Below are 56619 nucleotides of genomic sequence, written 5' to 3' on the forward strand. Positions count from 1 at the left end.
TGCCGCTGCCCCGCCGCCACCGCTGACGGGTGCATCGACAAATGAGATTCCGGCCGCTTCGCAGCGGTGCGCCAAGCGCTCGCAGCTCTCGGGCAGGATGGTGGAGTGGATGGCCAGCAGGCTGCCTGGCTGCATCGCGGGCAACAATTGCTCACAGACGGCGGAAACGCCGGCATCGTCTACGACGCAGATGCCCACGTGATCGGCCCGGCTTGCAAGGTCAGCCAAAGACGCAGCCGCGAAGGCACCTTGGGCGATGAACGGGCCGAGCACCTCTGGCCGCCGGGCCCAGACCGTCAACGGGAAGCCTGCAGCGAGCAAACGCTCGGCCATGGGTGCGCCTTGGCTTCCCAGGCCGACGAAGGCGGTCTGGATCGTACGCCCAGCCATCATGCGTCCCACGGCAAACCTTCCCGGTGGTTCTTAATCATGGCCAGGACCGCGCCCTGAATTACGGAAGCCTTCGGCCACCCTGCATGGACGGCGTATTGCAGGACGAACTCTTGCAACTCTTCCGCGGTGCAGTTGCCGCTCGACATCGCCGCGTAAAAGTGCGTCTTGATCGGCGTCGCCGCGCAGCTTTCAGACACCCCGACAAGCGTGATCCATCGCCGCGAGCGTTGGTCCAGTGCGCCACGCTTCCACATTTCGCCGAACACGAAATTGTCGATGCCCGCCTCGAAGTAGGGGGTCATCGGGGGCGGCCCAGGAAAACCCATGACCGTGTTGAATTCGTCGATGCCGTCTCGCACGCGGAAATCCGGATCCCATGGCTGGGCCCTGATGGCATCGTATTCGCTGACGTGCTCCCCCAGCGCCGACGTCACGCGCGTGATCGCCCGGTCCAGTTCCACTCCGCGCGACCATCCCGCGTAGACCGCAAGGTGCAGGGCCGCCTCTCGCAGCTCGGGTTGGGTGAGTTCCCGTGTTACCAGAGCACCGCGTATGTAGTCCTCGAGCAGATCGACGGGTCCGTTCGTGCTGGCAGCGCTGGCGATCGAGATCAGATAACGCGCGCGCATCTCGAGGCCCGGTCGCGACCAGATCTCGGAGAAGATGAAATCGCGCCAGCTCGCCTCTGTTGGAGTCGATGGGACCTCGTGCTCGCGCGCCGTGGCCCGCAGAGCGACCTGCGCACCGCGGGCCGAGCGTTCGTAGGGGTCAAGCAAGGTCATCATCGTCCCGTCAGCCCTTGATCGAGTCGATGACGGCTTGGGTGATGCCAGGCTTGCCAGGGTCGCCAGCCATGAATTCCGCATGTTTCTTCTCGATAAAGGCATCCGGGTTCGCCGCCACTTCGGCCAGTGTGGTCCAAACCTCCTCGTGGGTTGGCACGACGATCTCCCCGCCCTCCATCGCATCGGACAGGATCCGTGCCGTCTCGGGCTGCGACTTGACGAACAAATGGCTTCCCGGCGCGCGCATCGTGTAGTCTGCACTGAAGTGCTTCATGGCATCGGGTGAGGTCGTCATGACCGGGCCTGGACACAGGCAGCTCACGCGAATTCCGAACTGCATGAGATACAGTGCGAGGTTCTGCGACATGGAAAGCACCGCCGCCTTGGATGCTGCATAGTGGACGCGGCTCGCGGCGAACGGATAGAGCCCGGCGAAGCTCGCGGTGTTGACGATGTGTCCCTCGCCGCGGCCCATCATGCGCGGAACCACAATGTTGTTGGCGCGCACCATGCCAAAGAGATTGACGTCGAACATGCGTTGCCATTCGGCGAGCGGGAGGTCCTCGGGGTTGCCGCCGGAGAGGATCCCGGCGTTGTTCATGTGAATATCGAGGGGGCCGAACGAGGCTTCGGCGGCGTCGATCGTTTCGAGCACAGACGTTTCGTCGAGCACATTGCAATGGAGCCCGATGCTCTCGGTACCGAGCGCGCGTAAGAGTTCTGCGGTCTCCTCGGCCCCGTCCCTAGATATGTCGGCAACCGCGACGCGGGCGCCGCGGCGGGCCCATTCAAGGGCGATCTGTCGACCGATGTTCTGCCCGGCGCCGATGATCAGCGCCGTCTTGCCTTCAAACGTAGACATCTTCCCATTCCTCTCCCGTTATTGCTCTCGACCGGCGGTCAGATCCCGGCCGCGTAAAGCAGGTCCGAAGCCGCCTTGATGCCTGCCCGAAACTCAGCCTCACCAGTGTCGGCGGTATAATCCGCAGGCACGACTTCGAGATCGAAAACGCCTTCGTAACCTGCGTCCAGGACCTCGTTCATCATGCGTCCGAGCGGCAGGTCGCCGTGTCCTACGTGCGAGCGCCCACCAGCCCCAGAGATCGCAATGTCACCGATCTGGACAAGCGCGATATGTGGCATGGCGCGCTTCAGGGTGTCGGCAAGCCCGCGCTCCATCCAATTGTTGCTGAAATCGGAGACGATCCCGAGGCCCGTGCGCTCCGCGATGTCGACTGCGTCGGCAAGACGCGTGCAGAACGAAACACTGGTGCGCAGGCTGGGTTCGAAAGCAGCCGTCACGCCTTTCGCGCGGGCATGTTCCACTGTGGGCGCGACGGCCTGCGCGAATAGCGCGACATCCTCATCCCAGTCGCAGCGCACCGTCCGACCGGTCGTGAAGTAGATCGAATGGCCGGCATGCTCCGCCACCAGATCAATCATCGCTTTGTGCGTTTCGCGCGTCGCATCCCAAGTTTCGGGCGCGGATAGCTGGAAACCTCCGGTGATGAGCGTGCTGATGCGGATCCCGGCGTCGTCGAGCGCGCCAAGACAGCGCTCTGGATCATCCGCGATCTTGTTCATCAGCAGGCCGGCGTGACGCACGCCTACGTCCTTCCACAGCGCGAGTTCGCGCTCGAACGACCACCGGAACGTGCACATCGCATCGAGCGAGAGGCGGGAATGGATCACTGCGCCTCATCCAGTGCCGTCTCCAGCCGGTTGATCTCGCTTTCGAGCCAGCGCACCTCGCTGAAGTTCTCCCGTCCCGCACCTTCGAGCACTGCCCGCTGTGCTGAGAGCTGTACTGCGAGCGCATCGCGATGCTCGGGGACCCCGGCGGGGATAGCCTCGGCCAGATGGAGAGCGTGGAGCGGCTTGCCCTCCTCGAGCAGCGTCTTTGCCCGCCCGAGGATCGGCGCATGGCCTCCCGCGAGTGCGACGAGTTCCGGAAACACGGCTTGAGGCGGAACCGAATAGAGTTCGGTGGAGGACTCGTAGCGGAACCAACCCAGATGTTCTTCCCAGATGGAACGCACGATCCAAGGCACCTTGCCGTGTCCTTGCGGAATGGCGAGTTCGTCGGGCAAGCGGATGGTATCCATCAATTCCCAAAGACCCTTGCCTGCATTCATGCCCTCGAAAGTGCGATCGCGCAGGTATTGCGCCGCGTCGCGCATGCGGGTCAGGCGGGAACGGATCTCCGCCGCGCCGCGAACCGGTTCGCCATGTCCGGTAATGAGCACTTCGGGTTCGAGGTCGATGACCCGCTGCACGCTGTCGATGTACCACTGCACATAGCGATAGCGCTCGCCCCGCACCGTGTAGAGATTAGGCACGTGGCCGAAGATCGGGCCGGTCATGTTGCCAGTGAAAACGGTACGATCCTGGGGCAGCCAGACGGCAAGCGAATCGACCGTTTCCCCGCCCTTCACCGAAAGCAGCTCAAATTCACGGCCGCCCTGTTCGAAGCGATGACTGTCCTGGAAGATGGTGGTTAGCACGGGCTCGGGCCGCTCAGTCAACTCGCGCTTCTGGTCGCGGCTCCACAGCCGGCGTGAACGAGACCCCATGGCGGGACCCAAGTCGCGGTACTGCTTGCGAACGAATGGCAGGTTCGCCTGACCAATGGTCTCCACCTCCGGACCGCTAAAGGTGGACCAGCCGCCGATATGATCCTCGTGGCTCTGCGTCAGGACAATCCTGCGGATCGGCTGATCCGAGACGGCATCAAAGCGACGCTTGTTCTCCGCCGCGCTATAGATGATGCCCGTGTTGATGAGGACGTTGCCGTCCGCGGTCGTAACCAGGTAGAGATTAGACACGTCCTTGGACATAAAGATGCCGCTGCCCAGATCGACCGCATCCTGCCTTCCGGCACCGTCGTTGATGATCTGGGCGTTGAGTGGCTCATTGGCGTCTCGAACCGTTTGAATCATGTCCATTCTCCCGAAGTCTTTTACTTTGCCGCAGCGAACGTGGCCGCCTGCGAGGTGTGTATCCCGCAGGCGGCCCGGGCTGTTCAGGCCTTCACTTCCACCCTCACCGGGAAGCGGTCGAGGTAGAACGCGAAGCGTTCCCGAAGCGCCGGTATGTCGAGGTTGAAATCGCCGGCAAGGTCGTAGACCACTCGCCCGTCCTTGCCGCGCGGATGGCTGTCCATGTATTCGCGCATGTCCGCAATGCTGTCCTCGCTCGAAGGAAGCCCCGCGAACTCCAGCACCTTTTGAGCGGTCCCGACATCATCGGCGATGACGTCGCCGAACAAGATATCGAGACGCTGGCCTTGGGGCACGGAGTCCATATCGCGCAGATACGCGCGCAGCATACGCTCGATGCGATCGACCCAGTAGGCAACGTGCGCCTGGATGTCCGGCTGCTTCTGGTGCGCGAGGACGGATAGCCCCCGCATGGTCAGCACCGATTGCAGCAATGCCAGCGGATCGCGGTGGATCTGGACGACATAGGCATCGGGATAGTTGGCGATCAGCGCGGGAATTTGCTCGGAATGCTGGTTGCCCTTGAGGATCCAGCGCCGGTCCGACGGAAACTGCTGGGCGATGGCCTTGAGCATCCGCTTGCCATAGGCGTAATGCGGCGTCTGGTCGTGGCCGAGCAGATAGTCCCGCCAGCGCGGCACCTCCGCCATCCATTCCCACTGGTAAGTGGTGAAATCGGGCATCTGCAGTTCGTTCTCGCCGCAGGCATGGTCCGGCGAATGCTCGTGCATCGCGGCCATGATGGCGTTCTGCTTCATCCGGTCCCAGTGAGCAGTTGATCGCACCCAGCGCGGATCGACGCCGTCCGGGCCGGGCGTTTCGCCTGGCGCAAGCACCGCCTCAGACCCTAGGTAGACGGGAAGGTGTCGTAGCCGGCGATCGGCAGCGATCAGGTTTTCAAGATGGGTGGTTCCCGAGCGTGGCAGGCCGACAATGATGATGGGCCGGTCGATGACCTCCTGATCGACCTCGGGATGCGTATCGAGGTACGCCTTGTTCTTCAGGCGGTTCGCGACCTGTTTGACGCAGGCGGACCGGAAATTGGCCTTGGCAAAGCGCCAGAGGTTGGGATTGGACCCGACCTCGTCGAGCAACAGTCCCAGACGCTCGGTGAAATCGCCGGGCCCGAAGTCCGAAAGGCCCGTCTGAGCCTGCGCTTGGGCCAGTACGCCTTCGACTGTCATATCCAGCGGCTCGGCCTCGGCGGCTTCCAGTTCGGCGCGGCGCTCGGCTGGAAGTGTCGGGTCGCGGAACTGCTCGACGCGGAAGACCTTGGTCTTGACCTCGGTTGTGATATCGGACGTGCTCATGCGCGGCGCTCCACTGAGGTATTGAGCTTACCGGCATTGGCCATCCAGCCACCATCGACCTTCACGAGGTCTCCGGTATGGTAACGCGACGCGTCGCTCATGAAGTAGACTCCTATCCCCTCGAAATCCTCTGGGGTTCCGAACCGCGGAATTGGGCAGCGCTCGCGCACCTGCGAGCCCAGCGGCGAATCGGGTCCCTGGTCCTTTACGGTCTCGCTCTCGGTGTATCCCGGGCAGACTGTGTTGGCCCGGATTCCGTACTTGCCGAGATCGACGGCAATACCCCGGGCAAGCGACGCCATCGCGCCCTTCGAGGCGTTGTAGTGCTGCATGCCGATCGACCCCGTGACAGCCGACAGGCTCGCACAAAACAGGATCGACCCGCCCGCATCACCCGCCTCGGCACGGCCCCGCATATGGCGCGCCGCCTCACGGGCGAGATAGAAAGCGCCGTGCTGGTTGACCGACAGAAGCGCGTGCCAGGCTTCGCCAGTCATGTTGGTGAAGCAGCCCTGGTTCATCATCAGGCCGGCGTTTGCGATAGCCCCGTCCACGCGACCCATCGTCGAGACCGCGTGCGCGAAAGCCTCGATGACCCGGTTCTCGTCAGAAACATCGACTTCCTGAGTGAGCACCTTGGCGCCAAGACCGCGCAGCTCTTCCGCCGCGACCTCGTTTTTATCCTGGCGCCTTCCCCAGATAACCAGGTCGCCGCCAGCCTTTGCAATACCCCGGGCAAAGCCCAGGCCGATGCCGGCATTGCCGCCGGAAATCACTACGACTCGCCCCTGCAAGTCCCACGGTAGACGAGCCATGGCCGCTCCACTCCACTATCTGTTTTCATCGGCCGAACGACGAAACCGCCTCGGCCAAAAGACTACAAACAGTATCCTTTATATATGTCAAGCGCCGCATCAGTCCGGTTCTGCCGCCGCATTTGGCGGCGTGGGCTCAAAACAGGCGGCGGCGCTTGGCTGGCGGCAAGGCAAGCCAGGCAAATTGCAGATGATCGCAGAGACGATCGAGTTGGAGGGGATCAGGCCCGAAAATGACATTCAACCATCGGCGTGCCGCTGCGTATCGTAGAGGATCGGCTGGCGCTCTCATTCGATGCGAGCCAAGCAAAATCATATCACACCCCTATTGTCCGAAGGCCAGTTTAGAGATACAGTGTCCTTTATACGAGAAGCTAGAGGGTGGCGATCAATGATGCATCAACGCCGGCCTCCGCTTCAAATGCTCGAGCTGCCCGGATCGAGACCTTGTCTGCCCGTCGCATTAGACGGCGAACCGTCTTCTCCCAGACTGCCCGGCCCGACCTCACGGTCGGACCGGGTATTTTTCAAAGCAGCGAAGCGGATGTCCGATCGGTTGCGCTATCGATGCAGCGACGACGCATGACGGCCGCAATCGTCAATGGCGCATACGGCAAGGAACCCGGCCGCCTCTCGCGATCGGTGATGCACGCTCTGATGCAGGATCTTCGCGATGGGAGGTACGAGCGCGGAGCGCGCTTGCCGGCGGAACGTATTCTCGCCCTGGCTATGGGGGTCAGCCGACCTATTATTCGCGAAGCCCTGCACGCGCTCGACCTCCTTGGCGTAGTCGAGACGCGGGTAGGATCGGGCACTTATGTCATCGACGTCGATGTCGACCTCGGCAGCCACGTTTCGCACGCTCCCGCCTTCGAAGTTCTCGACACCCTGTCGACGTTGGAATGTTCGGCGCTGGTCCACGCCGCCGATAGGATCGAAAAGACGCTGCTGGACGCGCTAGCGGAAAACCTAGAGGCGGCTTGCCACACGGATGGTAACTTCGAAGCCTGGCACAGCGGTCTGGCAAAATTCCATATTGCCCTCGCGAAAGCCAGCCAAAACGAGGTTCTCAGTCTTATGATCGGGCAGCTCTGGCAGGTTCGCCTCGGCGCCTCGATAACGCGCCGTTTTGTCCAGCGAGCGTGGCTTGCAGGCGCGCTCGCCGACCACGCAGCGCTGAAACAATTTCTGGCCGCCTTGCGGGCCGGGAACAATGAATTGGCAAGCCGGGAACTTAGGGCCGAGCACAACCGGGTACTTGCAGCCGTCCTCGACATCTATGCCGAGGACGAGGTTGCTCGCGCCCGCGAGTCCGTGTCGCAGCTGCGCGCCAGATTCGTGTGGCCGCCTCTGCCTCCCGGATCGTTGTCCCCCGCTCGGTAGTTCCCAAAAACCCCAAGGGGCGTCTGCCGCCATCGGCACGGCGGGGATACGTGCTTTTGATCCCAAATTGCACGCCTAGTTTCAGGACCGACACGACTGCAAAGTCATTTCCAGGACTGGCACCGCGCCAGTAAAAAGATTCGGGCCGAAGCGGCTATGCCGCTCCGGCCCGTGTCACTTGCTACGGTCTGGCGCTCAGAACGTGTAGCGCACTCTTGCGCCATACATACGCGGATCGCCGTAGTACCGCGACGTGAAGCCACGTGAGCCTGAGAGGCTGCGTGCCTCGTAGTACCGCTTGTCGAACGCGTTTGTCACGAAGACCTGGAGATCTACGGGGGCAGCGAAAGGCTTTTCCCAGTTCAAGTTAAAGTTGACGAGATCATAGCTCGGCGCGACCTGCGTATCGTAGTTGGGATCCGAGGGGGCGAAGACACTATAGACGCGGTTCGGCAGGGCACCATCGCTGCCGTAAAAGACCGATCCGGTATAGACATAAGTCGCACCCAGGCTGACCTGGCCCACCGAGTCGGGAAGCGGAAGCGTGTAGTTGGCCGTAACCGAAAGCTTGTGGTCCGGCGTGAACTGGAGGCGGCTACCCTCTACCGGAGTGCTTGCCACCAGGTTGTAACCGCCAACCGGTTGCGTCGAGAGATCCGGCGCAATGAAGTCGAGCAACTTCGTGTTGAGATAAGCGTAGCTGGCCTGAAGGGTGAGCCCTTCGAAGGGAGAGATCGAGGCTTCCGCTTCAAGGCCCCAAATCCGAGCCTTGCCAGCGTTGACCACCGCCGGCCCCGAGGGCAGGTTTGGCGCAATGCCGTTCGTATCCACAAACGAAACCTGCAGCTGCATGTCCTGGAAGTCGTTATAGAACCCGGAAAGATTGAAACTGCCAGGCATGGACCCGTGCCAGCTCGTCTTGATCCCGCCCTCAAAGACATCGACGCGCTCAGGTTCGTAAGTCTTGAAACCAACCGCAGCGAGCGGGCTGACCGAGCCCTGCCGGTACCCCCGTGCATACTTCGCATAAACCATGATGTCCGGCATGATCTTGTAGTTTAGTCCGATCATCCATGTCGGCGCCTTCGAGTTCTGGCTATAGCGCTCGAGGCACGTCTCGGGTGAGCCGCCGTACGTCAGGGCGGGGTTGGTGCAGTTGAACGTCGGGGTATTCCAGCCCGTGGCCGCCGCATAGGAGGCCACCATGTTGGTGGAACTGCCTGTCGTCTTATCCCAAGTGTAGCGGACGCCTGCATCGAGCGTCAGGGCGGAGGTCAGCTTATAACTACCCTGCGCGTATGCGGCCATGTTGCGGAAAGCCACGCGGCCGACATTGAAGTTCCTGCTCCCGGTGGCTGTCGCCGCGCCGGTGACTGCCGATGCGTCTGTGCAGGCGAATACCGCCCATTCGGCTTCGCTGTCGCAAAGGACCCCGTTCATGCTCTGCGAGCCTGCCCATCCGAGCGGAAGGCTGCGCTCATAGTAGAGGCCCGCCTGCCACGTCAGGTTGCTGCCGAAGTTGGTGCCCTGGAACTGCAGCTCTTGCGTGAACGTCTCCTGCTGTCCGCTGTGAAGGCCCGGCGGGCTGATCGAGGTGTCGCTGCCCCAGCCCTTTCCGACATATTGGCTCGGCACGTTGACGGTCCTGAAATAAGGCGCGGTGCTTGTGGGGACCCGCAGCGTGTTGCCGAGCGGAACCCACACCCCGAACAGGTCGATTGCCTGGTCCTGGATGATCTGACCGTAGCTGTTGATGTTCTTGATCGTGAGGTTGTCGCTGACCTGCCACTTCAGCGAATTCACGATCTGCCAGGTTTCCAGCTTCTGGTATGCCCATGGCAGCGCGTTGGTCACTGTGAGATCACCGGCATCACGATCGCGCTGGATCTGCTGGCAGCTGTACCCGTTGGGTCCCGTGGTGGAGACGCCTGCGGCATTGCTTGCATAGCAATCGGTGGTTTTCGAAGCAGCGCCATTGGTGCTGGAGCGGGTGTAGGAGATGACCGTGTAGTTCTCCACACTGTCCGAAAGGTCAGCGACCGCGCTCACCCGAGCGGCGACATACCCGACGTCCGCGAAGTCGCGTGGACCGACTCCCGAGATGTTGCGCAGATAACCGTCCCGCTCCTGGGTATCGACCCCGAATCGTAGCCGGAAGCTCTCGCTAACGGGAAGGTTGAGCACCGCCTGCACGCGCTTCATGTCGTAGTTGCCGGCAGACGCCTCGATATAACCCTCGAATTCGTACGTCGGGCGGTTGGGGACCAGCACGACTGCACCGCCGGTTGTGTTGCGCCCGAACAGGGTTCCTTGTGGCCCCTTAAGGACCTGAACGCTTTGCAGATCGAAAAGATGGCCCGGACCCGCGCCGTCACCCGATGCACTCAAAGGCGAGGAACGCGGCACGACCGCGTCCGCGAAATAGACGCCAACCGAGGTCGTGGTGCGCGCCTCCTGGGTGAAACCGCGGATGGCGAACGATGCGAAATCAGCGCCGTACCGCGAATTTGCCGTGAGAGACGGCGTGTAGGTCGCAAGATCCTTGGCGGAGAACACGTTCTGCCGATCAAGCGCCTTCTGATTGTACACCGTCATCGAAATCGGCACATCCTGAAGACGTTCCTCGACGCGGCGGGCGGTGACGATAATGTCGCCTGCGGAAGAAGATCCGGCGTTTACGTCCTCGCCTTGTTCCTGAGCGAAAGCCGCTTGCAGCGGGATCGTCGCAAGCGTGGTGGATGCCAGGAGCACCAGCGCGGTCTTTTTCATTTTCTCTCCCTTCGAGCGAGACGCAGACCACGCTCACCGATGATTGCCCGCCCCCCGAGCGATCGTGGAGCGCGTTTTCCTCTTCGGGCCGCCCTCCCCCTGCTTGCGCGGTCGAGGCATGACCCATTAAGGGTCCTGTTACTTCTAAAATTGAGCTTAGGTCAAAGCGCTGTGGCGATTTCAGGGCGCTCTAATCTAAAATTGGCAGGCTCAGAGAGTTTCCAAGGCTGCAGTGCGCAATGCACGGTACGACTAGGTCGCTTTTCGCTTCCTGCCCGCATCGGCGGGAGCTCGCCTCGAAGCCACCGGCCCAAGAGCGGAGATCGGTTGATCCGCGCTCGTTCCTGAAAAGGGGTGCGGACCAACACGCTATCTACCATCGCGGCCGCCGGACCGGAGCCGAAAACGTGAAGCACGCGCGGATAGATTGGGCCTAGACTGGCCGAATATGTCGATCGCCTCCGGCTCCGTGCCCAAGGCATTAGGAGCTACAGGCGGGCGCTACTCATCAACCGCCTCGCTGCGGCGCTGTCGCCCGCTCCGATTAGCCTCCTATCAGCGCATTCAGCGCCGACACGCGATCCCTCGATCATGCAATCACGTTCGCGGCCTTCAACGCTTCGATGCGATCCCATTCGATGCCCATTTCCATCAGAAACAACTCAGTATGTTCCGAGGCCTGCGGAGCGCGCGTCGTTTCGACCGGAGCATGATTGAACTGGACGGGCCCGCGAACCAGACGCAGGGGCTCGCCGTCTGACGCTTCGACCTCGATCACCATGTCGTTGGCCAATGCCTGCTCGTCGTTGCTAAGGTCGAGGAGGCTCTGGAAGGGCGCCCATTGCCCGGTCATCGTCTTGAGGTGCTCGCGCCAGTACACAAAGGGCTTTTCCGCGAACTGCCGCACGATGATCTCGCTGGCGGCCTCCCAGTTTTCCATCAGCGCCTGCACGGTGGAAAATCGGCTGTCGTCTGCCGTTTCCGGGACTCCAAGGTGTCGGAACACGTCGCGGATATGCGGCCCCGGTATCAACACGCACAGATTGATCGTGCCGCCGTCCGAAGTCCTGAAATTGCCCATGAAGGGGTTGCCAGGATTGGAACCGGACCGGGGCATGCCAACGCGGGTAACCTGGCCCGTTTCCATGAACTGATCGACAGCGGTGCCGGCAGACCACCATGCCGTGCTCAGCAGCGAGACATCCACTTCGATCGCCTCTCCGGTGCGAGAGCGGTGAAACAGTGCGGCGGCGATTCCGCCGGCGATGTTCATTCCTCCGGTGGAGTCTCCGAACGCAGGAATACCCTGAGAAAGAGGTCCTTCCAGGGCCGCCGGGCTCATCGAATATCCGACCCCGCTTCGCGTCCAGAAGGCTGTCCCGTCAAAACCGCCGGTTTCCCGCTCCGGGCCCTTGTCTCCGTACGCACTGCCGCGTGCATAGATGATGTCGGGGTTGGCCGCTCGCAGGTGTTCGACATCGATCTTCAGCTTCCTTCGCAGCTGGGGCAGGTAATTGGTGAGGAAAACATCAGCCGTTTTTGCAAACTCGTAGATAAGCTCCTGTCCTTCAGGCGTAGAGATGTCGACGCCCACGCTTCGCTTCCCACGGTTCGGATGCTCCATCAGCGTATTGCGCTGTGGATTGACCCTTTGCCCGCCGAGCGTGACGAGGCCGCGCATCGCATCTCCACGCATCGGGTGCTCGATCTTGACGACATCCGCTCCCCAGTCTGCGAGAATGGCGCCGGCGGCCGGCACGAAGGTATGCTGGGCCACTTCCAGCACTCGAATGCCCTGCATCACCTTCGTCATACCTGCCCCCAGAATGGGCACCTTTGGCACCCGTGTTATATCACCTGTCAATGCACGTTTCGGCTGGTGACGCCTGTCACTTTGCCACGATGTGCGAGACCCGACTTGATCTTTAGGGACAAACGTCTTTTCCTGCTCCCGAGCTCGATCCTGCGTCCAGGCGGCGAAGTGTCGCTTTGTTTTCGGCGGCCGGAGGGAATTCCTGGATGGCTGCGCCCTCCTAGGCGCTTTGCCTTTTTCAGGACCTCCGCCCTGATTTCGGACGTTCCCGCGCCCAAATCGGATGCCCGATTCCGGCTCTTCATTCATCGACCTGAAATAGGACCATCGGCCGTTCACGGTAAGTTGTTGAGCGACTAGTTTTGCCAGAACTAGTTCCCGCCGCGACTTTCACGGTCAACGTCCTGCTTCAAGTCACCCGCGGCTTGAGAGTATCGCAGGCGGCGAAGCGAAGGCCCCGCCGCCCGCGACGAACAATTATTCGCCTGCCGCCTCGACCGTGGTGGGTTTCGAGGCCGTGGACTTCGGCGTCCGCGCCATGCGCTTTTTAGCCGCTGGCTTCTTCGGTGCTTTGAGATCCGCCTCCGCTTCGCCCGCCGGTCCATCGGTGGCATCCAAGTCCTTCGAGACAGGCGCTCCGGCTTCGATCGGCTCCGATGCTCCGCCCTGCCCGGCCGCCTTACCAAACAGACCGACCTTACCGCGCCGCTTGGGAGCCGCTGCCGGCGCCTCGTCGGAGGTCACCTCATCGGTGACTGTTTCAGTGGCCTTGGCTGAATCGGCAGCGCGCGGCTTCGTGGCAACATTCGTCTTCGCAGCGGTCTTGCGCACCGCATTGGTGCCTTTCGCCGTCGCGGGCCGCTTCGAAGCCTTGGTGGGCGCCGAGGATGCGTTCGTCTCGGTCACTTGCGCTTCGGCCGGATCGGTATCCGCCACTTCCGAAGCACCGGCTTTCGCCGAGCCTTTTGGCTTACGTCCTGGCGCCTTCGCACCTGTACCAGCGCCGGCGCTCGCCTTTGCGGCCGCGCGCTTGCCGGCCGGGCGGCCCCGCCGCGGCTTGGCAGGTGCTTCGTCATTCGCAGGTGTATTGACCGTATCCGAAGCATCATCGACCTCGGCCACCGGCGCGGCTTCCGCAGAGCGTTTTCTACCGAGGCCGATCCGCCCAGCTTCGCGGCGCTGCGCCGCGAAGCTGGGCGCCACCATCGGATAGCTGGCAGGGAGGCCGAAACGCTCGCGGTACTGGTCTGGCGTAAGCCCGTTCGCGGAAAGATGCCGCTTCAGCGTCTTGTAGGGCTTTCCGTCAAGCAGGCTGATGATGTGATCGGGTGATGCCAGGCTTTTACGCACGGAGACAGCCGGGGTATACGTCGGTGCCTCGGGTTCGGCAGCAACGGGCGCGGTATCTTCGACCAGCGCAGCGCGGGTGGTACGAATAAGTCCCGCCAGATCCTCCGAAGCAACCGAGTTGTTGGCGAGATAGGCGCTCAGCAATTGCACGGTCAGCGCGGCAACGTCAGTCTGGTTTTCGGTTTCAGCCATCGATAGAGTCTCTCGTTGCGCGCGGGGAAGGTTACTGGCCTGGATAGACACGATAGTCACATCGCTGTGTTAAGAAGTCAGATCAAGCGCAAAAGGTCCCGGAAGCCGACTATTCGAGCCAATGGTCGACGTTCGTTCAAGCAATGTACTATTCCTGTGCTCGGCAGTGCAGTCTGCGGCGTTGCGGCATCAAACATTCAGACCACTCAACGGAGATGAGCCAGCGCTGGAAAAGTCGGCATCGCGAAACGCCAAATCCGAAGAGTTTTCGTGGTCCTGATAACGGAACATGTGCGATCGCAGTTGAAGCTTTAACCTTATCTGGCTTACGGGTTTCCCCGAAGACAAACTTCCGATGGAAAATGCGTGAGCTGTTTCGCTAAATTGCATGGCCGACGCAGTGGTGCCGGCCGGACGGCGGCGATCTTGTCGCATGGCTTTGGTACCGACCAGGACGCATGGTTCGCCTTGCGGCCCTGGGTCAAGGAGCGGTTCGACGTCATCTCGTTCGATCTCGCGGGATGCGGACCTGGCGGCGCTGAAAGCTACGACTTCGACCGGCACGGATCTATGTTCGGATATGCTGACGACCTGATCGAACTCATCGATGAGCTCGGAGTGCAAGGCTGCGTCTATATCGGCCATTCGATGAGCAGCATGATCGGCGCCGCCGCTGCGTGCGCTCGCCCCGAGTTGTTTTCTCGCCTGGTGATGATCGGCGCCTCGCCGAGATACCTGAACGACGACGGCTATCTTGGCGGGTTCGAACAGGAGGGCCTTGACCAGCTATTCGCGAGCATGGCCGCCAACTTCCAGGCATGGGTCGCCGGCTTTGCGCCGATGGTGGTCGGTGTCGACGACAGCGAGGCGGTTGCCGATTTCTCCCGCACCCTGTTCCAGATGCGGCCGGACATTGCCCTGAACACCTCGCGGACCATCTTTGGATCCGATATGCGCAATACTGCCCGCCGCGTACCTACGCCCGTGCATTTGATCCAGACCGCTGCCGACGTCGCCGTCCCGCTTCAGGTGGGGGAATGGCTCGCAGCCGCGATGCCGAACGCAACGCTGGACGTTATCGACGCCTCTGGTCACCTTCCACACATCACCGCGCCGAATGAAGTTCGTCGCATTCTTGAGCAAAGATTGGCAGGGCTCGTATCGTGACCCCTTCGCCGAACGAGGCCCTGTATGAGCTGTGCGGCTTCGCGAGGGTGGCATGCGAAGCTGATCTGGTCATGGCGCTGGAGGTCGATGATGCTGGCCGCGCCTCCCCTGTCGCCTCTTCTCCGCCTCATGACTTCAGCAGTTTCAATCTTACGCGAAGCGGCCTGTTCGATATCGAGTGGTCCGCCATCCCTGACGCTGCAAACAAGTATCGGCTTCCCACGGCTGTGGTCCATGCTTTGCCTGAAATGCCGACGAGCCTCTTGTTCGTGCCGGCGCCGGTCGAGCATGCGCCCCGGAGCGGCTTACTGCTCTTGTGGACGCGGGCGCCCTCTCCTGCACCTCTGATCGAGCACGTGCGGCTGCTGGCCAGCAGTGTCGCCAGCACCCTCGCCGCTCGGCGCGAAGCGGTGAGGCAAGTCGCCATGCGCGACCAGTTCAACGATCTCCTGGAAAGCGTCCCGTCGGGCATCGTCCTGTTCGACGGCGACGGACAAAGCGCCATGATCAACGAGCGTGCGGCCGCACTGCTCGCATGTCGACCGGGATCTCACCGCTCCAGTGAGCTAGCCGCTCCCATGCGCGCGCTGCGGGAACGCTGCGCCAATCATGCCGAACTGGAGACCGCTTATGCGGCGCAGGTTGGCAATGTTCACTATGCTGCCACTCAGCACTGGGTTCTTGGCGAGAGGACATACGAAGTAGACACCCATCCCGTGAGCGGCGACGGGCAGCATGGGCGGATCTGGCTGTTCACCGATGTCACCGCAGAGCTGCGGATCGCGGCCAAACTGCGGGGTCTGGCCCAGTCGGATCCGTTGACCGGGTTGCCGAACCGGCGTCACTTCGAGGAGCAAGCGGCGCAAATCCTGACGGCCGCAGTGGCCGCTGAACACACTGTTGCCCTGTTGATGGTGGATGTGGACCACTTCAAGCAGATCAACGACACCCATGGCCATCCGGTGGGTGACGCGGTGCTGAAGGCAGTGGCAGGACGATGCAGCGATGTCCTGCGCGACGGGGATCTCTTCGCCAGGTTCGGAGGCGAAGAATTTATTGGTCTGCTGACCATCACCACGGAGCATGAAGCGGCCGTGATTGCCGAGCGATTGCGGAACGCAATCGCCTACACGCCGGTGCTGATCGGCCAGCTCGCCATCACGGTGTCCGTAAGTGTCGGCGCGGCTACAACGAGAATGATGAGCGCAACTAGCGGCGAAGTCCTGGAAAGCCTTATAGAGAGCGCCGACGCCGCCCTGTACCGCGCAAAGCAAAACGGAAGAAATCGCGTCACCATCGCCTAGCGGGCGCCAAACGGCACAAAGTTCGACAGCTGCAGTTGCATCGGAGGCAGCCGGCCGTGCGTCACACGCGCTTGCGTTGCACGGCGGTGGTCGGCAGGAAAACGGGGCCTTTCAGGCATCCTCTCCCAAAACTTTTCATAGCCGGCCCATGTGGCCGGCTTTTTTTTGGTCCGCCAAGCGCCATTGTGAATGGCGACATCGTGACATCGCGGACGTGACGTCGAACAGGGAGATTTATGGAAATGAACGAGACGCTAACCGGCACTGTTTTGCACGTAATCGAACGAACACCACATTGGGTGCGGCACGATCTGGAATCCAAAGACGCGGCAATTCGGGTCCGCGCAGAAGAAACCCTTGCCGCAATGATCGCCGCCGCGCTCGACGAGGTTAATGCGCCTCAGGCGAGCTGATCGTCTGATCGGCCCTTCTGCCGAAAGGTACCTTGGACACTAGGCGCGTCGTTGCCGGCGCCGCAGGCACGCGCAACTCAGCTCGAGCGTCGCGGATACCCCGTAATCCTCCCCGCAAGCGATAGCTCATGACTCCCGGGCCGACAGTGCCTTGCTGACAAAGTCGAGACCCTATCGCAGCCGGCGGGATCGACGGTGCCGCCGAAGGGTCACGAGCTCGTGGAAAGGCCGAAATCGCCGTTGGTCGTCGATGGGGCAATCACTACGTCAGTCAACTCTCGTCCGTCTCACGGCGCAAACCTGCTCTTCGGTATATGCGTAATGCGACAGGCAAGATCGGCTTCGCCGGAGGCGACGACATAGTGATCTCCCCCGTCCGCGATCCCCGTGGTGAAGACGACATCACGAACATACATCTGATGTTCGAGCGGCCGGGTCAGCTCGGCGTTTGCCTCAAGCAGCGGGACATGACCGGTGCGGAGCACGATGCTGGGATCGTCTGCGTCCAGGATCGACCAGTACGTTCGATAGATCCCGACGATCTCCTTTGGCTCTACGCCATGCCAGAGGGTCAGCCATCCGCCAGCTTCGATGCCTCGCGTGAGTACCGGAGGGCTGCCGCCGCCCATCCGGGCAGTTGCGAGAGTAGCGGCATGCGGACGGATGCCAGGCCTGGCATGCGGTTTCCAAAACAAGGCATCTGGCGAATGAGCAAGATTGATCGAGGGGCCAGCACGCCATTCGCTGCCGGGCGGATAGGCGAAATAGAGATCGCCCAGCGGCCGCGTCTGCGCCCAGTAATGGCCATCGATCAGCCCTTCGAAGATCAGCATGTCCTTGTTCTGGTGGTCGAGCACGATATCCGCGAAGGTCCAGTCGAGCCCATTGTCGGAAGTGTAGAGCGTCGTCGAGTGGCGCTCCGGGCTGACCGAACATGTGGTCATCAGCCAACGTTCGCCGACTTTGCTGATCCGCGCGTCCTCGACGCCGTAGCACTGCAGGCTGTTGCCTGGGCCGATCGCCCGGTCGTAATGGATCGCGACCCGTTCGGTGCCGTCCGGCGTGAGCTCGACCGGCAGAAGCCATGACAGAGAGGTCAGCGCCATGATCTTCCACCCCCCGCTACGCAGCATGAACTTGCGCGGATCGGCAGTGTCGACATGCTCCAGCGGCCACGCATCCAGCACGAACCGACCGCCATTCCCGTCCTCCCAGCGAATCGCATGGATGTGGTTGTCGAAGATCGGCTGGCGGAGGGCCTCGGCCACGCGCACCATCATCAGCAGATTGCCGTTGGGCAGCCGCGTGAGGGCAGGGTTGAAGGCGCCCAGCACATAGGTCTCGGCATCGAGATGTCCCGCCAAAGGCGAGCGTCCCAGATCGATATCGTCCGGGACCAGAACGAGCTTGTCGATGGCGTACCTCATTCCTGCTCCTCACCGCGCGGAGTGATGATCGCCTTTAGGCCGTCGAGCCTGAGATGTTGCGTATGCGCATCGGAGACCCCGCTCATGCGTCATGCCCCTCGTCGTTCCAGGTTATGGTCAGCCGGCCGCTTGCCGGAACGTTGAAATCAATGCGGTCGGTGCCATGAGGCTTTCCTCGCAGGACGTCACCCCCCGCGCCGACCACTTTGACGCGCGGAAGGGTCGCGCGTCTCTCACGAATGAAATTGAGCGCGGCCTGGCACGTCTCGCCCCCATCGAGGACAATGCTGAGTGACCGGTCGCCGATCCGCTCGGCGCCGCGGATGAAGTGGTCGCAGAAGATTTTGAACGGCGCCCCTTCAACTGTGTGGAAACTGCGGGTGGCAAACACTAGCGCGGCGCCTGCGCCGTATATCTCCTGCCCGACCTGCCCCGGACACTGTCCGTCAGGATAGAGATCCTCGAGGGGAAACGACAGCTTGCGGTCGATGTGGCCATTGCGGTTTTCAGTGGCGAGGATGTCGGCGGGCAGCGCATCCGGGTAATAGTACCAGGCGCGGTCGAGCGCGTACTTGCAGTATTCCGCGACGAGCATGCGCACTGCGGGATCCAGGTCGGGCCCGCTGTCGTCGAGATAGGCGGCGAACGCCGTGAAGGCGTCGAAGCACTCGTAGATAGCCATGTAAGGAGCATCCTGCAGGCAGGTCGCCCCAAGGAAGTTCTTGTAGTGGACTGCGTGCTCGAGCCGGCTTTCCCATATTTCGCAGTTGTGGAAGAAGCTCGCGAGATAGACATAGCTCTGCTCGGCGTAGACCACGTCGTTGGTGATGCGATAGAGCCGCATGCATGCTGCCGCACCCCAAGCAGTAAGGTTTGCCTGATAGTTCAGGTTGAAGCGCATCCCCATCGCGGCGTCGATCGCCCGCTTCGCTTCATCCAGGAACCGCGGATCGGCGGTCAGTTCGTGGGCCTGCAGCATGATCTGGGCATAGAGGCCGCCGACGTCGGTCTGGCCGCGATCGTCATTGGCTGTGGCGGTAATGACGGAAAAATCCGTCACATCGTACTGAATCGGCCACTTGTAGTCGAAATGCCGCGCGGCGGAGATGCCGAAATCGATGCATTCCAGGAACAGTTTTTCGGAGGGCTTGTCTCCCGCCAGAGCCATCCGCGCGAGGTTGAGCATGGGGTGGTACAGATACCAGCTGTCGACGGCGTTTGCGTCCTTGTCGTCGCCGACATTTGGCAAGTATCGGCGCAGCGCCTTGAGCTTCGGATCGTAAAAGCGGCGCAGACCGGCGCGCAGTTCGGCTTCCAGAGGATGGGCCTCACCGCTCCAGCGCCCCCAGTCGAAGACGGCGGCGAGCACCGACACCTGTACCATGGAATCCGGATATTCGCTCGCCGTGTAGGGATGCACATAGCGATGCCCGTAGTGCCGGATCGTCGCTTCGGGAGCCTTGTCCAGATCGACAAGCGTTCGCTCTGCCCGTTCGATCCAGTCCCGGTACTCTGTTTGGGGTAGCGCAATCAGCTTGTAGGCCTCGCCCAGCATTTGCAGGAACTGGCGGGCGGACTCGCGCTCGTGCGGCGGGGCGTGATGGCGGAACACCACGATCGCATCGGACAACGTGACTTCCACCCCGGCCTGCAGCGGCGCCGACGGCGGCGTGCCGGACTGCGCGGGCGTAGGCGGCAGGTAGCCCAGCTCGGGCCACAGCCCACCCACCGCTCCGTCCGGACTGGTCTTGGTTGCCCGGTAATAGTCGTTCATCGCCGTGAGATTCTGGAAGTACAGAACGTTGCCGAAAGCGGGTTTGTCGATCCGAAAATAGAGGACGCCGCTGTTTAGCCCGCGCTGCGCCGCCTCGACATGGCCTTCGGCACCGAGCGGATCGTCGTCGCCATCTAGAGGATAGAGGTCGCGAGGCAGGAATGGGATCAACGTCGGCGTCGATGGCGTGAATTGCACCGTAACCCTGATGTGTTCGAGCGCGTCTCCCCCCGTTGCCACCATGATCCTATGTTGCCCCAGCACGCTGTCGAGCCGCAGGCGCACCGCTTCCTTCGCCCGGGCTTTTTCGCAGGTGCACTCGGACGGCGCGCCCAGGTATGCCGCGCGTAGCGCGATGCCGCCTGCGCCCGGCCGCCGGACCATCACCCAGAGCGAGTCTCGCGACTTCAGGACCTCACCCACCAGCTCGCCGAATGCGAACGTTGCCACGCTCTTCCCTTCGCCATCGGCGAGGATTTGCCGAAGCGCGGAAACGTACGGACTGGCGGGACTGACCCGCTTCGCGATCGCGCCGCTTGAGGGAAGCCGCGTCTTTCTGGCGATGTTAGTCATGAAGCTTCAATCCCCGAGGAACTGCTGATGCTGGCGGGGGATAACGATTGGACAGGGGAGCCGTTCCGCTACGGTGGATATCGCTTCCGCTGCGATCAGCCAAGCATCCACAATACCTGGACCAGCCTCTCGGGAGCCCCAAGCCTAGGTCCGCTGCAGCGCCAGAAACAGTCTGGAAACCGTTCAGAACCTGGGATTGATGGTACCGGTTGACTGCGGGGCTTCGGCACGTGGCGTCTTTCTCGATCGAAGAAGCGAGCGGGTTGTGGAAAGAACGCAACATTCTGGAACGGAGCCTCGCCTGTGCTGTTGCGAGATCACATTCAGCAAAAGGTATGGCAATGGACAACGACAACAAACGCAGCCGCCAGGATAAGGCGCATGGCGATGATAAGAACGAGGAAAGGCTCAATCCCGGCATGAACTCCGAGGGTGCCGGCGGGGCGGGGGCAGACCGGACCAAGCCGCGCGATGGCGGAGCGGCTGAGAAATTTCCACTCGACAGCACCGACCGCGAGCAAGCCGGTAACCAGAGAGATCCGAAGCATCGGAGCGAAGACTAACGGCGTGGTGCCCGCTGTGGAATTTTTTGTCGTCTTTCCTTGGAAAGGTGCTTGAAAGGATAGCGCGCTCGCCTAGCTAATCAGGGCCGGACGCCTGTCAGGGTCCGGTGGACCAGGAGGGCACCGGCTCTTTGAGTTCCGGTGCATCTCAAGTCTGAATTGCTTCATCAGGAGGATTTGGAAGTGAGAACGAACTTTGATTTTGCTCCGTATCGCCGGTCGACGGTGGGCTTCGATCGCTTATTCGATCTTCTGGAAACCGGATCTCGTGGATCGTGTCCCGCGGAGTGGTGTAGGTTGTGAGGGTAGCGAAGCTGACCGGGCGCGCGCTCACCAATAAAGCGCTGTAGCGGCCGGTCAGTTTCGCGGGTGGCCATCGGCGAACTTTGGATAAGCTTGGGTTGCGAAACTCAACTTACGGAGACACCGATGACCAAGGACATGATGGACGTACAGGCCTTGATTGGAAAGACGGCTGATGGCGATTTTCTGCGCGAGATGATCGGCTTTGCGGCGCAGCGGCTGATGGAGATGGAGGTCGGGGACCGCACAGGCGCGGCGTACGGCGAGAAGGATCCGGAACGCGTCGCTCAGCGCAACGGCTACCGTGAGCGGGACTGGGAGACTCGGGCCGGCACGGTGGAGCTGCGGATTCCAAAGCTGCGCAAAGGCACCTACTTTCCTGGGTTTCTGGAACCGCGCCGGATGGCGGAGAAGGCACTGACCGCCGTCATTCAAGAGGCGTATATCCAAGGGATTTCGACACGATCAGTCGACGAACTGGTCAAAGCCATGGGCATGAGCGGCATCTCAAAGAGCCAAGTGAGCCGGCTGTGTGAAGAAATCGACGTCCGCGTAAAAGCATTCCTCGATCGGCCAATCGAGGGCGACTGGCCTTACGTCTGGCTGGATGCCACCTACATCAAGGTTCGCCGCGCTGGCCGGATCGTATCGGTTGCCGTGATCATCGCGGTCGGCGTGAACAGCGACGGCCGCCGCGAGGTGCTTGGCATGACGATCGGCCACTCCGAGGCCGAGGTCTTCTGGACCGAGTTCCTGCGCAGTCTGGCCCGGCGGGGCCTGCGCGGCGTGAAGCTGGTGATCTCGGATGCCCATGAGGGCATCAAGGCGTCTGTCGCCAAGGTCTTGAGCGCCACCTGGCAGCGGTGCCGTGTCCACTTCATGCGCAATGCCTTGGCACACGCCGGCAAGAGTGGCCGCCGCGTCGTCTCGGCGTTCATCGCCACAGCCTTTGCCCAGGACACACCCGAAACGGCGAAAAGCCAGTGGCGCTCGGTCGCAGATCAGCTGCGGTCTTCCGTCCCGAAGCTGTCCGCTCTGATGGATAGCGCCGAGGAGGATGTCCTAGCGTACATGACATTCCCAACCCAGCATCGCACCAAGCTTCATTCCAACAACCCCATCGAGCGCCTCAATGGCGAGATCAAGCGCCGGACAGAGGTGGTCGGGATATTCCCCAACGAAGAAGCCATAACCCGGCTCGTCGGCGCTATCCTGCTGGAACAGAACGATGAATGGGCAGTCCAGCGCTCCCGCTACATGACGCTTGAGAGCGTCGCGGGATTGAGCGATAACAGCGTCATCACGTTGCCCAACATGGCAGCCTGATCAACCCGGCTGGCCGGAGATCGACGTGGCCGCGCCCTCGATCCTACACCACGCAATGGGACACGATCATCTCGTGCGGACACGCCCGACAGCTATCCGCCGTTCGACATCCTGCGAGATGGGGAAGACAGCTATCGAATTTCCATCGCGCTGGCAGGCTTCCGTCCCGATGATATCGACATCGTCGCGCAGCAGAACTCGCTGATCGTTTCGGCCAACCGCAACGTGGACGAGGCAGAAGGCACATATCTCCATCGGGGCATTGCAACGCGCTCATTCGAACGCCGCTTCCAGCTGGCCGATTTTATCGAAGCTGGCAACGCGACCTTCGAAAACGGTCTGCTGACCATCGAACTTAGGCACGTGTTACCCGAGGCGATGAAGCCGCGGCGCATCCAGATCGGCGGCCACGCTGCTAACGATCGGATCGAAGGGCCCGGCGACAGAGCACGGGACGCCGCCTGACCTTACTCCGGCCTGCCAGCGCTGTCCCTTCGGGAACTGGCAGGCCACCTTCCTAGGCATCGATATCTGATAGCTTAGTGGTTTGAACCATGCGGACCGAGTCCGCTTGGAACCGCACTGGGGATCCTGAGTTCGAAATCGGCTCGCCACGAAGATCGCTGAGAAACGCCAATGCAACCCTTTCCCTCTTCACCCTCGAATGAACGCCCCCGTCGAATTGAGCTGGACCGGTACCGGGCAATGTCAGCTGCGTGGGAGGCCCATCGCGCAATGATCAAGCGTGTGTGTGGAGGCTCGCGGTTAGTAGGGTCGGACCCGTATCGGCTCGATAGCCGGTAATTTCCCGTATCCGCGCGCGCAACGGAACGAGAACAAGAACTGGGGTTTGTTCCAGGCATACGAAGGAGAGCGTAATGGCTGCACGTCCCTATTGGAAAGGCCAGATCCGCCTGGCGCTCGTTTCGATCCCCGTCGAAATCTATTCGGCAACCAAAAGCGGTGCGACGATCGCCTTCAATCAGATTCATGAACCGTCCGGCCAGCGCATCAAATATGAAAAGGTCGTGCCAGGGATCGGGCCGGTTGACGTCGACGAGATTGTCAAAGGCTTCGAATATGCCAAAGGCGAATATGTGCTCCTTGATGAAAAGGAAATCGAGGGGGTCAAGCTCGAGAGCAAGAAGACGCTTGAGTTAACGCAGTTCGTCGACGCTCACGATGTCGACATGATCTATTTTGAAAAGCCCTATTACGTAGTGCCGGCTGACGATCTGGCCGAAGAGGCGTTCATCGTGCTGCGTGAGGCGCTGAGACGCACCCGCAAGATCGGGCTCGGGCAACTTGCAATGCGCGGCCGCGAATACGTCGTCAGTATCAAGGCTTGCGGCCGTGGGATGGTCATGGAAACGCTGCGCTACGCCGACGAGGTCAACAAGGCGACAAGCTACTTCCGAGAAATCGGGGACGCCGATCCTGACGAGGAGCTGCTCGATCTTGCGACAACGTTGATCGACAAAAAGACCGGCAAGTTCGATGCAAGCGATTTCCACGACCGCTATGCCGATGCGCTGAAGGAGCTGATCGAACGCAAGAAAAAGGGCAAGACGCTCAATATTGATGCGGACGACAAAGGCGCTGATCCGCGTGGTTCGAACGTCGTCGATCTGATGGCGGCACTCAAGAGTTCTCTCGGAGGGTCCGCTTCGTCCAAGGCAGCGGCCAAGAAACCGGCGCCCAAGACTGAAAAACAGGCCGGAAAAACGGCCAAACCGGCTGCCAAAAAGACGGTCGCAAAACCCCCGGCGAAGTCACCCCCCCGGAAGCGAGCTTCATGATGGGTGAACATGAAAGCACTGCAAACTTGTTGCTCACTGATGATGACGCCGCTTTTGCTGAAGGCGCAATAACCTTGTGGGCCAACCTGCTCACCCTGATCGGCATGCATCTGCAAGAGACCGGCACCTCGCGTCAGGAGGTGCTCGACATGCTCACCATGCTTCATGAAACCAATGAGGAGACGGTCCGCTCGCCCCGCGCCCGGGCGGTCGCCTCGCGCCATCTAATGTCAGTCTACCGTGCGCTCGGCGAAGCCTGACCGGTCAGGCATCGGGACCGAAGCGGCGGCGCTCCGGATCGCGGCGGCACCGGAAGTGGTGCCTAACACGGCCGTTGAAGAAAGTCCCGGCGGAAGAAGCCTGGCAGAAGGCTTCGAAAATGGCGGCTGGCACGTCTTCGTACAGGTACTTGCCCGTCTGGCGAAACGAGACCCACAGCGCCCCCCCCTCGTCATCGTAGCTGATCCGATCTATCATCGAGGAATGGTTGAACCGGTGTGCGCGCATATCCTGTGGAGCGCGGATTTGCAGTTTGTGTTCCCTCGACCACGCCGCGGCAAATCTGCGGCGGATCAAAGCGAATGTATCGTGCTGGAACGATCTCCGGTTCGCAGCTCGCTCAACCTGAGCCCAGCTTGACGTGGCGCAGGTCAGCGATGAACAGCTGCGCGAAATGGCCCAGCATCGCGGCCTTAAACTCGTCAAGTCACGCAGACGCAAACCTGGCACCGGTGACTTCGGCAAATTCGGATTGAGCGACGCGGCCGGAAACTCTCTTTTCGGTATTGCCGAAGGGGGGCTGACGGCCAGCGCGGAAGATATCCAGCACTATCTGCGGACCAGTGAACTGGGCACATGGAAGCAATCGGCGGACACCACGCCGGATCGCTCCTCTTCTCCGAAAACGCCTCGCACCGAGGCGAATGATGAGGAAACCCTGGGGCCGCGGCGCGCAAGGAAACGGGTATCTGGCAAGCAGGTCGTAACTCCTGTCCCGGCAAAGTCAGCGGCGCGTCAGCCGAAGGCCGAGCAGGTGACGCGGTCAACAGCCCAGCTGCGGATCGTTCCTAAACATGAACCAAAACTCAAGCCGAAGCCCGAACCAAAGCCCGAGCCGGTCCTAAGGATGCGCGCAGCAACCCCGGCCGATAGCGACGCGCTCTTTGGCCTGTTCAACCAGCTTGGCGACACGTCGGTCGATCGAAAGGATGTAGCTGGAAATCTGGACAAAGCGCGCAGGGCAAAGGCTGGAACCCTGGTCGCCGAGCTCGACGAAATCGTCGGCTGCTGCGGCTGGGCACTCATACCTACCCCCCATCGCGGAACGCTGGGCAGGCTCACCGTGCTGGTCGTTGACAAGCGATTCCGGCGACGCGGGATCGCGACGCAAATGTTGGCCGCGGCGCAGAAGGCATTGGAGAGGTCCGGTTGCCATCAGCTTGAAGTGATGAGCGACATCACGGTCAATAACAGCCACAATTTCTTTCGGTCGTTGGACTTCGAGCAGACCAGCTACCGCTTCGTCCGGGCCATCGGCGGATAATTCGCTCTGGAACGAGTCCGGTCCCTTGGGATTTGCAATGAATATCGATCGGGACAGCCATGGCACGAGCTGCAAAAGCAAACCCTACTCCGGCGCAGGAGCGGCTCGCCAAATATCGCGAGAAACGCGATTTTGCGCGCACCGCCGAACCATCGGGCGCAACCGAGCCGACGACCGGAAACGGATTTGTCGTGCAAAAGCATGCGGCATCGCGGCTTCACTACGACTTTCGACTTGAACTTGACGGCACGCTGGTCAGTTGGGCCGTGACCCGCGGACCGAGCATCAACCCGGACGACAAGCGTCTTGCGGTCCGCACCGAAGACCACCCGCTCGATTATGCCCGTTTCGAAGGCACGATCCCCAAAGGCGAATATGGCGGCGGGACCGTTATGCTTTGGGACAATGGCACCTGGGAATCGATTCCTGGCAAGAATCTAGGCGAAACCCTGCCAGAAGGACACCTCCACTTTATCCTGCATGGACGGCGGATGCAGGGTGAATGGATACTCTTTCGCCTAAAACCCCGCGGCAGGGAAAAAGGCGAGAATTGGATATTGCGTAAAGTACAGGACGCGTTTGCCGGTGGTTCGGACGACCTAATCGCCACCCACCTGACAAGCGTCGATACAGGGCGCACGATGGAGGAAATCACCGCCGGCAAAGCGGTCGCCAAGCGCAAGACGCGTACCGCCGCCACCAAACCGATCCGGACCGCGCCGGCCCGTCGAAAAAGGGCCGGCATGATCCCCCCGTTCCAGCCGGTGCAGTTGGCCACGCTGGTGGATCATGTTCCAGTTGGCGACCGGTGGCTGCACGAGCTCAAATACGACGGTTACCGTACGCTCCTGGCGATCGGCGGCGGCGAGGGCCGCGCCTATACGCGCTCCGGACTCGACTGGTCGGACCGCTTCGCAGGGCTGATCGCCGAGGCCGTGAAACTCGATGCGGGCAGTGCCCTGATCGACGGGGAGGCGGTTGTCACTCTTCCAGATGGCCGTACCAGCTTTCAGGCCCTTCAGGCGGCGCTCAAGGGCCAACCCGGTGCAATCAATTACTTCGCGTTCGATATTCTCGAACTCGATGGCGAGGACCTGACGCAGCTGCCGCTTACCGTGCGGAAGGAAAAGCTGGCCGCGCTGATTGGGGGCGGCCAAAGTCGCATTCGGTACTCGGACCACATCGTCGGCAATGGCGAGAACCTTCTCACCAGCTTCTGCGACGCTGGCTTGGAAGGCGTCATCTCGAAGCGGGCGGATGCGCGCTACTTTGGTTCGCGCAGCGGCAGTTGGGTCAAGACCAAGTGCATCCGCCGCCAGGAATTCGTCATCGTAGGCTGGACCCCGTCGGACAAGCAGCGTGGATTTCGCTCTCTCCTGCTCGGCGTCAACGAGAACGGCAAGCTGCGCTATGCGGGAAAGGCCGGTACCGGCTTCACTGACGACGAGATCGAGCGGCTGATGGAGCTCATGGCGCCGCTCCAGCGGCAGCAGCCGACTGTAGATGCGCCGCGAGCAGCGGTTCGCGGCGCCCACTGGATTGCACCGAAGCTTGTCGCCGAGATCGCCTATATCGAGTTCACCGATGAAGGCGTGCTGCGCCACCCGAGTTATCTGGGACTGCGCGAGGACAAAAAGCCCGAAGCTATCGTTCTCGAGACCGCGGCACCTGTGGCGGTGGTCACGGCGCCCGCCGCCGCCAGTGTGCGTATCAGCAACCGCGAACGAGTGATTTTCCCCGAGGGCAAACTGACCAAGGGCCAACTGGCGGATTATTACGCGACAGTCGCGCCGATTATGCTCCCATGGGCAGGCAGCCGGCCGATCAGCCTGGTGCGCTGTCCGCAGGGCCGCGGCAAGAAATGCTTCTTCCAAAAACACGATGCCGGCAGCTTCGGCACCGACGTCAAGCAGATCGGCATCCGTGAAAAGGACGGGCATGACGAGCCCTACCTTTTCGTCGACGCTCCCACCGGCCTGCTCACCTGCGTTCAGATGGGCACGATCGAGTTTCACGGATGGGGTGCGCGGATCGAAGATGTCGAAAAGGCCGACAGATTGGTGTTCGATCTCGATCCCGACGAAGGCCTCGACTTCAAGGACGTCGTGTCTGCGGCATTTCACCTTCAGGACCTGCTCGCCCAGATGGGCCTCGCTACCTTCCCAATGGTCACAGGCGGTAAGGGAGTTCACGTCATCGCGCCGCTCACCCCTTCTGCAGAATGGCCTCTGGTGAAAGACTTTGCACACCGCTTTGCCTTGGCCCTGGCGCAGTCAGAGCCTGATCGGTTCACCGCCGCCCTCGCGAAAGCCAAGCGCACCGGACGCATATTCATCGACTATCTGCGCAACCAGCGCGGCGCGACGGCGGTCATGCCTTACAGCGCCCGCAGCCGGGAATTTGCGCCAATCGCGGTGCCGGTTACCTGGGAGGAGCTTCGCGATCTCGACAAACCCTCGCACTGGCATATCGGCGACAGCGCCGAGATGGTGAAGCGGGCCACGTCGAAGAATCTGGCCCATTGGGGCCGCGCGGACCAGGTTCTGCCGGAAATTTGAAAAGGTCAGGGACGGAGAACGACCACTCGGCGCACGCCGGTCCTGCGCCACCCACCACGCCGGGACAATGTCACTATGATTTACGCGCTCCGGTGATCCAGGTGACCGTAATAGGCGTCTTCAATCGTCACGATCACCAAGTGTGTCGTCAGGGTCCTCGACGTCCTCGTCAGGATCATCGTGAAGCAATGGATCGAGATCAAGTTCCGCGATAACTTCAAGCTTGCCGGCAGCTACGACGATCTCGTCCCCGTCCTCAAGCTCGACGATAGTCGTGTCAGATTCCTTGCCGACCTTGACGCCTACCACGTCGTCGCCGTCGATCTCGATTTCATCGCCGTCCGGTGTTTCAAATGTCGATACAGTCATGTTCGTTGGCGCTCCTTGGATTTCGCGTCTCGAACCCAATATCTCGGTCCTAGTTCCCAAGCTTCTAGCGGGACGAACACGAGGCGCCCCGTCGGCTGGCGTAACTTGCCCCTGTGTCGAAGGTATCGGTGAAACCTGAGTTGCTAGCACGCACGTGGCACTTGATGGTCGAGGACAACCTTATCGCCACTTTTGGCGCCTAAGATATCGTCAACCGGTTCGGCGGCGCAATGGAAATAGCGCAGATACCCGAGGCCGCCCACGACTGGCCCAACAAGGGTGCCCGATTTCGCCCCCCTCAAAATCAACCTTGGCAATCAAGACAGCATCGGCGATCGGCGATCGGACGCCGGCGGGGCGTTCTTCTTCTCCACGGCTGCCGCAACAGGCGCTTCTGCCGGCGAGTAGCGACGGCGCCTCACAGTTGACCGGAACTGAAAGGCATCTCGTGTGCTATATCTCCGTCAGGAGCTGCAGTGGCAGACGTCATATTTAGGAGACGATCATGAGCATCAAGGGTGAAGCCAAGGAAGCAGCCGGATTCGTCAAGGAAGAATTGAACGAACACGGCAAGTCTCCCGAAAGCCAGAAGAAGGCCCAGGAAGGCCGCGACCTTCGGAACGAAGGCCGGGTCGAGGACGGCAAGCCGCCCAAGACCACCGAGCCGGGCACCGGCGCAAAGTAAATCGAACCTACCCCCGCTCCGGCGGGGGTACTTATTTGAGCGTACGCATTTTCGATTGCGCCCCCCCATCGAACATTTGTTTGGACTCAGGCGGCGTGCTCGGTGCGGGCGTGGGCGATTTCCTCATCGGTGGGACGGCGGTCCACGCTCAATCTGTCCTGGTCCCACAATACCAGACCCAGCTTTTGGAACGCGGCAAGCCAGCCTTCCATCGGCCAGCGATCCCAGCGAACCCGGAAGACATTCGCGTTGCGCACGATATCGTCCAGGTGCTGCAGTGGCGGCTCGACGCTGTCGTGATGCTGGTGGAAGGCTCCCGGCCCTCCCATGAATAGCAGCGGCAGCCCTGCCTCGCGCGCCCGGAACCCGAAATCGGTATCCTCGGCGCCGTAGCCGGTGAAGGCTTCGTCGAAACCGCCGAGGTCGAAGAAGCGTTCGCGGTGGATGCCGAAGACCAGCGACCAGAAAAGCCCGGCGTTCTCCACCTCTCGGATCCCTTGAGCGGGAAACCGACGCCCCGGGTGCCCTGACGAACGGCCCAGAAGCTCCGCCTCCTGCCAGTCCCCGCGCGCGTCCTCGGGCCCGAGATACCTGACCTGCGCACAGATCAGCGCGTCGTTCGCGGCGAGCGCATCCGCCATCGCGTCCACCAGGCCGCGCATCGGGATACAGTCTACATCGAGGAACAGCAGGTAGTCTCCGCTTGCAGCCCGGGCAGCGGCATTGCGCGCGGCAGCCAGTGGCAGCCCGCCCCCATCCAGCCGCACCACGCGCGCCGGAAAAGGCAGGTCGCCGATGGTGGCGGGCGGATCGCTCCCCATGTCGACAACGACGAGTTCGAACGGAGCGGCGGCGCTGCGCCGCAGTCCCTCGATCAGCTGCGCCAGATGGCCGGCACGGTTCTTGACGATCGTCAGCACGCTCAGTCTCATGGCAGGCGGCGCCAGAGATCGAGCCGGTACTGCGCGGTACGCTCGGCTGTGACGACCGCGATCCTGCCGTTAAGGAAACCGTTGAGCTTTTCGACCGCCTCGTCCCCGCCTTGCGGGTAATCGGTTTCGCCCGTCCAGTGAGCCAGCAGGATGTCGCCGCCGGTTTCCACCTGCGAGGCGATCCAGGTGGCGGCGCGCCCGATGTCGCGGTCGTCCCAGTAATAGACGACCTCGGACAACACCACGAGGTCGAACGCGCGCGACGGTGCCTGTTGTGGGAACACCATGTTGGCGAACGACACCTGGTCCAGCGGCGCGCACCGCGCCCGCGCCGCCTTCAGCGCGGTGGCGCTGACGTCGATTGCCAGCAAGGCGCCGCAATGGGGCGCGAGGCCGGCGGTGAGCACGCCCTTGGCGCAGCCCACCTCGAACCCCTGCCGGTAGGCCCGTCCACGCAAAGCCTGCACCGTATGGGCGTACTTGCAGCGCTCATAGGCGCTGCTTTCGAGGTCCCAGGGATCTTCGGTGCCGCGAAACATGCTTTCGAAATAGTCGGCCGGGAGGCTGCCCGAGGGGCGGTTCATGGGCGTCTCCGCATGTACAGGCTGTCGGTGGCGGACATCCGCCGGCGTTCGGGCGGCAGGCGGAAACCCGGCCCCAGCGCAGCCGTCAGCTGGCTGCGGTGGGCCTGTAGCGCATAGCGGCGCTTGCCCGGAAGCATCGGCAGCGTACGCGTGCTGCAAAAAGCCCGTGTCTCCGGCGCGTCGCTCCACACGCAATACTCGGCGACCAGCACCCGGCGTTTCGCGCAGGCCTGGACGGCATAGGCCAGCCGGGCGGCTGCGGCATGGTCGCAGTGAGCTTCGTGCAGCGCCGTGACGGCAAGTCCGTCGACCCGCCGCCGGCGGCACAGCGCGGCAAGCCTGCGGGCCGCATGGCCGAAGGCAGCGGTTCCGGGCGCTACAGGTGCGGCGTCCTTCCAATCGAGGTAGAACGGGGGCGCCCTCCGACTTCCCGTCAGCCGGAACAATGCCGTCGCCGCCTCCCGTCGGCGGACGGCGACGAGGCGGCCGGTGCGGCCATCAACGGGTCCGTGCGATCCCGATCCGTCGGTCAGGTAGACGAGCCCCGCCAGCCGCCCCGCCGCCGAGACCTGCGCGATCAGGGCGCCGGCGCCCAGCGTCTCGTCGTCGGCGTGAGGCGCCAGCACCAGCCAGCGCAGCGCCGTTATGCCATGCGCGCTTCGCGGGACGGTCACCACAGGCGGTCCTCCTCACCCCAAGCATCGTGATCCAGCCAGGCCAGCGCTGCCTGGTCGCGCGCATGGTCCGGGCCGGCCTGCCGCAGGTAAAGCGAGAGATCCCGGATGATCTTGTCGATGCGCTGCCCGTCCATGGCGCTGCGCGTGCCGACGATCCGGGCGGCAAGCTCCATCACGTCGAGCGCAGCCCGCTCGACGATGCCGCGCGTTATGCGCGCAAACCCCGGCCCGTCGGGATCGTCGAGGGCAGCGCGCAGGGCGCATTCGCGGACCCACATATACGCCGTGCGCGCCGCCGCGACGCAGTCCGCGAACTTCGCGCGCTGCAGCGGATCGCTGCGGGTCGCCTCGGACATCGCCAGCCGCGTCTCTGCCAGCAGCCCCTCGATCCCTCCCAGTTGCACGGCGGCGAAGCGCCAGGCGCCGGTCGTGAAGCGGGGGTCGCGGTCGTAGTCGCCGGGAAGACCAAGCAGGGCCGCTTCGTCGATGCCGATACCGGTCACGTCGTAGAGACCACTGGTGGTGGCCCGCATCCCGCGCACGCGCCACTGCGACACGTCGGCGCGCTCTGCGTCGTCAGCGCCCACGATCACCAGTTGCCGCTCGCTTCCGGCTTCCTGCGCTGTCACGATGGCGTGTTTGAGCCCCCCGGCCCCGCTCGCGAACGACTTGCCGCCCTTGAGCACTGCGGTCCCACCTTCACCGCGTTCAATGCTGACGCCGGGCTGAGGCTCGGTCGCCCAGACCCCGTAGAACGCACCGTCCTCCAGTTCCTGGCCGAGGCGAACCGCCTGCTCGGGCGAGGCATACCAGTCGAACAGCGCCAGCGCGTTGACGTGGCCTTCGTAGAGCCGCCCGATGCTGAGGTCGGCTCGCCCGACGATGCGCAGGACGTCCATCAACGTCCGGTACCGGGTGGGCACGTCCGCGAAGGCGATCCCGCCGCTCGCGGGAGGGGCGAAATGACGATTCAGGCCGGCAGCGGCAAGGCACCGCATGCTCTCGACCGGGAAGACCGGGGCAGCGTCGTAACGGGCGCCGAGATCGGCCAATCGCGAGGCGATCGCGGCGGCCCGCGCCACCGGGTCATCCTGCTCGGCGGTGGTTTGGGTGGATGTTTTCATACCGCGTGTTCCTTGATGCCGCAGGTCACGGCTGCGGCCATGCCTCCCAGCCATGATGCCGCTTTTTGCGCACCCCGTTCGTCGTGCAGAGACCGGCGCGCCGAACTTCGTAGCGACAGGGCTTTCTCTATCAGAACCGGCCAGCTTTCGCCGCCGGGCCACTCCGGCAGCACCACCGCGGCGCCGATCCGGTCGAGGCCGCGCGCGGTCGCCCGCTGTTCGCCGAAGGGTCGATCCTCTGGCACGCATACGAAGGGCTGGTCGGCCGCCATCACCGCGCCGACGAGCCCGTCTCCGGCTGCTCCCACCACGATCCGGGCGCGGGCGATCTCACGCCCGGGCGCGTCGACCCAGCCCGCGAACTCGAGGTTGGCGGGGATATCGGCGGGCGTGGTTGCTGGGCCGATGACCCGCCACACCCATTCCGGGCAGGCACGGGCGGCATCGGCCAGCATGGCGCCGTCGCCCGCCGCGCCGCCGCGCCCGAACACCACCAGAATACGGCGATCGATCGGCGTGCCAGCGCACGCCTCTGCGGTGATGCCGGGCAGATACCGGGTCTTGTCGCGCACCCAGGCGGGCGTCGCAGCTGCATCCAATGCAGGGGGGAACGGGGCGAGCAGCGCCGACGCCCCGCGAAAGGCGTCGCGATGCGCGGCATCGTCGCGCTCCCCGTTGAGGCGTACGTAGACGGTCGGAACAGACGCCAGCCTGGCGACCATCGCCGCTTCCACCGATACGTCGACGACCATCAGCGCCGGCCGCGCGGTCGCGATCCAGCCGGCCATCTCCGCGACGCGCGCCCGCACGCCCTCGTGATCTAGGGGCGCATAATGAAGCGCGTCCGGGCGGCAGTCTGCGAAGTCCTGCCCATCGAAGCGGCCGGAGACCGGACGGTCGTCGGGCAGGTCGATCCCAGCGCCGCCGAGCCCGGTGCCGAGCAGGACGATCGGCCAATCGGAAGCGGCAACGATGGCATCGGCGCGGGCACGGTGGCCGGCGCCGTGATGGTGGACGTAGTATCCGATCGGCCGGCGGTTCACGGCGTGACCTCCAGCAGCATGTCGTGGGGCATGGGAGAAAGCAGCGGCTCCGCTTTCGCAATCAGCGCCTGACCGCCGTCCTGCGCGCGCAGGTCGCGGCGCCAGGCCGCGCGTTCGCACCAGTGCTCGTAACCAGGCGCGCTGGGGCGCTCGCCCCTGGCGGCCAGGTCGAAGAGGTCATGCATGGCCAGAGCCATGCCCCCTTCCGCGCGTCCGTCGCGGCGCGGCGAAACATAAGTGAAGACATCCTGCGGGTGGGCCAGCCGCCCTCCCTGCGCAAGGGCCGCCGCCACCAGCGCGCGATCTTCGCCCGTGGGCAGCAGCGGCACGCGGCCGCAGCCGACATAGAGGGCAGCCCTGATCGCCAGCGAGGCGCCGGTGTGATCCCCGTGCCTTGGCGCGGGGTCCCAGGGCAGCGGGTCGAGCGCATCCTCGATGGCGCGGACTCGCCGCCAGTAAGCGTCCCAGGCCGCACGCAGGCGCCGCACTGGCTCGGGCAGCGGTTCGGCCTGCTCGATCTCGATGCGGCCTCCGACGATGTCCGCGCCCCGGGCAAAGGCGCGGCGGATATTCCCGAGCCATTCGGGCGGGGGCCGGGTATCGGCGTCGGTGCTGACCAGAATGCCCCGCCGCAGCGCCGGCAGCATGCCGAGCCCGCTGTCCATGGCGCACCTGCGGGCGGAGCCGGCGTGCGCCAGCTCCGGCGCGAACGTCACCTGTTCGACCTGAATTGCCAGCCTGCCTTCGAAGCGAACGCGCGCGCGGTCCACGACCTCGAAGCTGTCGTCGTCCGAGTTGTTGACCACGACCGCGACAGGTATCGGCGCTTGCCAGGTCTGCGCGGCCAGCGCCGAGAGCAAGGTTGGCAGCCGGTCGGCCTCGTTGCGGGCCGGGACGCACACGCACAGGTCGATGTCCCGGCTCTCTGCTGCGCGGCTCTCAGGCATGCAGGCCCGCGCTGCCCGAGGTGGTCGCGTCAGCGCTCTCGAACGCCGCCACACCAAGCGGCATGCCGCCCTGCCCTTGCCTGCGCTGGGCGATCTGCCGCCGATAGAGCGCTTCGTAGCCTGCCACCATCTGCCCTACGTCGCATATGCGCTCCGCGCGCTGGCGGCAGGCGCGCCGGTCGAGCGACAGCGCCGCCAGACCGGCTGCCGCCAGCGAGGCGACGTCGTCCGGCGTGGCCAGGACACCGCAGGCGGCGTCCAGAATTTCCGGGATCGCGCCGCGTTCAAAAGCCGCGACGGGAACGCCGCATGCGAGGGCCTCGGCTATCACCAGGCCATAAGGCTCGTCCCACATCGGGGTGCACAGGAAGGCCCTGGCCCCGCCCACCAGGCGCGCCAGTTCGCTATGCGCGAGATGACCGACGTGGACGGCATCGGCACCAAGCTGCGGCGCGATGCGGGTGCGATAATACTCTTCGTCCAGGATCGGCCCGGCGATCCTCAGCGGCAGGCCGATCAGCCGCGCCGCCTCGATCGCGAAATGCAGGCCCTTTTCCGGTACGATTCGGCCGTACCAGACAAGGTAGCCCGCCTCGTCCGGGACGGGATGAAAAGCGAACTTCTGAAGGTCGATGCCGTTCAGGATCACCTCGTCCGCCTTCGCGACGTGGTCCCACACCGCCGCGACCGATTTGGAGACCGCGACGAACGCATGGTCCTCTGCCGAGCACAGGCGAACGCCGCTTTCGAGCCAGCAGAACGGCGGCGTGTGGAATGTGGTGACCATCGGCATCGGCAGGCTGTCAGCCAGAGTGACCGGCAGATAGTGCAGCGAATTGTTGTGGATCACATCGAAGTCGCGGCGGCGCAGGCCGTTCATCAGGCTGAGGTAAGCGTGATGTTCCTTGAAGAAGGCAATATCCGTCGCCTCGGCCGTCCCGACCTCGCAAAGTGCGGTTTCGGAGCAGATCGCCTCGAGGCCGATACGGCTATCCGAGCGCGACGAGGCGAACACCGTAACGGCATGGCCCCGTTCGCGCAGGGCCCGTGCCAGCAGATGCGTATGCATCTCGAGCCCGCCAGCGAAAGGTTCGGCAATCGGGTGCTTGAGATGGGAGATGATGCCGATCTTCAGGCGGCCGGGGGATGATTCCGGGGGCGACAAAGCGCCGCCCCCGGGGCTGCGTGCCCTGAAGGTAGGTCGATCAGGCTGCGGGCCGTGCATCCAGATCCACCTCGAGTTCCCGGGGCCAATGGCGCAGCGACCGGCAGGCCGTCACGAAGTCTCCGGCATCTTTCGGCCCGGCCAGGGGGGCGCAGGCTTCGTCGAGGTCGTCGGCGATACCGGCCTTGACGAAGATCGCTTCGGCTTCGGCGGTGAACCCGATGAACTTACAATGTGCGAAAGCATCGGTGACAAAATCCTTGGCCGCCGCATCGATCGACAGCAGCGCGGCGCCCTCCCCGGAAACCACGATGGCCACCGCATCGAATAGGACTGATGGCCCGCCGTCGACCTTCTGCTTGGCCGCAACCGTCGTACCGTCGGACAAGGTAACACCGGCGATTTTCGGCGCGACGACTTCGTAGACTGCACCTTCATCGTCCAGCGCTTCCACCAGCGCCTTGAAGATCGCCGCATCCGCGCCGTCGGTCAGCAAGATACCCAGCTTGCGACCCTTGAAGCTGTTGGGGCCGTTCTTGACGATGCTCAGTTTGTCCGACGGCGCCAGATCGGTGATCGTCTCGCGCGCGGCGACTGCCGGTTCGGGCAGCGCCAGCCCGAGGCCATCGGCCACAGTGGCGGCAAGCGTCGCGTCGATATTGAGGAGATGGGAAACCGTACGCGAGCGGATGTCGGGCCGCTCCACTTTCGAAAGCTCGAACACAAGCGCATCACCGATGTGCTTCTGTTCGATCGGCGCCTGGCTGGTAAAGAACTGGCGCGCCTGGCTGTAGTGATCGGCGAAGCTCTCCGACCGTACCCGCTGCTTGGGGCCGTCCGGCTCTTCCGCAAAGCTGGTGAATCCGCGCGCGGGATCCTCGCGCGGACCGCCCTGGGTCGCACCCCAACTATTGGGCTCATAGTTCACCCTTCCCTTGGGATTGCGCATGGCCATGTGGCCGTCCTGCTGGAAGTGGGCCATCGGGCACTTGGGCGCGTTGATCGGGATATGCGTGAAGTTGGGGCCGCCAAGGCGTTTGATCTGGGTGTCGAGGTACGAGAAGTTCCGGCCCTGCAGCAGCGGATCGTTCGAGAAGTCGATGCCCGGTGGGACGTTCTGCGTGCAGAAGGCGACCTGCTCGGTCTCGGCGAAGAAGTTGTCGACGACGCGGTCGAGGACCAGACGGCCGACCACGCGGATCGGGACGAGTTCCTCGGGAATGATCTTGGTTGAATCGAGTACGTCGAATTCGAAGCTGTCGGCGAATTCATCGTCGAACAGTTGCACGCCCAGTTCCCACTCGGGAAAATCACCGGAATTGATCGCGTCCCAAAGGTCGCGGCGGTGGAAGTCGGGATCGGCGCCGTTGATCTTGACCGCCTCGTTCCAGACGACCGACTGAAGGCCCTGCTTCGGCTTCCAGTGGAATTTCACGAACGTGGACTTGCCCTCGGCATCAAGCAGCCGGAAGGTGTGCACGCCGAAGCCCTCCATGGTCCGGAACGAACGCGGGATCGCGCGATCGGACATGGTCCACATGATCATGTGGAAGCTCTCGGGCGTCAGGCTGATGAAATCCCAGAAGTTGTCGTGCGCGGTCTGGGCCTGCGGGAAATTGCGGTCCGGCTCCGGCTTCGCTGCGTGGATGAGGTCGGGGAACTTGATCGCGTCCTGGATGAAGAACACCGGGATGTTGTTGCCGACAAGATCCCAGTTGCCCTCCTGCGTGTAGAGCTTGACCGCGAAACCGCGAACGTCGCGCGCGAGGTCGAACGAACCCTTCGAGCCCGCCACGGTGGAGAAGCGAACGAAGGCAGGCGTGCGCTCGCCGACACGCTGGAACACGTCGGCGCGGCTGACGTCGGAGAGGCTATCGGTCAGTTCGAAGAAGCCGTGCGCGCCGTAGCCGCGGGCATGGACCACGCGCTCGGGGATGCGTTCATGGTCGAAGTGGAAGATCTTTTCGCGGAAATGGAAATCTTCCAGCAGCGTCGGGCCGCGCGCACCCTGCTTGAGGCTGTTCTGGTCGTCGGCGACGGGGATGCCCTGCTGGGTCGTCAGGGTTTCGACTTCGCCGCCTGCTGTCTGGTGGGTCTCGCCTCCACTGCCCTGCGGCTCGGCGAACGACAGCGTGATCTCCGCATCTGCAGGTATGGCAGATGCCTTGGCGGTGGTTTCACCGCCAATATCCACACCAGCCAGATCGGCCGGAGTGAAATCTGCAGGACTGTTAGAGCGTGGTTTCGTGGGAGTCTTGGCCATGGGATGTCCTCTCGAAGTAACACAACGCAATACCTGGCTGCCGCAACCTGCCGGAATGCCGCGCCATTTGATCTGCAACCCCAAGCCAACACGCGACAGGCAGCCGAGTTGCGGCTTTCTGGGCAAATTAACTTTTATCAACACGAATAGCTCAGCCTCTTTGCAACGCTGTCTGAAACAGGAGGTTATCCGCTGGGCACGGCGTGAATACCGCGCTTCTGACACATCTTTTGAAGGTCCCCATGCTTACCGAACGGTTCCTTAGGAACAAACGCAACGTCAGCCTTTCGTTGGGCGAACGTGAATGTCTCGAAGCCGCAATCAGTGAAGTGCAAACGATTGAACCGCGACGTGTTTTGGTCAAAGCCGGCGACAAACTAGATCATAGCACGCTGCTCATCGACGGGATTATGTCGCGCCACATCGACGACCATAACGGTCTCCGGCAACTAGTGGCCATTCACGTGCCCGGAGATTTTGTTGACCTTCATGCTTACCCACTGAAGACGCTCGACCATGATGTTGCCTCGATGACCACCGCAGTCGTGGGCATGGTTCCCCACGGGAAGTTGGACGATATCATCTCCGAGCGACCGCAACTGGGGCGAAAGCTTTGGTATGCAACGCTTCTGGATGCCGCCATTCACCGCGCGTGGTTGTTTCGGCTCGGCCGGCTGGCTGCAGTCGGAAGAATCGCACATTTCCTCTGCGAAACCAACGCGCGTCTGGCGGCTGTGGGGCTAAGTGATGGACGACAGTTCCCACTGGCACTCACGCAAACCGACATCTCGGAAATCTGCGGATTGACCCATGTCCACGTCAATCGGGTGATGCGCCAGCTTCGCGAAGAACGCCTGTGCATTTTCAGATCGTCCGTCGTCGAAATTCTTGATCCGGTCGGGCTGGCCGCGCGGGGGCAGTTCGATCCCACCTATCTGTACATCGATCAGTGAAACACCCTCCAATCCCTGTTGAAAGTTCGCGTCATGACACACCTGAACAATGAACGCCGACCAGAAACTCAGCCGGGGGTTGCCAGTGCCGAAGACGGGCTGGTCATTCTCGATGGTCCCGATGGCGTGGCCGTGACCATGACCGCCGCGGCGGCAGCGGAGACCGGCCATAACCTCGTGGAAGCAGCACGCGCCGCGCAAATGCAAATCGGAACTACGCCCGGTTCCGACGAGAACTGACTTTCGGTACGTATCTTCGAAATTCTATTACATCCATGAGAGGGATAAAGCCCTGAACGAAATCGCCGGATGGATCGCCCCGATCGCCACGATGCTGGCGGCGATGATGACTGCCGCCAATCTCGGAGCCCGGCTCACCGGGTGGGGCTTCGTCGTTTTTACGTTCGGCTCGATCGCCTGGACCATCGTCGGCCTGACCTCCGGCCAGACCAACCTGATCGCGTCGAACGGCTTTCTCACGCTTGTCAACGTGGTCGGTATCTGGCGCTGGCTGGGACGGCAACGCAAGTACGAGGACGGTGGCCGATCCGCCCGGGAGGCAAGCCGCAGGTCGTCGAAGCCGACGCTATTCACCGCCACTGGGCTCGCCGGAATGCCCGTGGTGCTGGAAGACGGCACGCCGCTCGGCAAGTCCGTCGAGGCACTGATCGAATGCCGCTCGGGCGAAGTCAGCTACGTGGTGGTCGCCACCAGTTCCGCCGCCGGACTGGAGGAGCAACTGCGCCCGGTGCCCGCCCGGTCGATCGGTTTCGGCTGCGACCTGCTGACCCTCGCCATATCGCGAGGAGCCTATGAAGCCATCGCTCCCCTCGACGGCGAGGCCTGGCCCGCCTCAGCCGAGCAAGATACGAAAGCAGTCTCATGAACCTCGCTCTGGTCGCCATGGGCATAGCCCGGGCGTTGGCCTCGGACGATGTCGTGTTCCTGGCCGACGACGAACAGCAAGCCCGGGCCCTCTCGGACATCCTGATGGCGCTGCTGCCAAGCACACCGGTCTTCCATGTCCCCTCGAGCGACGCGCTGCCCGGCGATGTCGCCCCTGCCTCTCCCGCCAATGCGGGCCGGCGCGTGGCGGCCTTGCGAGCGCTCCGGCTCGCGCAGGCCGAAGGCGGGCGGCTCCATCTAGCCTGCATCCTGAGCGGCGAAGCCGCGGGGCGCCGCTACCCGCCACCGCAGGCTTTCGAAGGCGCTCCCCCGACGCTGCGCGAGGGTGACGCGATCGACCCCGGCGCCTTCGCGGCGCAGCTTGAGGAACTGGGCTATTTCGCGGACGACCGTGTCGACGAGCCGGGCGAAACGGCCATTCGTGGCGACGTCATCGACGTCTTTCCCGCCGACGCCGGGATGCCGGCGCGCATCGAACTCACCGAGGACCGGATCGCCGCGATCCGGTCCTATGATCCCGTGACCCAGCGCACTGTCTCCGACCTCCAGCAACTCGAGATCGGGCGCGCGGCAGAGCCCGCGATGGACGACGCGGTCTCGATACTGGCCCATCTCTCGCCCGGCCTGCTGGCCGTGGCCAACAAGGCTCACGCGCGCCGCCTGCGTTTCATACAGCTCGCGCAGGATGCCGCGGGAGGTGGCGATCGCTTGATCGACGCGCTGGACGACGCGGCGTGGCAGGCCGATGCCTCGCGATGGCGCGCCGCCGATTTCGGCGGGGATGCAGTGACCGTGCCTCGCTTCGCGGAAAGCGGTAGCCCGCTCGCCGCGATGGGCCGCTTCGTGCGACCGCTGCTGGAGGAAGGCCGCTCGCTGGTGCTGGCGGGCAGCCCGAGGGATCTGAGATTCCTCCGATCGCGGATCGCCAGGCGCCTGAAACTGGACTTGTTCGATGTGGAGAGCTGGGCCGAGATCATCTCCTTGCCGCCTGGCGCGTCGGCATCGATCACGATGCCCGTCGATGCCGGTATCGTCGACGAACGCCTCGTACTGATCGCCGCCGCCGACGTTATGGGCAGCCGCGCGCTGATCGGTGAAGCCGCGACATCGAGCGCGATCCCCTGGGCCGGCACCGGGGCCGGCATCCGCATCGGCGACGTCGTCGTCCACGAGGACCACGGGGTCGGGCTCGTGCTGGGTCTCGAGGACGCCCCCCCTGCCGAAGGCGCGCCGAGCGAGATGATCGCGCTGGAATATGCCGGCGGCGCCCGCCGCCTCGTCGCCGTCGACGAAGCTGACCGCATCTGGCGGTACGGCTCCGATGCCGAGGCGGTGACGCTCGACAAGCTGGATGGGTCGTCCTGGCTCAAGCGCCGCAGCACCATCGACGCCTCCATCGCTGAAAGCGCGAAGGGCCTGGCCGCGCTGGCGCAGGCACGTGCATCGCTCGAAGCGCCGGTGATCGAACCGGACGCGGCCGCCTACGAACGGTTCGCGGGCGGCTTCGCCTTCAACGAGACGGCCGACCAGGCCCGCGCGATTTCCGCCGTGCGCGACGACCTTGCGCGGGGCCGGCCGATGGACCGGCTGGTGATCGGCGACGTCGGCTACGGCAAGACCGAGGTCGCCCTGCGCGCCGCCGCCCTCGCCGCCCTTTCGGGTCATCAGGTCGTGATCGCCGCGCCGACGACGGTGCTGATGCGCCAGCATCTCGAGACCTTCCGCCGCCGGTTCCAGGGCACGGGCATCACCGTCGCCGGCCTCTCGCGCCTGTCGAGCGCCGCCGAGAAGAAGGCGGTAAAGGCAGGCCTGGCCGATGGCTCGGTGCAGGTCGTGGTCGGCACAGGTGCGGTCATGGCCAAGGGCGTGATTTACGCAAAGCTCGGTCTTGTCGTCATCGACGAGGAACAGCGCTTCGGCGCCGCCGACAAAGCAAGGCTTCGCGGATCGGGCGACGTACACCTGCTCAGCCTGAGCGCGACGCCGATCCCGCGCACGCTGCAATCGGCGCTCGTCGGTCTGCAGCAGATGTCGCTAATCACGACACCCCCGGCGCGCCGCCAACCGATCCGCACCAGCATCGATCGCTACGACGACGCCCGCATCCGCACTGCCCTGTCGCGCGAAAAGGCGCGCGGCGGACAGAGCTTCGTCGTCGTCCCGCGCATCGAGGACATGGCGCCCCTCGCCGAGAAGCTTCGGCGCATCGTACCCAACCTGCAAGTGGTCGAGGCGCATGGAAAGATGCCGGCAGCGGCGATCGACGACGCCATGGTCGGTTTCGGGGACGGCCGGGGCGATATCCTCCTGGCCACCAACATCATCGAGGCCGGGCTCGACGTGCCGCGCGCCAACACCATGATCATCTGGCGAGCCGACCGCTTCGGGCTCGCGCAGTTACACCAACTGCGCGGGCGGGTGGGACGCGGCAACCGTCGCGGGCAGGTGGTGCTGCTGACCGAAAGCGAGAACGCCATCGGCCCGCGCACGCTCAAGCGCCTGCGCACCCTGGCAGCGTTCGACCGTCTCGGCGCCGGGTTCGAGATCAGCGCGCAGGACCTTGACATGCGCGGCGCCGGCGATTTGCTCGGCGAGGACCAGGCCGGGCACATGAAGCTGATCGGCGTCGATCTCTACCAGCACATGCTCGGCGCCGCGCTGCGACAGGCGCGGGGAGAAGACGTCAAGCGCTGGACGCCGGAGCTCAACCTAGGATCGGGCGGCGCGTTCCCGGCAGCCTGGATCCCGGAAGACGACGTGCGCATTGCGCTCTACATGCGATTGGCGCGGATCGATGACGAGGCAGAACTCGATGCTTTCGAGGACGAGTTGCTGGACCGGTTCGGCCCGCTGCCCGATGCGGCAGAGGTCCTGATGGACCATTCCCGGATTCGTATCGGCGCCCGTACGCTGCGGATCGCGCGGATTGACGCGGGCCCCGCCGCCATCGCCCTAACGCCCCGGCGCGATTTCAGCGCCGATGCGAGCCGGGCGGACCTGACAAAAAAGGATGGTCGACTGCTGCTTTCGGAAAAAACTGCGAACGATGAACGCATAACCCGGGTTCGCGTGTTGCTGGAAACGCTTGGCCCATGATCAGCTCGGGCCAAAGCGTTGTGTGACTGCGACGATATTGGGTCGGGGCCGGGGTCTTTATGACGGCTGGCCTCGTTTTACTTACATATCGACCGGTCCGACCGGGTTGACCGCCCCAGATAGACGGAGAGCAGAAATGGCAACGGCGAAGGAAGATGCTCCGCCCACAACTTCCAAGGTGCGGGAGGTTCGCGACGCGAAGACGCGCACGGTGCAGGACGCCCAGGGTAGTTCGCTGATTGGGCGGACTGTGACGATCAATCGGCCCCGCGCTGAACTTTACGCCTATTGGCGCGACTTCGCCCGGCTGCCGACTTTCATGGACAACGTACAGCAAGTGGACGTCCTCTCGCCCAAACTCTCGCACTGGGTGGTGAAGGCGCCGGGTGGAAGGACGGTCGAATGGGACGCGCGCATCACCGAGGAGAAGGATGGCGAACTCATCGCCTGGGCCTCGACTGAGGATGCCGACGTGCCCAACAGCGGCCGGATCGAATTCCGTGACGCGGGGGATCGCGGGACGATCGTCACCGCCACCATTGTCTACGACCCGCCGGCCGGCCTGGTCGGCAAGGTAATCGCCAAGATGCTCCAGCGCGAACCCGCGATCCAGGCCCGCCGCGACCTGCGGCGCTTCAAGCAGCTGATGGAAACCGGCGAAGTCGCCACCTCGTCGCGCACCCGCGCGCAGCTCGAAGAGGAGAAAGCCTGATGCGCGCGCTCACCTGGCACGGCAAGCACGACGTCCGCGTCGATACCGTCGACGACCCCGAAATCCTCAAACCGCGCGATGCGATCATCAAGATCACCTCGACCGCGATCTGCGGGTCGGACTTGCACCTCTACGACGGCTTCATCCCGACCATGAAGGCCGGTGACATCCTCGGCCACGAGTTCATGGGCGAAGTGGTCGAGACCGGCCCCAAGTCCACGCTCCAGAAGGGTCAGCGCGTGGTCGTGCCTTTCACCATCGCCTGCGGCAGCTGCTATCATTGCGGCAAGCACCAGTACTCCGCCTGCGACAACGGCAACCCGGCCGACAACCAGGACATCGGCATGGAGCTTTACGGCCAGCCGATGTCGGGCCTGTTCGGCTACAGCCACCTGACGGGCGGCTACGCGGGCGGCCAGGCCGAATACGTGCGCGTGCCCTTCTCCGACGTCGGCCCGATCGTCGTCCCGGATGGGCTGAGCGACGACGAGGTGCTGTTCCTCTCCGACATCCTGCCCACCGGCTGGCAGGCGGCCGAGAATGCCGACATCGAGCCGGGCGACACCGTCGCGGTCTGGGGTTGTGGCCCTGTCGGCCTTTTCGCGGTCCAGTCAGCCTTCCTGATGGGTGCGGCCCGCGTCATCGCGATCGACCACTTCCCGCGCCGACTGGAACTGGCGCGCAAGTTCGGCGCCGAGACCATCAACTTCGAAGAATCGAAGACCTACGAAGCGCTGATGGAAATGACCGGGGGCATTGGTCCCGACGCGGTGATCGACGCGGTGGGCCTCGAGGCCCACGGCTTCTTCGTCGACAACGTGGTCGATCAGATCAAGGCATCGCTGATGCTGGGTACCGACCGCATCCACTCGATCCGCCAGGCCATCGTCGCCTGCCGCAAGGGCGGCCGCGTCTCGATGCCCGCCGTCTATGGCGGCATCGTCGACAAGTTCCCGCTCGGCGCCTTCATGGAAAAAGGGCTGACGCTCAAGACCGGGCAGACCAGCGTGCAGCATTACATGCCGGGACTGCTCAACGCGATTGTTGAGGGCAAGATCGACACTACCTTCCTGATCTCGCATCGGATGAGCCTGGAAGATGCGCCCAAGGGCTACAAGATGTTCCACGACAACCAGAATGAGGTGACCAAGGTCGTCCTCAAGCCCGGCTTCGACGCCGGCACTGCCATCGCCGCGGAATAGGAGAAGCACCATGGCCGAGAAATTCGCGATCGTCACCGGCGCCTCGACGGGCATCGGCTTCGAACTCGCCTCGATCGCGGCCGAAAACGGCTATGACCTTCTGGTTGTGGCCGACGAAGGCCTGATCGAAGCGGCTGCCCAGGACTTCCGGCTTCACGGCGTCACCGTCGAAGCGGTGCAGGCCGACCTGTCGACCATCGAAGGCGTCGACGCGCTTCTCGGGGCGACTGCGGGGCGAAAGATCGACCTGCTTTGCGCCAACGCGGGGCGAGGCCTCGGCCATGGCTTCCTCGACCAGAATGTCTCCGACTGGCGGCGCGTGGTGGACACCAATATCACGGGCACGCTCTACCTGCTGCAGAACGTGCTGAAGGACATGGTCGCGCGGGATGACGGCAAGGTGCTGATCACCGGCTCGATCGCCGGTTTCATCCCCGGCAGTTTCCAGGCCGTCTACAACGGCACCAAGGCGTTCGTGGACAGCTTCGCCGACGCCCTGCGCAACGAGATCAAGGACGCGAAGGGCGTGACGGTCACCACGCTCATGCCCGGGCCGGTGGAGACCGAGTTCTTCGACCGCGCCGACATGCTCGACACCTCCGTCGGCGCCTCCAAGAGCAAGAGCGACCCCGCCGATGTCGCGCGCGATGGCTGGGATGCCCTGATGAAGGGGCAGGCGCACATCGTCTCGGGCTGGAACAACAAGATCCAGGCCGCGGTGGCCCACGTGACGCCGGCATCCATCCTCGCGGAACAACACCGGAAGATGGCCGAGCCCGGGTCGGCCGAAGTCGATCATGGCGAAGCCCGATAGATCCGCGTCAAACTCATATATTTTCCACCAAAGGACAAACACATGAGCTCCACAATAGAGCGCAGTTTCGATAGTCGCCGAGACGCCGAACTCGCGGTCGAAAGACTGGTCCAGGAACATGGCTTCGCGCGAACCGACGTCTTTGTCTCGTCGGCTGGCAGTGAAAACAGCGTAGGCGAAAAGCGCAGCGGTGGGGACACCGCGACCCACCTGGAGGAGGAACGCAGCGACGCACCGCTTTCAGATCCGATATCCGTGTCGGTGGACGTCAACGACGATGCCCGCGCCGCTATCGTGGTTCAAGTGTTCGACGAAATCGCCGGCGGCTGACCGCGTCCTATCCGTCTGGACCATATGGGGTAGGGATGGGAGTACGTTGGGTGAACGAGCCGGAAAATCTAATGCCTTCGATATCGCGGGAACCGCCGCAGCTCCCTTCACCGGAAAGAGTGCAGGAATTGCTGTTCGACGCGGCCCGGCTTGGCCGAGACGACATGATCCCGGTCCTGCTAGAAGCTGGCGCGGACATCGAGGCCGTGGACGCGAAGGGTCATACCGCCCTCGTCCTGGCGACCTATCACGGATTCGAGGCCGCCGCGGCGCTGCTGCTGAATGCCGGGGCCAATCCCAACGGCACGACCGCGAGCGGCAGTCCGCTGATGGGTGTCGCTTTCAAAGGGCACATTGCCATTGCCCGGCAACTCCTGACCGCGGGAGCAGACCCGAACATGCGTAATGCAGCCGGACAGACCGCGATCATGATGAGCGCCTTGTTTGATCGACGCGATATCATCGATCTTCTACTGAGCGCCGGAGCCGATATAGATGCGGTGGACGCGGCCGGAAACGATGCGGCCGCCGTTGCGCGCATGCAAGGCAACGACGAGCTTGCCCAGTGGCTTCAGAGCCCGCGCGAATTGGCGAGTACAGTCAATGCCCAAACCACCTAACGACGGAGCGATTTGCATGGATGACGTTTCGATCGGCCCGGACCCTGAAAATGAGCAGCCGGTGCAGAAAGGTGTGGATGCGCAGTCCGAGACCGAGCGCGACATCGAGATCGGTTTGGCCGGTGCCGAAGCCAAGCCCTTTGCCAGCTCGCCTCAAGACAAGGATACCGTGAAATCTGTTTCCAAGCATGATGAGGAGCCCTCATCCGCCGATGGCGATGAGAACCTCATCGCCGACAGACGCAACGCGGGGCGCGAATAGCTGGCAAGGAAGTCCGTCATGGCCCCACTGGGCCGTACGCTGGCCGAACGGCATGAACGAAGGTCATAGTTCCGGCATCGTGGCATTGGCAGCGCTTATAGATCGGATTTGCCCGCGATACGCTGGTCATTGCTGGTACTATGCGATCGCGCGCGGCGAGGACTATCGGCCGGTCAACCCCAACCGGGTTCGCAAATCCTCGGGCTCGGAAACGACCTTCGAACGTGACCTGACCGACCCTGCCGAGATCGAGGCTGGCGTTCTTCGCATGGTCGACGACGTCTGGCGTTGGTGTGAGACCCGCTCAAGGTTTGGCCGTACCGTGACGGTGAAGATCAAGTACGGCGACTTCAAACAGATAACGCGCCGCCGCAGTCAGGCGGAGGTCGTCGCGACGCTCGACAACTTTCAAAACCTGGCGCGCGATCTCATCCGGTCGGTCCTGCCGCCTACAAAGGGCATCCGGCTCGTGGGCGTCACGGTATCGAACTTCGGTGGGCCTCCCGCCGATCGCGAAGTCGTGCTGCCGATGTTCGCGAAGGAGCAGGCGGCTTGATGCTTGACCTGTTCGACACGCCAGTGCTGCCGGGGCTGAGCACAGAGGCCGACATTATCGACGCTGCCGAAGAACGCGTGCTGATCAGCCGCATCGATTCCAGCGACCTTACGCCATTTCGCTTTCAGGGGTGGACCGGAAAGCGGCTTACGGCGTCGTTCGGATGGAGTTATGATTTTGAAATCGGGCGACCGTTGGAGGCTCCGCCGATCCCGGACTGGCTGCGCCCCTTCCGCGATCGTGCGGCGCGCTTCGCCAATCTCGAGCCCGCTGCCCTTATCCAGGCACTGTTGATCCGCTACGATCCTGGCGCCGGTATCGGGTGGCACCGCGATCGCCCGGTCTACCAGGATGTGATTGGAATTTCGCTGGGCGAGCCCGCGGCGATGCGATTTCGACGCAGGCGGGCCGATGGCTTCGCGCGGGTATCGGTGCCGCTCGAACCGCGAGCGGCCTACCACCTGAGCGGGCCTGCTCGGCACGACTGGGAGCATAGCATCGCCGAGATGGAACGGCCGCGTTGGTCGATTACCTTCCGAAGCTTTGCCGGACAGGGGGTTCCCCGAATATAGACCTGCCCCCTCGATGCGCAGCCTTGCCACACGAAGCGGAACAATTCGGTAGCGCAGCCTAACGAGTGGCGCGATCCTATGACGATCCCAATGTCAGGATCGAGCGGGCATGCCTACGTGCGACCGCGTCACGATCCGCCCCGTACCCTCCGCCAAGCGTGCTTGCCAACGGGATCGACCGCTGCCGGGCTGCGTGTGACACTATCTGGTCACGCTCCACCAATCCGGCATCGGTCAGCGCCAACCGCCCCAAGCGGTCATCCACATGCGCATCCACACCCGCCTGCAGCAGGATGAGGTCCGGCCGGAAATCCTCCAGCGCCCCGGTCAGCGTGCGCTTCAGGATGTCCAGATAGACCGTGTCATCCGTCAGGTCGGGCAACGCAATATCCAGGGTGGAGCGCGCCTTTCGGGTGGGGAAGTTCTTTTCCGCGTGCAGGGAGAGGGTGAATATATCGCCGCGCCCCGCCGTCAACGCGGCGGTACCGTCCCCTTGGTGGACGTCCAGGTCGAGGATCAGGATGCGCTTTGCATCGCCTTCCTCGATCAGCCTGTTCGCGGCGACCGCGAGGTCGTTGAAAACGCAGTACCCGGCTCCGGTATCCGCAAGGGCGTGGTGGCTGCCGCCGGCGCTGTTGGCGGCGTAGCCATGGCGTAGCGCCAGCTTGGCAGCCAGCCACGTCCCGCCTGGCGAAAGTTGCGATCTTCGCGAAATGCTTTCGTCGATCGGGAACCCTATCCTGCGCTCTTTGGCCGCTGCCACTCTGCACGCAATGATTTCCTCGACATAGCCGGGATCATGGACCGCTTCGAGCCAGGCTCTCGGCATGATGTCCGGGACGTGCACCTTCATCGGCACACCGCTCTCGCGAAGCGCATCCATCACCCGCGCATACTTGTCGTGGCGAAAGGTGCCTTCGCCTCTCGCCGGGACGACATAGTCGGGATGGTGGACAACATGCAGCATAGTGGGAGCCCCGAAAAACAAAGGGGAAGCCGATCGGCTTCCCCTCCCCTGCATCATCCCAGGGTCTTGGCCATCAAGCGCTCCAGCCGCTGGGCAAAGGCTCGTGGATCGGCCGGAGCTTCTCCCTCCGCAATACGCGCCTCGTCGAGGAGCAGGAATGCGATATCCCGCCGCTCATCCTCGCTCGCCGTGGACTGCTCCAGTCTGGCGATGAGCGCATGGCGCGCATTCACTTCCAGCACGGGCTTTTCGCGTTCGGGCGCACGGCCGGCGGCGGCCAGCATCTTCTCAAGCTGAAGATCCATGGCGTTGTCCGGCGCCACGATGCACACCGCGCTGGTGGTCAACCGGTCGGAGATGCGGACGTCAGAAACATGATCCGCCAGCACCTCCCTGGCAAAGGCGACGAACCCGCTGACATCCTCTGCCGGGGGCGATGCATCTGCGCTCTCCTCGGCCAGAGGGATCAGGCTGAGGTCGCTAGCGCCCTGCGTCACCGACTTGAAGGGTTTGCCTTCATAATCGACGCCCATCGTCGTCCAGAAATTGTCGACCTGGTCGGGCAGCAGCAAGACTTCGATACCCCGCGCCTTAAACCCTTCGAGCTGGGGAGACGTCGCGATCCGATCGAGGTCATCGCCCGTGGCGTAGAAGATGGCGGTCTGGTTTTCCTTCAGCGCCGCGACATAATCCTTGAGCGAGCGCCACTCGCCGTCCGATGCCGTGGTCTTGAACCTGGCGAGCCCGAGCAACTGAGCGCGCCGCTCGTAGTCCTCGTAAAGCCCCTCCTTGAGGACAGCCCCGAAGTTGCTCCAGATCGCTGCATAGCGATCGGCATCGCTCAACGAGAGCTTCTCCAGTTCCGAAAGGACGCGATTGCTCACGCCTTTCTGGATGGCGGACAACACGGGGCTTTCCTGGATCATCTCGCGCGACATGTTGAGCGGGAGGTCCGCGGAATCGACAAGGCCGCGCACGAACCGCAGATAGCGCGGGAGAATCTCCGCTTCATCGGTGATGAAGACCCTTCGGACATAGAGCTTGATGCGGCCATTGCGGTCGGGATCGAACAGGTCGAAAGGCTTGCTCTCCGGGATAAAGGTCAGCACCGAATACTCGTGCCGCCCTTCGGCCCGGTAGTGCAATGTCACTGCCGGTTTGTCGAACTGCCCCGCCACGCTGCGATAGAAGTCGGCATAGTCGTCCTCGGTGATGTCCGACTTCGCCTTGGTCCACAGCGCCGCGCCGTCGGCAAGCTGCCGTGCTTCTTCCTCGCTGCCGGCTTCCTCAAGGAAAATCGCCACCGGCACATGGCCGGACTGCGCCTTGACGATCCGTTCGATGGTGTGAAGCTCGGCATAGCTTTTCGCCTCATCGAGCAGGGTGAGCCTAACTCGCGTTCCGCGCAGGGGAGCGGCAGCGGGATCGGCCGGAGCTATGGTGTACGTGCCCGAACCATCGGATGCCCAGCTGGCCGCCTCGTCCTCACCAGCGCGGCGGGAGACGACCTCGACTTTCCCGGCGACCATGAAGGCCGAATAGAAGCCCACGCCGAACTGGCCGATGAGCTGCTGTCCTTCACCGTTCTTGTCGGCAGAGAGCCTGTCCATGAACGCCTTCGTCCCTGAACGGGCGATGGTACCCAGAGTCTCGGCCATATCGGCGGCGGTCATGCCGATGCCATTGTCGGTGACGGTGAGTGTTCCGGCGTCCTTGTCGAGCGTCACGGTAATGCGCGGTTGCGGATCGTCGCCGAGCAGTTCCGGGCGGGAAATCGCTTCGTAGCGCAGCTTCTCACAGGCATCGGCCGCGTTCGAGATAAGCTCGCGCAGGAAGACGTCCCGGTCCGAATAGACCGCGTGGACCATCATGTGCAGGAGCTTGGAAACATCCGCCTCGAAAGCGCGGGTCTCAGGAGCTTTAACCGTCTCAGTCGTCATCGTGTCTTTGGCTCACATGTTTCAGATTTACGCCAGCCAGATGGAATGGATCGCTTCCACGTTCAAGAGGGCCTGCCTCGGGACACCCGGGTGGGCCCGGGAACCCAAAGCTAGATGAGCGCGCCGACGATGCCGTAGAGCGCGCCGAACCCGGCGATGGGCAGTCGCATGGTGAAAAGGGTCGACACCAGGTCACGGTAAACCGCGTCCGAGACCGGAATCCTGCCGCGTCCAGACCGCGCCATCATACCCCCTCGATTTCGCCTCTGCGCTTCTTGTCTTCTCTCCATGGATCACCATCGCTCTTCGAGAAGTTAAGACAAACCTACCACTGCGACGAACCGTTCCGCACTTGGCAGAGATTTCCCGGCGTTGGAGCAGCGTAGCCGCCGCTTCCGCGCATAATCCAGGAGAAGATATTGGCGCGCGGCGCGATCGCCAGGTTCAGTGGCGCGCTTGTCTCGGCCCACCGAGAGCCTTTGTGTTCACTACAACCCACACTCATTCTTAACGTGGCGGGTGTATCAGGGCATGCAAAGTCGCCACATAGTGATCCCGCCAATGAAATTCAGTCCGCGTAACCAGATCGCGCATGGCTCCGCCGCGGTGCTTCAGGCGCAGTACTCTGCCCTGCGGACGCAAATTCCGCTGATGTATGCGCTGATGGCCGTTAACATGCTCTTCCTGGCGGCCGCGACTTACGGCGAGGTGCCGTTCGCCCATAGCGTCGGAGTGCCGGGTGTGCTTTGCGCGCTGATAGGGGTTCGAACCGCGGTCTGGCTGTTTCGCCGCGGAAGAAATCCCGATCCCGCCAGAATTCGCCGTTACCTTTTGGGCACGGTCGCGGCCTCGGTAATCCTGAGTTCTGCTTTCGGGGGTTGGGGCTATCTGCTGATGAGCGAAGCCGAGCCGGTCCGCACCACCTCAATAGCGCTTTACGTGTTCGTGGGATCCATCAGCTGCTGCTATTGTCTGCATGCGCTGCCGATCGCGGGATGGTGCGTCCTCCTCTTCGGTGCTCTCCCCGTCACGGGGCGTCTGGTCTTTTCATCCGACACTTACCTGATGGGCATCGGCCTAACCTTCTTCGTGGCTTCCGGCGTCATCCTGCGATCGCTTGCCAAAAGCCACGCCGCCTTCAGAGAAACGCTCCACTCGCGTTCGGAAATGGGCGCCCTCATCGACGCTCTTCAGTCCAGTCAGGAACACTACCGCCACTCGGTCGAGCTCAACCCGCAGATCCCTTGGATCACCGACAGAACCGGCGCTGTTATCGAACTTAGTCCCCGATGGACGAAGCTGACCGGCATAAAGAGTGAGGATGCTCTCGGGTGGCGTTGGACGGCCGCGGTTCACCCCGACGATCTGCCACACGTCCAGGAAGTCTGGACCGCCGCATTGCAATGCGCGGATGCTGGCGGATATGCGGACGTCCGCTATCGCCTTCAACTTGCCGGCGGCGATTTCCGCTGGTTCCGCGCCCGCGCCCTCCCCCGGCTCGATGCGGACGGCGAGATCCTTTCTTGGTATGGGAACCTTGAAGACATCCACGACCAGGTTGCGGCTGAACAGGCGGTACAGGCCAGCGAGGAGCGCTACCGCCTGGCGTCTTTGGCCACCAACGACGTAATCTGGGACGTGTCGCTCGGCCATGATCACATCGAGTGGAGCGGCGCCGCAGCGACGGTGCTGGGGTATCCCGAAGCACTGCAGGGAACCTCGCGAGGCTGGTGGGTGGAGCGCCTTCACCCTGATGATCGCGCCCGAGTTCTTGAGCAATTTCAGAATATGGACGCGCCCGACCTCACGCAATGGGCACAGGAATTCAGGTTCCTGGCCGGTGATGGTGCCTACCTGCATCTGGTTGCCCGTGGCTACGTCGTCCGTGATGAGGAGGGAAAACCCGCTCGACTCATTGGCTCCCTGCAGGACTTGACCAGCCAGAAGCGCTATGAGGAGAAGCTGCGGCAGGCGGCCCACTACGATGCTCTGACAAACCTGCCGAACCGGGTCCTGTTCAGCGAGCGCCTGGAAGCGGCGCTTCAGGAGGCGCGCCTCCATGGGGGCCAGGTCCAGCTGATCGTCCTCGACGTCGATCGCTTCAAGGCCACTAATGAAACCCTCGGGCACGATGCGGGAGACGCCTTGCTGTGTGAGATTGCTGCCCGGCTTCTCAAAGCCGTGCCGGCTCATGCAACCGTGGCGCGTCTGGGCGGCGATGAGTTCGCAATCATCTGCCCCGCTTCACAGCAAAACAATCTTGCGGTTTCTGCGGTTCAACGACTTCTTGCGGCGGTAAGCGAACCCATGACATTCAACGGGCGCCAGCTCGATGTGAGCCTGAGCGCAGGTTCAGCGACAGCTTTCTGCGATGGCCAAAATCCTGAAGAGCTCCATAAAAACGCCGATCTCGCGCTATACGCAGCCAAGGGCGAAGGCTCCGGCCAGGTCTGCTGGTTCAAGCCCGAACTCAAGACCGCTGCGGAACGTCAGACGCAGATGCTGTACGACGCGCGCGAAGCGCTGCGCGATGACCGTATCGTTCCCTTCTATCAACCCAAGGTCTGTCTTCGCTCCGGGGCGTGTCTGGGCTTCGAAGCCCTTCTGCGCTGGCACCACCACCGCGGCCTGCGCTCGCCTGGTGCCATCGGAGCTGCCCTCAATGACACCGACGTTTCATCCAAATTGACCGATCGCATGATCGAGCGCGTCATCGCCGACCTGCTGTTCTGGCAAGACAGCGGCGTCGATGTCGGACGCATCGCCATCAATGGTGCTCCGGGTGATTTTCAGCGGGGCGACTTCGCCGATCGCATATTGAACCGTTTGGCGCATGCAGGGCTTGCACCATCCCTCCTCGAACTGGAGGTGACGGAGTCTGTGTTCGTGGGGCAACTGGCCGAGACGGTCAGCCAAACCCTCGCAACCCTTTCAGAGGCCGGCGTGAAGATCGCGCTGGATGATTTCGGAACGGGTTATGCCTCGCTCACCCATCTCAAGCAGTTTCCAGTCGACACGCTCAAGATCGATCGCTCGTTCATTTCGCGCCTGGACGCCCGCGACCGCGAAGATGCCGCGATCGTCAGCGCGGTCATACATCTGGCCAAGAACCTTGGCATCACCACTGTCGCTGAAGGTATCGAAACGCCGTTCCAGGCGGCGCACGTCGCGCGGGAGGGGTGCGACATTGCGCAGGGGTTCCTCTTCGGCAGGCCGATGGCCGCCGCCCATGTCAGCGATGTCGTGCTGAACTGGAGCGCCCCGTCTGTGCTTTCTGTCATTGCCTCGGGAATGCACGCACGAGGAAGGGACCGTATCCTGACCACAGGATAACTCTGCGGTCAGGAGCGGTCAGGCGCGTCCGGATGGTGGGAGCCGCGCAGTGCCATGCGAGCGATTAGAAACGATCGCTAACGGACGTCTTTGCTATGTTTCCTCCCGGCTCAATCAGCCGGGAGGAAATCAGTCACTCTGCCTGCTGCGTGTACACGGCTGCTTCCTTGCCGATCAGGATGTCAGCGAGAAACCAGTACGCTTCGCCCCAGGCGGCAAGCACCTCGTCAGATGCGGCTTCACCTACCACATCACGAATAGCCGGCAGCAGGGCCTCGGCGACGAGCGGATAGTGTTCCGCCTTCACCCCGGTTTCCACGTGCCGCTGAACCATACGCTCGACAACTGGCGTGAGGTTCTGAAGTTTGTCCACATTCTGCGCATAGCCGAGGATAGCGGCGGCGAGACGCCGCGGCTGCTCGCCCGATTCTTGCGCCGCGTGGTCGAACAACGACCGCACCTCCTCGTTGACGAAGAGACGCTCATACATACGCGTGGTGATCGCCACGCCGTGCTGCTGCAGCACCGGCGCGGTGGCTTTGACGATGGCAATGGTCTGTTCGGATAGCGGCGCAGCCATAGAAGCTCCCCTTAAAGATGCACAATCAATGCATCTATACAACGACGCTTAAAAGATGCAAAGACTTTGCATGTTTAAGCTCACGCCCTGATGCGCCTGACGACCTACACCGATTACGCTCTGCGCATGCTGCTCCACGCCGCCCTCATGGCGCGTGAAGGCGCGGGACTGATGTCGATCGCACAGGTTGCGGCTGATCATGCCATTTCTCGCAACCATGCGATGAAAGTGGTGAACGTGCTAGCGAATGCGGGCCTGCTGGAAACCGTTCGGGGCCGAAGCGGGGGCTTCCGTCTCGGCCGGCCGGCTGAGGCCATTACGCTTGGCGAAGTCGTGCGCCTCACCGAGCCCTGCATCACCCCCGCGGACTGTGACGGCTGCGTCTTGAGCAGCACTTGCGGCTTGAAAGGCATGCTTAACCGCGCGATGAATGCCTTCCTTGCAGAACTCGATAGCCAAACGCTTGCTCAGGCAGCGGCCTCGTCCCGTCTTCCGCCCCGTCTCGCGATGAGACGGGAACAAGTACGCGAGAATGCGGTGCTGTAGGAAGCGACCATACGGAACCGCGAGAGAAAGCCGTAGGCGGGTATCGCAACATCACTGAGGTTCGGAGGGGCCGAAAGCCCGCCAAACTTGTCGGCGCTTATTGCAGGCCCTGATCCTGTACCTTCGCCAACAAGCCAATCAACAGCGGACCAAGCCGGCGGATTTCTTCCCGATGTGTGGCGCTCAAGGCTGCCAGTGTCTCGTGGCCGGCTCCGGTCAAAGCTAGCACGGCCTGCCGCTTGTCCCCGTGAGAGCGCCCGCGCTGCACAAAGTCGAGCGCGACGAGCCGGTTGACCAATCCCGTAGCGCTGTGGGGCTTGAGAATGAGGCGCTCCGCCACATAGCCGATCGTCGCCGTACCGGCCGGAGCGGCGCGGATCACCAGCAGAGCCTGATGCTGCTGCGGGGTCAGCCCGCATTCCTCGGCTTTTTGCTCGCTGAATGCCTGGAACTGCCGCAGCGAGAAGCGGAACTCCGCAAGGGCCAGATAGTCGGCGTCAGTCAAACTCGAAGGCATCGTGCCAGTCGCAGCGACGAGATGGGAGAGTCAATGTTGATATATATCGTATTGCGATATATTAGACTGTATCTTCCCCGGTTGGTGAGCTGCCTTTATGACGATTCCCGCGTTCCTTCAGCGCGCCCGCCCCCTCGCCGACCATAGCGCAGACACACGCATGCTCCTGCTGGCTGCCGCTGCGCTGGTCATTGGAACCGGCGGGGCGCTGGGAGCCTGTGTGCTGCTCAAGTCCATTGCCGTCGCCACCAACCTGTTCTGGTTCGGGCGCCTATCGGCATCGCCGGCGGCCATCACCGATAACGCGCTGGGGCTCTGGCTCGTCGCCGTACCGATTGTTGGAAGTCTGATTGTTGGTCTCATGG

53 protein-coding genes and 2 pseudogenes (2 of these 55 only partly in view) are annotated in these 56619 nt (G+C 63.0%); 28 read left to right on the forward strand and 27 right to left on the reverse strand.

From position 1 onward, the window contains the following. The 7 genes from GVL61_RS09615 to GVL61_RS09645 form a co-directional block, all read right to left on the reverse strand. Positions 1–390, reverse strand: the 5' end (the start) of a protein-coding gene (locus GVL61_RS09615; protein ID WP_159979486.1) for an NAD(P)-dependent oxidoreductase. It extends 435 nt beyond the left edge of the window; the window shows 390 of its 825 coding nt (coding positions 1–390); its start codon is at positions 388–390; the stop codon falls past the left edge of the window. Then, positions 390–1178 (reverse strand): carboxymuconolactone decarboxylase family protein, encoded by a 789-nt coding sequence (locus GVL61_RS09620; protein WP_235037599.1) that lies wholly within the window; start codon positions 1176–1178, stop codon positions 390–392. The genes GVL61_RS09615 and GVL61_RS09620 overlap by 1 nt, the downstream gene beginning before the upstream one ends. A 7-nt stretch (positions 1179–1185) precedes the next feature. Then, positions 1186–2040 (reverse strand): SDR family NAD(P)-dependent oxidoreductase, encoded by an 855-nt coding sequence (locus GVL61_RS09625; protein ID WP_159979371.1) that lies wholly within the window; start codon positions 2038–2040, stop codon positions 1186–1188. A 38-nt stretch (positions 2041–2078) separates the two neighbouring features. Then, complete coding sequence (locus GVL61_RS09630) at positions 2079–2870, reverse strand: sugar phosphate isomerase/epimerase (protein ID WP_159979373.1); 792 nt, start codon at positions 2868–2870, stop codon at positions 2079–2081. Then, on the reverse strand, positions 2867–4117 hold the full coding sequence (locus GVL61_RS09635; protein WP_200844696.1) for an alkyl sulfatase dimerization domain-containing protein: 1251 nt from the start codon (positions 4115–4117) through the stop codon (positions 2867–2869). Before GVL61_RS09635 ends, GVL61_RS09630 begins: the two co-directional genes overlap by 4 nt. 83 nt (positions 4118–4200) lie before the next feature. Continuing rightward, a complete protein-coding gene (locus GVL61_RS09640; protein ID WP_159979377.1) occupies positions 4201–5487 on the reverse strand; it encodes a sulfotransferase in 1287 nt (428 codons plus the stop codon). Beyond that, entirely contained in the window at positions 5484–6302 is an 819-nt protein-coding gene (locus GVL61_RS09645; RefSeq protein WP_159979379.1) for an SDR family NAD(P)-dependent oxidoreductase, read from the reverse strand. The genes GVL61_RS09640 and GVL61_RS09645 overlap by 4 nt, the downstream gene beginning before the upstream one ends. Before the next feature lie 381 nt (positions 6303–6683). On the opposite strand from GVL61_RS09645, the gene GVL61_RS09650 reads away from it, so the two are divergent. Then, complete coding sequence (locus GVL61_RS09650; RefSeq protein WP_159979381.1) at positions 6684–7685, forward strand: FadR/GntR family transcriptional regulator; 1002 nt, start codon at positions 6684–6686, stop codon at positions 7683–7685. A gap of 195 nt (positions 7686–7880) precedes the next feature. Here GVL61_RS09650 and GVL61_RS09655 read toward each other — a convergent pair whose 3' ends face one another. The 3 genes from GVL61_RS09655 to GVL61_RS09665 all read right to left on the reverse strand — a co-directional run bounded on the left by GVL61_RS09655 (position 7881) and on the right by GVL61_RS09665 (position 13809). After that, on the reverse strand, positions 7881–10454 hold the full coding sequence (locus tag GVL61_RS09655) for a TonB-dependent receptor (RefSeq protein ID WP_159979383.1): 2574 nt from the start codon (positions 10452–10454) through the stop codon (positions 7881–7883). A 589-nt stretch (positions 10455–11043) separates the two neighbouring features. Then, positions 11044–12267 (reverse strand): CaiB/BaiF CoA-transferase family protein, encoded by a 1224-nt coding sequence (locus GVL61_RS09660; RefSeq protein ID WP_159979385.1) that lies wholly within the window; start codon positions 12265–12267, stop codon positions 11044–11046. A 477-nt stretch (positions 12268–12744) separates the two neighbouring features. After that, entirely contained in the window at positions 12745–13809 is a 1065-nt protein-coding gene (locus GVL61_RS09665) for a MucR family transcriptional regulator (RefSeq protein ID WP_159979387.1), read from the reverse strand. Between the two features lie 366 nt (positions 13810–14175). Between GVL61_RS09665 and GVL61_RS09670 the strand changes: the two genes are divergently transcribed. The 3 genes from GVL61_RS09670 to GVL61_RS24760 all read left to right on the forward strand — a co-directional run bounded on the left by GVL61_RS09670 (position 14176) and on the right by GVL61_RS24760 (position 16693). Then, positions 14176–14976: an alpha/beta fold hydrolase gene (locus GVL61_RS09670; RefSeq protein ID WP_159979389.1), complete on the forward strand. Its 801-nt coding sequence runs from the start codon at positions 14176–14178 to the stop codon at positions 14974–14976. Beyond that, on the forward strand, positions 14973–16280 hold the full coding sequence (locus tag GVL61_RS09675; RefSeq protein WP_159979391.1) for a diguanylate cyclase: 1308 nt from the start codon (positions 14973–14975) through the stop codon (positions 16278–16280). Before GVL61_RS09670 ends, GVL61_RS09675 begins: the two co-directional genes overlap by 4 nt. A gap of 242 nt (positions 16281–16522) precedes the next feature. After that, a complete protein-coding gene (locus GVL61_RS24760) occupies positions 16523–16693 on the forward strand; it encodes a DUF6771 family protein (protein ID WP_200844698.1) in 171 nt (56 codons plus the stop codon). Between the two features lie 287 nt (positions 16694–16980). Here GVL61_RS24760 and GVL61_RS09680 read toward each other — a convergent pair whose 3' ends face one another. Continuing rightward, positions 16981–18120, reverse strand: a complete 1140-nt coding sequence (locus tag GVL61_RS09680) for a glycosidase (protein ID WP_159979393.1) — start codon at positions 18118–18120, stop codon at positions 16981–16983. Between the two features lie 82 nt (positions 18121–18202). Next, a complete protein-coding gene (locus tag GVL61_RS09685; protein WP_235037600.1) occupies positions 18203–20467 on the reverse strand; it encodes a hypothetical protein in 2265 nt (754 codons plus the stop codon). A 341-nt stretch (positions 20468–20808) separates the two neighbouring features. On the opposite strand from GVL61_RS09685, the gene GVL61_RS09690 reads away from it, so the two are divergent. The 6 genes and pseudogenes from GVL61_RS09690 to GVL61_RS09715 all read left to right on the forward strand — a co-directional run bounded on the left by GVL61_RS09690 (position 20809) and on the right by GVL61_RS09715 (position 24718). Further along, positions 20809–21030 (forward strand): hypothetical protein, encoded by a 222-nt coding sequence (locus GVL61_RS09690; RefSeq protein ID WP_159979395.1) that lies wholly within the window; start codon positions 20809–20811, stop codon positions 21028–21030. A 183-nt stretch (positions 21031–21213) separates the two neighbouring features. Continuing rightward, positions 21214–21300: pseudogene (locus GVL61_RS24950) on the forward strand (heat-shock protein); the annotation flags it as partial. A gap of 159 nt (positions 21301–21459) precedes the next feature. Continuing rightward, positions 21460–22659 (forward strand): IS256 family transposase, encoded by a 1200-nt coding sequence (locus tag GVL61_RS09700; protein ID WP_159979397.1) that lies wholly within the window; start codon positions 21460–21462, stop codon positions 22657–22659. 87 nt (positions 22660–22746) lie between these two features. Then, positions 22747–23124, forward strand: a pseudogene (locus GVL61_RS09705) (Hsp20 family protein); the annotation flags it as partial. Between the two features lie 413 nt (positions 23125–23537). Further along, a complete protein-coding gene (locus GVL61_RS09710; protein ID WP_159979399.1) occupies positions 23538–24458 on the forward strand; it encodes a Ku protein in 921 nt (306 codons plus the stop codon). Then, on the forward strand, positions 24455–24718 hold the full coding sequence (locus GVL61_RS09715) for a hypothetical protein (RefSeq protein ID WP_235037601.1): 264 nt from the start codon (positions 24455–24457) through the stop codon (positions 24716–24718). Before GVL61_RS09710 ends, GVL61_RS09715 begins: the two co-directional genes overlap by 4 nt. A gap of 4 nt (positions 24719–24722) precedes the next feature. Here GVL61_RS09715 and GVL61_RS09720 read toward each other — a convergent pair whose 3' ends face one another. Beyond that, positions 24723–24935 (reverse strand): KTSC domain-containing protein, encoded by a 213-nt coding sequence (locus tag GVL61_RS09720; RefSeq protein WP_159979401.1) that lies wholly within the window; start codon positions 24933–24935, stop codon positions 24723–24725. A 163-nt stretch (positions 24936–25098) separates the two neighbouring features. Here GVL61_RS09720 and GVL61_RS09725 point away from each other — a divergent pair, with 163 nt between their 5' ends. Both GVL61_RS09725 and ligD read left to right on the forward strand, forming a co-directional pair. Beyond that, positions 25099–26001 carry a GNAT family N-acetyltransferase gene (locus GVL61_RS09725; protein WP_159979403.1) on the forward strand — a complete coding sequence of 301 codons (903 nt, stop codon included), beginning with the start codon at positions 25099–25101 and terminating at the stop codon, positions 25999–26001. Between the two features lie 59 nt (positions 26002–26060). Continuing rightward, a complete protein-coding gene (gene ligD, locus GVL61_RS09730) occupies positions 26061–28559 on the forward strand; it encodes a DNA ligase D (protein WP_159979405.1) in 2499 nt (832 codons plus the stop codon). Between the two features lie 120 nt (positions 28560–28679). Here the strand turns inward: ligD and GVL61_RS09735 are convergent, their stop codons facing one another. Beyond that, complete coding sequence (locus GVL61_RS09735; protein ID WP_159979407.1) at positions 28680–28928, reverse strand: hypothetical protein; 249 nt, start codon at positions 28926–28928, stop codon at positions 28680–28682. 505 nt (positions 28929–29433) lie between these two features. Here GVL61_RS09735 and GVL61_RS09740 point away from each other — a divergent pair. Further along, positions 29434–29613: a hypothetical protein gene (locus GVL61_RS09740; RefSeq protein WP_007687593.1), complete on the forward strand. Its 180-nt coding sequence runs from the start codon at positions 29434–29436 to the stop codon at positions 29611–29613. Positions 29614–29699: 86 nt separating this feature from the next. Here GVL61_RS09740 and GVL61_RS09745 read toward each other — a convergent pair whose 3' ends face one another. The 8 genes from GVL61_RS09745 to GVL61_RS09780 all read right to left on the reverse strand — a co-directional run bounded on the left by GVL61_RS09745 (position 29700) and on the right by GVL61_RS09780 (position 38348). Beyond that, a complete protein-coding gene (locus GVL61_RS09745) occupies positions 29700–30545 on the reverse strand; it encodes a glycosyltransferase family 2 protein (protein WP_200844699.1) in 846 nt (281 codons plus the stop codon). Further along, positions 30542–31129 (reverse strand): SAM-dependent methyltransferase, encoded by a 588-nt coding sequence (locus GVL61_RS09750; RefSeq protein WP_054435779.1) that lies wholly within the window; start codon positions 31127–31129, stop codon positions 30542–30544. Before GVL61_RS09750 ends, GVL61_RS09745 begins: the two co-directional genes overlap by 4 nt. Continuing rightward, a complete protein-coding gene (locus GVL61_RS09755; protein ID WP_235037602.1) occupies positions 31126–31803 on the reverse strand; it encodes a PIG-L deacetylase family protein in 678 nt (225 codons plus the stop codon). The genes GVL61_RS09750 and GVL61_RS09755 overlap by 4 nt, the downstream gene beginning before the upstream one ends. Next, positions 31800–32930 carry an acyl-CoA dehydrogenase family protein gene (locus tag GVL61_RS09760; protein WP_159979411.1) on the reverse strand — a complete coding sequence of 377 codons (1131 nt, stop codon included), beginning with the start codon at positions 32928–32930 and terminating at the stop codon, positions 31800–31802. The genes GVL61_RS09755 and GVL61_RS09760 overlap by 4 nt, the downstream gene beginning before the upstream one ends. Further along, a complete protein-coding gene (locus tag GVL61_RS09765) occupies positions 32927–33973 on the reverse strand; it encodes a glycosyltransferase (RefSeq protein WP_159979413.1) in 1047 nt (348 codons plus the stop codon). Before GVL61_RS09765 ends, GVL61_RS09760 begins: the two co-directional genes overlap by 4 nt. Continuing rightward, positions 33970–34920 carry a glycosyltransferase family A protein gene (locus GVL61_RS09770; RefSeq protein WP_159979415.1) on the reverse strand — a complete coding sequence of 317 codons (951 nt, stop codon included), beginning with the start codon at positions 34918–34920 and terminating at the stop codon, positions 33970–33972. The genes GVL61_RS09765 and GVL61_RS09770 overlap by 4 nt, the downstream gene beginning before the upstream one ends. Then, a complete protein-coding gene (locus GVL61_RS09775; protein ID WP_235037611.1) occupies positions 34913–36055 on the reverse strand; it encodes a glycosyltransferase in 1143 nt (380 codons plus the stop codon). Before GVL61_RS09775 ends, GVL61_RS09770 begins: the two co-directional genes overlap by 8 nt. A 70-nt stretch (positions 36056–36125) precedes the next feature. Then, entirely contained in the window at positions 36126–38348 is a 2223-nt protein-coding gene (locus GVL61_RS09780) for a catalase (protein ID WP_200844700.1), read from the reverse strand. A gap of 242 nt (positions 38349–38590) precedes the next feature. On the opposite strand from GVL61_RS09780, the gene GVL61_RS09785 reads away from it, so the two are divergent. The 12 genes from GVL61_RS09785 to GVL61_RS09840 all read left to right on the forward strand — a co-directional run bounded on the left by GVL61_RS09785 (position 38591) and on the right by GVL61_RS09840 (position 48371). Further along, positions 38591–39301, forward strand: a complete 711-nt coding sequence (locus GVL61_RS09785; RefSeq protein ID WP_159979419.1) for a Crp/Fnr family transcriptional regulator — start codon at positions 38591–38593, stop codon at positions 39299–39301. A 33-nt stretch (positions 39302–39334) separates the two neighbouring features. Beyond that, positions 39335–39541, forward strand: coding sequence for a hypothetical protein (locus tag GVL61_RS09790; RefSeq protein ID WP_054435781.1), 207 nt, complete (start codon positions 39335–39337; stop codon positions 39539–39541). Between the two features lie 91 nt (positions 39542–39632). Beyond that, complete coding sequence (locus GVL61_RS09795) at positions 39633–40187, forward strand: PRC-barrel domain-containing protein (protein ID WP_054435782.1); 555 nt, start codon at positions 39633–39635, stop codon at positions 40185–40187. After that, on the forward strand, positions 40184–43303 hold the full coding sequence (locus tag GVL61_RS09800) for a helicase-related protein (protein WP_159979421.1): 3120 nt from the start codon (positions 40184–40186) through the stop codon (positions 43301–43303). Before GVL61_RS09795 ends, GVL61_RS09800 begins: the two co-directional genes overlap by 4 nt. A 136-nt stretch (positions 43304–43439) precedes the next feature. Next, on the forward strand, positions 43440–44015 hold the full coding sequence (locus GVL61_RS09805) for an SRPBCC family protein (RefSeq protein ID WP_159979423.1): 576 nt from the start codon (positions 43440–43442) through the stop codon (positions 44013–44015). Then, positions 44015–45217, forward strand: a complete 1203-nt coding sequence (locus GVL61_RS09810) for a zinc-dependent alcohol dehydrogenase (protein ID WP_159979425.1) — start codon at positions 44015–44017, stop codon at positions 45215–45217. Before GVL61_RS09805 ends, GVL61_RS09810 begins: the two co-directional genes overlap by 1 nt. 10 nt (positions 45218–45227) lie before the next feature. After that, complete coding sequence (locus GVL61_RS09815) at positions 45228–46031, forward strand: SDR family oxidoreductase (protein WP_159979427.1); 804 nt, start codon at positions 45228–45230, stop codon at positions 46029–46031. A 42-nt stretch (positions 46032–46073) separates the two neighbouring features. Next, entirely contained in the window at positions 46074–46361 is a 288-nt protein-coding gene (locus GVL61_RS09820; protein WP_043979094.1) for a hypothetical protein, read from the forward strand. 50 nt (positions 46362–46411) lie between these two features. After that, positions 46412–46981, forward strand: coding sequence for an ankyrin repeat domain-containing protein (locus GVL61_RS09825; RefSeq protein WP_368667117.1), 570 nt, complete (start codon positions 46412–46414; stop codon positions 46979–46981). 16 nt (positions 46982–46997) lie between these two features. Beyond that, positions 46998–47243, forward strand: a complete 246-nt coding sequence (locus GVL61_RS09830) for a hypothetical protein (protein ID WP_054435786.1) — start codon at positions 46998–47000, stop codon at positions 47241–47243. A gap of 52 nt (positions 47244–47295) precedes the next feature. Beyond that, positions 47296–47799 carry a hypothetical protein gene (locus GVL61_RS09835; protein WP_235037603.1) on the forward strand — a complete coding sequence of 168 codons (504 nt, stop codon included), beginning with the start codon at positions 47296–47298 and terminating at the stop codon, positions 47797–47799. Further along, positions 47799–48371 (forward strand): alpha-ketoglutarate-dependent dioxygenase AlkB, encoded by a 573-nt coding sequence (locus tag GVL61_RS09840; RefSeq protein WP_132469939.1) that lies wholly within the window; start codon positions 47799–47801, stop codon positions 48369–48371. Before GVL61_RS09835 ends, GVL61_RS09840 begins: the two co-directional genes overlap by 1 nt. Before the next feature lie 76 nt (positions 48372–48447). Here the strand turns inward: GVL61_RS09840 and GVL61_RS09845 are convergent, their stop codons facing one another. The 3 genes from GVL61_RS09845 to GVL61_RS25260 all read right to left on the reverse strand — a co-directional run bounded on the left by GVL61_RS09845 (position 48448) and on the right by GVL61_RS25260 (position 51523). Further along, positions 48448–49338, reverse strand: coding sequence for a histone deacetylase (locus tag GVL61_RS09845; protein WP_159979431.1), 891 nt, complete (start codon positions 49336–49338; stop codon positions 48448–48450). 53 nt (positions 49339–49391) lie between these two features. Next, positions 49392–51278, reverse strand: coding sequence for a molecular chaperone HtpG (gene htpG, locus GVL61_RS09850; protein WP_159979433.1), 1887 nt, complete (start codon positions 51276–51278; stop codon positions 49392–49394). Between the two features lie 110 nt (positions 51279–51388). Beyond that, positions 51389–51523, reverse strand: coding sequence for a hypothetical protein (locus tag GVL61_RS25260; RefSeq protein WP_255456487.1), 135 nt, complete (start codon positions 51521–51523; stop codon positions 51389–51391). A gap of 316 nt (positions 51524–51839) precedes the next feature. On the opposite strand from GVL61_RS25260, the gene GVL61_RS09855 reads away from it, so the two are divergent. Then, a complete protein-coding gene (locus tag GVL61_RS09855; RefSeq protein WP_159979435.1) occupies positions 51840–54611 on the forward strand; it encodes a GGDEF domain-containing phosphodiesterase in 2772 nt (923 codons plus the stop codon). Between the two features lie 133 nt (positions 54612–54744). Here the strand turns inward: GVL61_RS09855 and GVL61_RS09860 are convergent, their stop codons facing one another. Then, positions 54745–55191 carry a globin domain-containing protein gene (locus tag GVL61_RS09860; protein ID WP_054435463.1) on the reverse strand — a complete coding sequence of 149 codons (447 nt, stop codon included), beginning with the start codon at positions 55189–55191 and terminating at the stop codon, positions 54745–54747. A 90-nt stretch (positions 55192–55281) separates the two neighbouring features. Between GVL61_RS09860 and GVL61_RS09865 the strand changes: the two genes are divergently transcribed. Then, positions 55282–55737 carry an Rrf2 family transcriptional regulator gene (locus tag GVL61_RS09865; RefSeq protein WP_132469929.1) on the forward strand — a complete coding sequence of 152 codons (456 nt, stop codon included), beginning with the start codon at positions 55282–55284 and terminating at the stop codon, positions 55735–55737. A gap of 97 nt (positions 55738–55834) precedes the next feature. Here GVL61_RS09865 and GVL61_RS09870 read toward each other — a convergent pair whose 3' ends face one another. Then, positions 55835–56254, reverse strand: a complete 420-nt coding sequence (locus tag GVL61_RS09870) for a MarR family winged helix-turn-helix transcriptional regulator (RefSeq protein ID WP_054435461.1) — start codon at positions 56252–56254, stop codon at positions 55835–55837. 97 nt (positions 56255–56351) lie between these two features. Between GVL61_RS09870 and GVL61_RS09875 the strand changes: the two genes are divergently transcribed. Beyond that, positions 56352–56619, forward strand: partial view of a chloride channel protein gene (locus tag GVL61_RS09875; protein ID WP_235037604.1) — the beginning only. Its footprint extends 1508 nt past the window's final position; 268 of the gene's 1776 nt are visible here — the first part of the coding sequence; the start codon lies at positions 56352–56354; its stop codon lies beyond the right edge, outside the window.

This window comes from Novosphingobium sp. 18050 (assembly GCF_902706195.1).
Lineage (GTDB): Bacteria > Pseudomonadota > Alphaproteobacteria > Sphingomonadales > Sphingomonadaceae > Novosphingobium.

Excerpts from the sequence above, each read along its gene's own strand:
- GVL61_RS09760 (WP_159979411.1), bottom strand. The coding sequence starts at position 32,930 with ATGAAAACATCCACCCAAACCACCGCCGAGCAGGATGACCCGGTGGCG.
- GVL61_RS09620 (WP_235037599.1), bottom strand. The coding sequence starts at position 1,178 with ATGATGACCTTGCTTGACCCCTACGAACGCTCGGCCCGCGGTGCGCAG.
- GVL61_RS09640 (WP_159979377.1), bottom strand. The coding sequence starts at position 5,487 with ATGAGCACGTCCGATATCACAACCGAGGTCAAGACCAAGGTCTTCCGC.
- GVL61_RS09770 (WP_159979415.1), bottom strand. The coding sequence starts at position 34,920 with ATGCCTGAGAGCCGCGCAGCAGAGAGCCGGGACATCGACCTGTGCGTG.
- GVL61_RS09870 (WP_054435461.1), bottom strand. The coding sequence starts at position 56,254 with ATGCCTTCGAGTTTGACTGACGCCGACTATCTGGCCCTTGCGGAGTTC.
- GVL61_RS09780 (WP_200844700.1), bottom strand. The coding sequence starts at position 38,348 with ATGGCCAAGACTCCCACGAAACCACGCTCTAACAGTCCTGCAGATTTC.
- GVL61_RS09715 (WP_235037601.1), top strand. The coding sequence starts at position 24,455 with ATGATGGGTGAACATGAAAGCACTGCAAACTTGTTGCTCACTGATGAT.
- GVL61_RS09625 (WP_159979371.1), bottom strand. The coding sequence starts at position 2,040 with ATGTCTACGTTTGAAGGCAAGACGGCGCTGATCATCGGCGCCGGGCAG.
- GVL61_RS09635 (WP_200844696.1), bottom strand. The coding sequence starts at position 4,117 with ATGATTCAAACGGTTCGAGACGCCAATGAGCCACTCAACGCCCAGATC.
- htpG (WP_159979433.1), bottom strand. The coding sequence starts at position 51,278 with ATGACGACTGAGACGGTTAAAGCTCCTGAGACCCGCGCTTTCGAGGCG.
- GVL61_RS09835 (WP_235037603.1), top strand. The coding sequence starts at position 47,296 with ATGAACGAAGGTCATAGTTCCGGCATCGTGGCATTGGCAGCGCTTATA.
- GVL61_RS09740 (WP_007687593.1), top strand. The coding sequence starts at position 29,434 with ATGAGCATCAAGGGTGAAGCCAAGGAAGCAGCCGGATTCGTCAAGGAA.
- GVL61_RS09800 (WP_159979421.1), top strand. The coding sequence starts at position 40,184 with ATGAACCTCGCTCTGGTCGCCATGGGCATAGCCCGGGCGTTGGCCTCG.
- GVL61_RS09710 (WP_159979399.1), top strand. The coding sequence starts at position 23,538 with ATGGCTGCACGTCCCTATTGGAAAGGCCAGATCCGCCTGGCGCTCGTT.
- GVL61_RS09745 (WP_200844699.1), bottom strand. The coding sequence starts at position 30,545 with ATGAGACTGAGCGTGCTGACGATCGTCAAGAACCGTGCCGGCCATCTG.
- GVL61_RS09655 (WP_159979383.1), bottom strand. The coding sequence starts at position 10,454 with ATGAAAAAGACCGCGCTGGTGCTCCTGGCATCCACCACGCTTGCGACG.
- GVL61_RS09840 (WP_132469939.1), top strand. The coding sequence starts at position 47,799 with ATGCTTGACCTGTTCGACACGCCAGTGCTGCCGGGGCTGAGCACAGAG.
- GVL61_RS09700 (WP_159979397.1), top strand. The coding sequence starts at position 21,460 with ATGACCAAGGACATGATGGACGTACAGGCCTTGATTGGAAAGACGGCT.
- GVL61_RS09750 (WP_054435779.1), bottom strand. The coding sequence starts at position 31,129 with ATGAACCGCCCCTCGGGCAGCCTCCCGGCCGACTATTTCGAAAGCATG.
- GVL61_RS09820 (WP_043979094.1), top strand. The coding sequence starts at position 46,074 with ATGAGCTCCACAATAGAGCGCAGTTTCGATAGTCGCCGAGACGCCGAA.
- GVL61_RS09660 (WP_159979385.1), bottom strand. The coding sequence starts at position 12,267 with ATGACGAAGGTGATGCAGGGCATTCGAGTGCTGGAAGTGGCCCAGCAT.
- GVL61_RS09665 (WP_159979387.1), bottom strand. The coding sequence starts at position 13,809 with ATGGCTGAAACCGAAAACCAGACTGACGTTGCCGCGCTGACCGTGCAA.
- GVL61_RS09865 (WP_132469929.1), top strand. The coding sequence starts at position 55,282 with ATGCGCCTGACGACCTACACCGATTACGCTCTGCGCATGCTGCTCCAC.
- GVL61_RS09815 (WP_159979427.1), top strand. The coding sequence starts at position 45,228 with ATGGCCGAGAAATTCGCGATCGTCACCGGCGCCTCGACGGGCATCGGC.
- GVL61_RS09735 (WP_159979407.1), bottom strand. The coding sequence starts at position 28,928 with ATGACTGTATCGACATTTGAAACACCGGACGGCGATGAAATCGAGATC.
- GVL61_RS09810 (WP_159979425.1), top strand. The coding sequence starts at position 44,015 with ATGCGCGCGCTCACCTGGCACGGCAAGCACGACGTCCGCGTCGATACC.
- GVL61_RS09720 (WP_159979401.1), bottom strand. The coding sequence starts at position 24,935 with ATGATAGATCGGATCAGCTACGATGACGAGGGGGGGGCGCTGTGGGTC.
- ligD (WP_159979405.1), top strand. The coding sequence starts at position 26,061 with ATGGCACGAGCTGCAAAAGCAAACCCTACTCCGGCGCAGGAGCGGCTC.
- GVL61_RS09790 (WP_054435781.1), top strand. The coding sequence starts at position 39,335 with ATGACACACCTGAACAATGAACGCCGACCAGAAACTCAGCCGGGGGTT.
- GVL61_RS09685 (WP_235037600.1), bottom strand. The coding sequence starts at position 20,467 with ATGACTAACATCGCCAGAAAGACGCGGCTTCCCTCAAGCGGCGCGATC.
- GVL61_RS09805 (WP_159979423.1), top strand. The coding sequence starts at position 43,440 with ATGGCAACGGCGAAGGAAGATGCTCCGCCCACAACTTCCAAGGTGCGG.
- GVL61_RS09845 (WP_159979431.1), bottom strand. The coding sequence starts at position 49,338 with ATGCTGCATGTTGTCCACCATCCCGACTATGTCGTCCCGGCGAGAGGC.
- GVL61_RS09830 (WP_054435786.1), top strand. The coding sequence starts at position 46,998 with ATGGATGACGTTTCGATCGGCCCGGACCCTGAAAATGAGCAGCCGGTG.
- GVL61_RS24760 (WP_200844698.1), top strand. The coding sequence starts at position 16,523 with ATGAACGAGACGCTAACCGGCACTGTTTTGCACGTAATCGAACGAACA.
- GVL61_RS09855 (WP_159979435.1), top strand. The coding sequence starts at position 51,840 with ATGAAATTCAGTCCGCGTAACCAGATCGCGCATGGCTCCGCCGCGGTG.
- GVL61_RS09680 (WP_159979393.1), bottom strand. The coding sequence starts at position 18,120 with ATGAGGTACGCCATCGACAAGCTCGTTCTGGTCCCGGACGATATCGAT.
- GVL61_RS09860 (WP_054435463.1), bottom strand. The coding sequence starts at position 55,191 with ATGGCTGCGCCGCTATCCGAACAGACCATTGCCATCGTCAAAGCCACC.
- GVL61_RS09795 (WP_054435782.1), top strand. The coding sequence starts at position 39,633 with ATGCTGGCGGCGATGATGACTGCCGCCAATCTCGGAGCCCGGCTCACC.
- GVL61_RS09785 (WP_159979419.1), top strand. The coding sequence starts at position 38,591 with ATGCTTACCGAACGGTTCCTTAGGAACAAACGCAACGTCAGCCTTTCG.
- GVL61_RS09690 (WP_159979395.1), top strand. The coding sequence starts at position 20,809 with ATGGACAACGACAACAAACGCAGCCGCCAGGATAAGGCGCATGGCGAT.
- GVL61_RS09645 (WP_159979379.1), bottom strand. The coding sequence starts at position 6,302 with ATGGCTCGTCTACCGTGGGACTTGCAGGGGCGAGTCGTAGTGATTTCC.
- GVL61_RS25260 (WP_255456487.1), bottom strand. The coding sequence starts at position 51,523 with ATGGCGCGGTCTGGACGCGGCAGGATTCCGGTCTCGGACGCGGTTTAC.